The organism is Actinophytocola sp. (assembly GCF_049647105.1).
Taxonomy (GTDB): domain Bacteria; phylum Actinomycetota; class Actinomycetes; order Mycobacteriales; family Pseudonocardiaceae; genus Actinophytocola.
In genome coordinates, this window is record NZ_JBARWZ010000141.1 from 1 (window position 1) to 55,664 (window position 55,664).

The 55,664-nt window shown below is 67.7% G+C and carries 48 protein-coding genes; 25 read left to right on the plus strand and 23 right to left on the minus strand.

Translation table 11 applies throughout. The annotated features are described in order from the left end of the window. Positions 1 to 1,504 precede the first annotated feature (1,504 nt). From WBA97_RS16760 to WBA97_RS16780, 5 genes are all read left to right on the plus strand, one after another. Positions 1,505 to 1,690: a hypothetical protein gene (locus WBA97_RS16760; protein WP_424231754.1), complete on the plus strand. Its 186-nt coding sequence runs from the start codon at positions 1,505 to 1,507 to the stop codon at positions 1,688 to 1,690. A gap of 619 nt (positions 1,691 to 2,309) precedes the next feature. After that, positions 2,310 to 3,515 (plus strand): IS66 family transposase, encoded by a 1,206-nt coding sequence (gene tnpC, locus WBA97_RS16765; protein WP_424231801.1) that lies wholly within the window; start codon positions 2,310 to 2,312, stop codon positions 3,513 to 3,515. A 642-nt stretch (positions 3,516 to 4,157) separates the two neighbouring features. Then, on the plus strand, positions 4,158 to 4,436 hold the full coding sequence (locus tag WBA97_RS16770; RefSeq protein ID WP_424231755.1) for a hypothetical protein: 279 nt from the start codon (positions 4,158 to 4,160) through the stop codon (positions 4,434 to 4,436). A gap of 66 nt (positions 4,437 to 4,502) precedes the next feature. After that, the gene (locus WBA97_RS16775; protein ID WP_424231756.1) at positions 4,503 to 4,976 is read left to right on the plus strand and encodes an SUKH-3 domain-containing protein; all 474 of its coding nucleotides are present in this window, start codon (positions 4,503 to 4,505) and stop codon (positions 4,974 to 4,976) included. 666 nt (positions 4,977 to 5,642) lie between these two features. Next, positions 5,643 to 9,044, plus strand: a complete 3,402-nt coding sequence (locus tag WBA97_RS16780) for a P-loop NTPase fold protein (protein ID WP_424231757.1) — start codon at positions 5,643 to 5,645, stop codon at positions 9,042 to 9,044. 90 nt (positions 9,045 to 9,134) lie between these two features. On the opposite strand, the gene WBA97_RS16785 is transcribed toward WBA97_RS16780, so the two are convergent. Further along, complete coding sequence (locus WBA97_RS16785) at positions 9,135 to 9,713, minus strand: hypothetical protein (protein ID WP_424231758.1); 579 nt, start codon at positions 9,711 to 9,713, stop codon at positions 9,135 to 9,137. Between the two features lie 930 nt (positions 9,714 to 10,643). On the opposite strand from WBA97_RS16785, the gene WBA97_RS16790 reads away from it, so the two are divergent. After that, positions 10,644 to 11,063: a hypothetical protein gene (locus tag WBA97_RS16790; RefSeq protein ID WP_424231759.1), complete on the plus strand. Its 420-nt coding sequence runs from the start codon at positions 10,644 to 10,646 to the stop codon at positions 11,061 to 11,063. A 22-nt stretch (positions 11,064 to 11,085) separates the two neighbouring features. Here the strand turns inward: WBA97_RS16790 and WBA97_RS16795 are convergent, their stop codons facing one another. Next, positions 11,086 to 12,171, minus strand: a complete 1,086-nt coding sequence (locus tag WBA97_RS16795; protein WP_424231760.1) for a DUF5937 family protein — start codon at positions 12,169 to 12,171, stop codon at positions 11,086 to 11,088. 99 nt (positions 12,172 to 12,270) lie between these two features. Here WBA97_RS16795 and WBA97_RS16800 point away from each other — a divergent pair, with 99 nt between their 5' ends. Beyond that, the gene (locus WBA97_RS16800) at positions 12,271 to 13,482 is read left to right on the plus strand and encodes an MFS transporter (RefSeq protein WP_424231761.1); all 1,212 of its coding nucleotides are present in this window, start codon (positions 12,271 to 12,273) and stop codon (positions 13,480 to 13,482) included. Here the strand turns inward: WBA97_RS16800 and WBA97_RS16805 are convergent. The 3 genes from WBA97_RS16805 to WBA97_RS16815 form a co-directional block, all read right to left on the minus strand. Beyond that, positions 13,472 to 14,293: an SGNH/GDSL hydrolase family protein gene (locus tag WBA97_RS16805; protein ID WP_424231762.1), complete on the minus strand. Its 822-nt coding sequence runs from the start codon at positions 14,291 to 14,293 to the stop codon at positions 13,472 to 13,474. The two genes, WBA97_RS16800 and WBA97_RS16805, sit on opposite strands and share 11 nt — an antisense overlap. Before the next feature lie 57 nt (positions 14,294 to 14,350). Then, complete coding sequence (locus WBA97_RS16810; protein WP_424231763.1) at positions 14,351 to 14,524, minus strand: hypothetical protein; 174 nt, start codon at positions 14,522 to 14,524, stop codon at positions 14,351 to 14,353. A gap of 439 nt (positions 14,525 to 14,963) precedes the next feature. Continuing rightward, positions 14,964 to 16,556 (minus strand): prenyltransferase/squalene oxidase repeat-containing protein, encoded by a 1,593-nt coding sequence (locus tag WBA97_RS16815; protein WP_424231764.1) that lies wholly within the window; start codon positions 16,554 to 16,556, stop codon positions 14,964 to 14,966. 286 nt (positions 16,557 to 16,842) lie between these two features. Here WBA97_RS16815 and WBA97_RS16820 point away from each other — a divergent pair, with 286 nt between their 5' ends. Next, positions 16,843 to 17,832, plus strand: coding sequence for a hypothetical protein (locus WBA97_RS16820; protein ID WP_424231765.1), 990 nt, complete (start codon positions 16,843 to 16,845; stop codon positions 17,830 to 17,832). A gap of 32 nt (positions 17,833 to 17,864) precedes the next feature. Here WBA97_RS16820 and WBA97_RS16825 read toward each other — a convergent pair whose 3' ends face one another. Both WBA97_RS16825 and WBA97_RS16830 read right to left on the minus strand, forming a co-directional pair. Further along, positions 17,865 to 18,980, minus strand: a complete 1,116-nt coding sequence (locus WBA97_RS16825; RefSeq protein WP_424231766.1) for a hypothetical protein — start codon at positions 18,978 to 18,980, stop codon at positions 17,865 to 17,867. 49 nt (positions 18,981 to 19,029) lie between these two features. Beyond that, entirely contained in the window at positions 19,030 to 19,701 is a 672-nt protein-coding gene (locus WBA97_RS16830) for an SDR family oxidoreductase (RefSeq protein ID WP_424231767.1), read from the minus strand. 242 nt (positions 19,702 to 19,943) lie between these two features. Here WBA97_RS16830 and WBA97_RS16835 point away from each other — a divergent pair, with 242 nt between their 5' ends. From WBA97_RS16835 to WBA97_RS16845, 3 genes are all read left to right on the plus strand, one after another. Further along, positions 19,944 to 20,849, plus strand: coding sequence for a cation diffusion facilitator family transporter (locus WBA97_RS16835; RefSeq protein WP_424231768.1), 906 nt, complete (start codon positions 19,944 to 19,946; stop codon positions 20,847 to 20,849). A 26-nt stretch (positions 20,850 to 20,875) separates the two neighbouring features. Then, positions 20,876 to 21,538 (plus strand): class I SAM-dependent methyltransferase, encoded by a 663-nt coding sequence (locus WBA97_RS16840; protein ID WP_424231769.1) that lies wholly within the window; start codon positions 20,876 to 20,878, stop codon positions 21,536 to 21,538. Between the two features lie 205 nt (positions 21,539 to 21,743). Further along, positions 21,744 to 22,403 (plus strand): class I SAM-dependent methyltransferase, encoded by a 660-nt coding sequence (locus WBA97_RS16845; protein WP_424231770.1) that lies wholly within the window; start codon positions 21,744 to 21,746, stop codon positions 22,401 to 22,403. A gap of 3 nt (positions 22,404 to 22,406) precedes the next feature. On the opposite strand, the gene WBA97_RS16850 is transcribed toward WBA97_RS16845, so the two are convergent. Beyond that, on the minus strand, positions 22,407 to 23,570 hold the full coding sequence (locus tag WBA97_RS16850) for a TetR/AcrR family transcriptional regulator (protein ID WP_424231771.1): 1,164 nt from the start codon (positions 23,568 to 23,570) through the stop codon (positions 22,407 to 22,409). A 207-nt stretch (positions 23,571 to 23,777) separates the two neighbouring features. On the opposite strand from WBA97_RS16850, the gene WBA97_RS16855 reads away from it, so the two are divergent. Further along, positions 23,778 to 25,337, plus strand: coding sequence for a long-chain-fatty-acid--CoA ligase (locus tag WBA97_RS16855; RefSeq protein ID WP_424231772.1), 1,560 nt, complete (start codon positions 23,778 to 23,780; stop codon positions 25,335 to 25,337). A gap of 7 nt (positions 25,338 to 25,344) precedes the next feature. On the opposite strand, the gene WBA97_RS16860 is transcribed toward WBA97_RS16855, so the two are convergent. From WBA97_RS16860 to WBA97_RS16870, 3 genes are read right to left on the minus strand one after another with little or no spacing between them, the layout of a single operon-like run. Continuing rightward, entirely contained in the window at positions 25,345 to 26,385 is a 1,041-nt protein-coding gene (locus tag WBA97_RS16860; protein ID WP_424231773.1) for an alcohol dehydrogenase catalytic domain-containing protein, read from the minus strand. Between the two features lie 8 nt (positions 26,386 to 26,393). Continuing rightward, positions 26,394 to 26,861 carry a DUF4334 domain-containing protein gene (locus WBA97_RS16865; protein WP_424231774.1) on the minus strand — a complete coding sequence of 156 codons (468 nt, stop codon included), beginning with the start codon at positions 26,859 to 26,861 and terminating at the stop codon, positions 26,394 to 26,396. After that, the gene (locus tag WBA97_RS16870; protein WP_424231775.1) at positions 26,858 to 28,486 is read right to left on the minus strand and encodes a succinic semialdehyde dehydrogenase; all 1,629 of its coding nucleotides are present in this window, start codon (positions 28,484 to 28,486) and stop codon (positions 26,858 to 26,860) included. Before WBA97_RS16870 ends, WBA97_RS16865 begins: the two co-directional genes overlap by 4 nt. A gap of 178 nt (positions 28,487 to 28,664) precedes the next feature. Here WBA97_RS16870 and WBA97_RS16875 point away from each other — a divergent pair, with 178 nt between their 5' ends. Next, complete coding sequence (locus tag WBA97_RS16875) at positions 28,665 to 29,858, plus strand: oxygenase MpaB family protein (protein ID WP_424231776.1); 1,194 nt, start codon at positions 28,665 to 28,667, stop codon at positions 29,856 to 29,858. A 99-nt stretch (positions 29,859 to 29,957) separates the two neighbouring features. On the opposite strand, the gene WBA97_RS16880 is transcribed toward WBA97_RS16875, so the two are convergent. After that, the gene (locus WBA97_RS16880; RefSeq protein WP_424231777.1) at positions 29,958 to 30,548 is read right to left on the minus strand and encodes a hypothetical protein; all 591 of its coding nucleotides are present in this window, start codon (positions 30,546 to 30,548) and stop codon (positions 29,958 to 29,960) included. A 90-nt stretch (positions 30,549 to 30,638) separates the two neighbouring features. Here WBA97_RS16880 and WBA97_RS16885 point away from each other — a divergent pair, with 90 nt between their 5' ends. The 5 genes from WBA97_RS16885 (at position 30,639) to WBA97_RS16905 (ending at position 36,352) form a co-directional block, all read left to right on the plus strand. Further along, positions 30,639 to 32,249, plus strand: coding sequence for a pyruvate, phosphate dikinase (locus WBA97_RS16885; RefSeq protein WP_424231778.1), 1,611 nt, complete (start codon positions 30,639 to 30,641; stop codon positions 32,247 to 32,249). Positions 32,250 to 32,492: 243 nt separating this feature from the next. Next, on the plus strand, positions 32,493 to 34,925 hold the full coding sequence (locus WBA97_RS16890) for a nitrate- and nitrite sensing domain-containing protein (RefSeq protein WP_424231779.1): 2,433 nt from the start codon (positions 32,493 to 32,495) through the stop codon (positions 34,923 to 34,925). Positions 34,926 to 34,942: 17 nt separating this feature from the next. Then, positions 34,943 to 35,380, plus strand: a complete 438-nt coding sequence (locus tag WBA97_RS16895) for a roadblock/LC7 domain-containing protein (RefSeq protein ID WP_424231780.1) — start codon at positions 34,943 to 34,945, stop codon at positions 35,378 to 35,380. Beyond that, positions 35,377 to 35,757 (plus strand): DUF742 domain-containing protein, encoded by a 381-nt coding sequence (locus WBA97_RS16900; protein ID WP_424231781.1) that lies wholly within the window; start codon positions 35,377 to 35,379, stop codon positions 35,755 to 35,757. The genes WBA97_RS16895 and WBA97_RS16900 overlap by 4 nt, the downstream gene beginning before the upstream one ends. Then, positions 35,738 to 36,352, plus strand: a complete 615-nt coding sequence (locus tag WBA97_RS16905; protein WP_424231782.1) for a GTP-binding protein — start codon at positions 35,738 to 35,740, stop codon at positions 36,350 to 36,352. The genes WBA97_RS16900 and WBA97_RS16905 overlap by 20 nt, the downstream gene beginning before the upstream one ends. 81 nt (positions 36,353 to 36,433) lie before the next feature. Here WBA97_RS16905 and WBA97_RS16910 read toward each other — a convergent pair whose 3' ends face one another. Beyond that, complete coding sequence (locus tag WBA97_RS16910) at positions 36,434 to 38,017, minus strand: PEP-utilizing enzyme (RefSeq protein WP_424231783.1); 1,584 nt, start codon at positions 38,015 to 38,017, stop codon at positions 36,434 to 36,436. A gap of 305 nt (positions 38,018 to 38,322) precedes the next feature. Between WBA97_RS16910 and WBA97_RS16915 the strand changes: the two genes are divergently transcribed. Both WBA97_RS16915 and WBA97_RS16920 read left to right on the plus strand, forming a co-directional pair. Continuing rightward, entirely contained in the window at positions 38,323 to 38,940 is a 618-nt protein-coding gene (locus WBA97_RS16915; protein WP_424231784.1) for a TetR/AcrR family transcriptional regulator, read from the plus strand. Positions 38,941 to 39,062: 122 nt separating this feature from the next. Continuing rightward, positions 39,063 to 39,695 (plus strand): TetR/AcrR family transcriptional regulator, encoded by a 633-nt coding sequence (locus WBA97_RS16920; RefSeq protein ID WP_424231785.1) that lies wholly within the window; start codon positions 39,063 to 39,065, stop codon positions 39,693 to 39,695. 29 nt (positions 39,696 to 39,724) lie between these two features. Here the strand turns inward: WBA97_RS16920 and WBA97_RS16925 are convergent, their stop codons facing one another. Continuing rightward, positions 39,725 to 40,729: a terpene synthase family protein gene (locus tag WBA97_RS16925; RefSeq protein WP_424231786.1), complete on the minus strand. Its 1,005-nt coding sequence runs from the start codon at positions 40,727 to 40,729 to the stop codon at positions 39,725 to 39,727. Between the two features lie 372 nt (positions 40,730 to 41,101). Between WBA97_RS16925 and WBA97_RS16930 the strand changes: the two genes are divergently transcribed. Next, a complete protein-coding gene (locus WBA97_RS16930) occupies positions 41,102 to 42,247 on the plus strand; it encodes a glycosyltransferase (RefSeq protein WP_424231787.1) in 1,146 nt (381 codons plus the stop codon). A gap of 123 nt (positions 42,248 to 42,370) precedes the next feature. Here the strand turns inward: WBA97_RS16930 and WBA97_RS16935 are convergent, their stop codons facing one another. From WBA97_RS16935 to WBA97_RS16950, 4 genes are all read right to left on the minus strand, one after another. Beyond that, on the minus strand, positions 42,371 to 42,538 hold the full coding sequence (locus tag WBA97_RS16935) for a DUF397 domain-containing protein (protein ID WP_424231788.1): 168 nt from the start codon (positions 42,536 to 42,538) through the stop codon (positions 42,371 to 42,373). Positions 42,539 to 42,662: 124 nt separating this feature from the next. After that, on the minus strand, positions 42,663 to 42,830 hold the full coding sequence (locus tag WBA97_RS16940) for a DUF397 domain-containing protein (RefSeq protein WP_424231789.1): 168 nt from the start codon (positions 42,828 to 42,830) through the stop codon (positions 42,663 to 42,665). After that, positions 42,830 to 43,648, minus strand: a complete 819-nt coding sequence (locus WBA97_RS16945) for a helix-turn-helix domain-containing protein (RefSeq protein WP_424231790.1) — start codon at positions 43,646 to 43,648, stop codon at positions 42,830 to 42,832. The genes WBA97_RS16940 and WBA97_RS16945 overlap by 1 nt, the downstream gene beginning before the upstream one ends. A 530-nt stretch (positions 43,649 to 44,178) precedes the next feature. Beyond that, positions 44,179 to 45,408 carry a cytochrome P450 gene (locus tag WBA97_RS16950; RefSeq protein ID WP_424231791.1) on the minus strand — a complete coding sequence of 410 codons (1,230 nt, stop codon included), beginning with the start codon at positions 45,406 to 45,408 and terminating at the stop codon, positions 44,179 to 44,181. A 133-nt stretch (positions 45,409 to 45,541) separates the two neighbouring features. Here WBA97_RS16950 and WBA97_RS16955 point away from each other — a divergent pair, with 133 nt between their 5' ends. Continuing rightward, the gene (locus WBA97_RS16955) at positions 45,542 to 46,483 is read left to right on the plus strand and encodes an ATP-binding cassette domain-containing protein (protein WP_424231792.1); all 942 of its coding nucleotides are present in this window, start codon (positions 45,542 to 45,544) and stop codon (positions 46,481 to 46,483) included. Then, complete coding sequence (locus tag WBA97_RS16960; RefSeq protein WP_424231793.1) at positions 46,480 to 47,229, plus strand: ABC transporter permease; 750 nt, start codon at positions 46,480 to 46,482, stop codon at positions 47,227 to 47,229. The genes WBA97_RS16955 and WBA97_RS16960 overlap by 4 nt, the downstream gene beginning before the upstream one ends. Here WBA97_RS16960 and WBA97_RS16965 read toward each other — a convergent pair. The 5 genes from WBA97_RS16965 to WBA97_RS16985 all read right to left on the minus strand — a co-directional run bounded on the left by WBA97_RS16965 (position 47,213) and on the right by WBA97_RS16985 (position 53,272). Next, complete coding sequence (locus WBA97_RS16965) at positions 47,213 to 50,344, minus strand: BTAD domain-containing putative transcriptional regulator (RefSeq protein ID WP_424231794.1); 3,132 nt, start codon at positions 50,342 to 50,344, stop codon at positions 47,213 to 47,215. The two genes, WBA97_RS16960 and WBA97_RS16965, sit on opposite strands and share 17 nt — an antisense overlap. A gap of 268 nt (positions 50,345 to 50,612) precedes the next feature. Next, positions 50,613 to 51,515 carry a tetratricopeptide repeat protein gene (locus WBA97_RS16970; protein WP_424231795.1) on the minus strand — a complete coding sequence of 301 codons (903 nt, stop codon included), beginning with the start codon at positions 51,513 to 51,515 and terminating at the stop codon, positions 50,613 to 50,615. A 215-nt stretch (positions 51,516 to 51,730) separates the two neighbouring features. Next, the gene (locus WBA97_RS16975) at positions 51,731 to 52,582 is read right to left on the minus strand and encodes a helix-turn-helix domain-containing protein (protein WP_424231796.1); all 852 of its coding nucleotides are present in this window, start codon (positions 52,580 to 52,582) and stop codon (positions 51,731 to 51,733) included. Between the two features lie 8 nt (positions 52,583 to 52,590). Then, positions 52,591 to 53,103, minus strand: coding sequence for a DUF6879 family protein (locus WBA97_RS16980; RefSeq protein WP_424231797.1), 513 nt, complete (start codon positions 53,101 to 53,103; stop codon positions 52,591 to 52,593). Continuing rightward, entirely contained in the window at positions 53,087 to 53,272 is a 186-nt protein-coding gene (locus tag WBA97_RS16985; protein ID WP_424231798.1) for a hypothetical protein, read from the minus strand. The genes WBA97_RS16980 and WBA97_RS16985 overlap by 17 nt, the downstream gene beginning before the upstream one ends. A gap of 232 nt (positions 53,273 to 53,504) precedes the next feature. On the opposite strand from WBA97_RS16985, the gene WBA97_RS16990 reads away from it, so the two are divergent. Then, on the plus strand, positions 53,505 to 55,109 hold the full coding sequence (locus WBA97_RS16990) for an SLC13 family permease (protein ID WP_424231799.1): 1,605 nt from the start codon (positions 53,505 to 53,507) through the stop codon (positions 55,107 to 55,109). Positions 55,110 to 55,267: 158 nt separating this feature from the next. Then, positions 55,268 to 55,664, plus strand: a 397-nt coding sequence (locus WBA97_RS16995; protein ID WP_424231800.1) for a hypothetical protein, incomplete at its 3' end; no start/stop codon positions are given.

Consider the following 55,664-nt stretch of genomic DNA (forward strand, 5'->3'; position numbering starts at 1 on the left):
GCCTACTACGCCTGGCCGGCATCACCCAAATCACCCGCACCCTGCAACGCAACGCCGCCGACCGAACCCGAATCATCCCCATCATCACCGCCGCTACCAGCACAAACCGACTTTGACGTTCACCTGATGTCGAGTATGCCCTTGGCGGTCTTGAATGGATCTTCCCGCATGTCCAACGAGAAGACATCGCTCGCGAGGTACGTGACTGGCTGGAGTATCGAGGCAAATTGTAACGTTGAGTTGATCCGAGAAGGTTCGGACAAGTTTGACCCGGTCTGTAATGATCGGCGGCGGCGCTATGGAAATTACGTTCCGTATTGATCTCCATGGTGCGTTGATCGCGCTTGTCCGGTACGTCAACGGTTCTTGCCGCTAATCAATAGACGTGAGTGAGTCGCGTGTCAGTCGCTCCAGAGTTGCGTACCGCGCTGCAGAGATTGCGAGAAGTGCGATCAGAACAACCCTCTAGTGACCAGGATGCCGAATCCTTTGCTGATTGGCGCGAAAGGATTGCGGATGCGCTGGACTCGCTGGCTCTAGTCCTGGTTTATCAGGAAGATCGGCAGAGGGCGGCCGCTGAAGCGGGGGCCGCTCGTGCTGAAGCCGCACGAATCCGTGCCGAATTAGCAATCAACGATGATGAATCTGCGGATTGACGCCGCATTTATGGCGGCGATCGGTAGACCGAGAAACATCGCCCCCGGCCTGAGGGGATTTTCGGGCGTCTCTTGCGGTCCACATCGGCACGGAGATAGACGCTGCTGCCTTTCTTGGTGGTCGAGGTTGATCGATCCGCTGATCGTCGTCGACGCCTTGGACCTATTGCACTGTGGTCTGGTCAAGTCAGGGCATGGCTGTCTCGCCCCGGACTTGATGGAGACATCGAACACCCGGAGGATTCGCACTCATGGCGACACCACGGGAGTACCCCGACGAGTTGCGTGAACGAGCGACACGTTTGGCAGTCGAGACCAGAGAGACCCCGCGACGGCTGGTGCAGTCGATCGAAGGGTCAGACTCGGTGCTGGCGTCCGACCCCAAGACGGGCCGGACCGAGGCGCGCAAGGTGGCCGGAACCGACTGACACTGAATCAAGACTATCCAACCTGCATCACGCACTGTGTGGATGTGCAACGCGGATGGGCGGGACTTCCCGATGTGATCGGGCGAAGCAGCGCATATGATTCCGGAAACGCTCGAACAGTGACGAAGTGGGTGGTGAGGGCTGGCAATGGGAGACTATTTGGATGGTCTCGGCTGGCTTCGGTTCGTGCCGAGGTCTTCGTGGCCGATTCCGGAGGACATCAAGGGTCCTACGCGCGTGCCCACCACCAACCTACTGGTCGCGATCCTGACAGAGGAACGAATCGGGAATGACGTGCTTGAGGCGGTTGGTGAACTTCTCGCGGAGGAGGCACGTTACAACGTGTGGTATGCGACGCGGGTGAACGGTCGAGTTCCGCCGGAGGTGCAGGGCGCCCTGCATACGGGCTAAGGAAATGTCGTGCGGCGGGCCTATGAGCCGTGGGCTGCGTACCGGGCTGCACTGATCGCCGAGACGGAGGCAACGAGACGCAATGGTGAGTTGGTTCCTCTCTCCGATGCGGAGTATGACGCCTTACTCAACGCGCTGCGAACGGTGCGCCAAGACCTCGTCGAAGCCCGGCACAGCCTCGACGACGAGGGGTGACGAACGGGCCCTGTCGGTCAGCATCAGTGCCGCCGGACTGGTCTCCATCGGCGCATGTGAACCTGTCCGACGGCCAAGCTGATCAAGTCGGCGGGACATCATGCGAGGTGATCGTTTACCTGGCCCCCAGAAGGAATGGCTGCACGCTCCATGGTGGAAGCTCCGGACCTACATGTCTCCCGGTATCTCGATGGGGGATATGGACCCTCGCTTGGTCGGTCACGTGGTTGAAGTGGAAATTGTCTGCGTCCACGCGTTCGGGGTGGGTGTCAGATGACACCTCAGGGCGTGTACGGGCATGTGGACGCTCATCATGTGACAGACAGTCGATTCGCAGTGGAGGAGGCCTTGAGGCGTGTCGGCGAAGTTCGGACGGGTCTCGTGCTCGCGGTAACGCCAGGGCGGCAGCCGACGCTAACGATCCGTCCTTCCGAAATGTCGGACTCCTGACGCTCTCGGCGCAGTGAGTCTTTCATCCGGTGGCGATCTCGTATGCGTTGTGCTGCATCGTATATCGAGCGTAACTGGTCAGGCCGCTCGTAAGTCTTGATCGTCTGCGTGGGGTGATCATGGTGTGTCAGTTGGTCGTGTTCCGTCCTATGAGGATCTTGTCGCTTTGGTGGTGCGGCAGGCTGAGCGGATTGATCAGTTGGAGGCCGAGGTCGCGGAGTTGAAGCGGCGGTTGGGGCAGAACAGTCGGAACTCGTCGCGCCCGCCGTCGTCGGACTCGCCGTTCACCAAGCCGGCGCCGAAGTCGTTGCGGCGCGAGAGCGGTAAGAATCCGGGTGGACAGCCTGGGCATCCCGGGTCGACGTTGGCGCTGGTCGAGGACCCGAACGAGCGAAAGCGGCACGAGCCCGGCGCGTGTCGCGGGTGTGGGGCAGGTCTGGCGGACGCACCGGAGGTGGGTATGGAGCGCCGACAGGTGTTCGACTTGCCGCCGGTGACGGTGCAAGTGACTGAGCATCAACTCATCGCGCGCCGCTGCTCGTGTGGGACCACCACCTGCGGTACCGCCCCGGATGGGGTGACCGCACCGACGCAGTACGGGTCGCGGATCACCGCGATCATCCTCTACTTGTATGTCGGGCAGTTCCTGTCCAAGAAGCGCACCGCGCAGGCGCTGGCCGAGTTGTTCGGCACCCCAGTCTCCGAGGGCACCGTGGCCGCGGTGACGCGCCGGGCCGCTGACAGGCTGGACGACTTCCTCGATGTCGTGCGTGATCGGATCGTTGAGGCGGAGGTGGCCGGGTTCGACGAGACCGCTCTGCGCGTGGCCGGCGAACTACACTGGGTGCACTGCGCCCGCACCGACCGCTACACCCTGATCACCTGCCACCGCGGACGCGGCCAGGAAGGCATCGACCACGCCGGTGTCCTCACCCGCTTCCGCGGGGTGGCGGTGCACGACGCGTGGGCGCCGTATGACACCTACGTCAACGCCGACCACCAGCTGTGTTGCGCGCATGCCCTACGGGAACTCCAGGCCGTCGCCGACACCGCCGCCCAAACTGACCCAGACGCGCGGTGGCACTGGGCCACCCAGGCCGCCGACGCGCTGGTGGCGATGCAGAAACTCGTCGACGACGCAATCATGGCCGGTGCTGACACTATCGCCCCCGACCTCCTCGGCACCCAGGTTGGGCTCTACCACTCGGCCGTGCAGATCGGCTACAACCAGACCACCGCACCCTCCACCAAGACCATGCAGAAGCACAACGCGTTGGCCCGCAGACTGCTCGACCGCCAAGACGACTACCTCCGCTTCACCCAAGACTGGCGAATACCACCAGACAACAACGGATCCGACGCGACATCCGCATGATCAACTCCGGCAGAAAGTGTCCGGCTGCCTCCGCAACCCTCACCGGCGCCCGACAGTTCTGCGCGATACGCAGCTACCTCTCCACCGCCGCGAAACACGGCAAACAATTCTTCGAAGTCCTCGTCATGCTCACCGACGGCCACCCCTGGACACCCGCAACCAGCTAATCCTCCGCAACGACCTGACCAGTTACAATCGGACGGTCTGGTAACTATCATCCAGATTGGCGAAACTGTGTTACGCACTGCGGCGACATCTGACGACTGGTGGTCGGGCTGATGTGCAGATGGAGTCGACAGCCATTGTAAGCTGGCTTAAGGAGACAACCAACTTCTAGTTGTGGAGTGAGCAGAATCGTGAGCGATGATCGGGAGAGAAAAGGTTGGGAATGGGTTCGGCTCGTGGCCCCGTCTGTGTGGGTCATTCCGGACGACATCAGGAGTCCGACGGCTGTGCCCCCCACTAACCTTTGCATTGCGATCCTTGCGAGTGAGAAGGTCGGCAACGACGTGGTTGAATCGGTGGGTGAGTTGATAGCTGAGCAAGCGCGGTTCAATGTGTGGTATGCGACGGCGGTAAACGGCCGACTTCCTTCTGAGAAGCAGGCCGCTGTTCATACGTTTTCGCGCGATATTGTGCAGCGTGTCTATGAGGTCCGAGTTCAGTCTGGAGGCCGCCGACCTCGTGGCGTGGGGTGGCACGGACAATGGGGACATGTTGCTGTGGCTGCCGACGGGGACGCCGGAGAAGTGGCCGACGTGGATCGGTGCGGCACGGCAGTTCTCGCATCGGGTGGTGCACGCGTCGTCGACGAGGGTCGTGTTCGACCTGTTGACCGGGCGGTTGCGCACGAACATCTTCCCGGACGACTTCCCCAGTGACCGGCCGGAGTTTCATACGGTGTTCCGCCCCTTGTGGTGAATGAAGGAGATCCGAGTCGGTGCTTGTCAGGCGCGGTGCAGCTGATCTGGTGAGAGGAAGGTGAACGTGGGAATCGTGATCGGCGGCCGGGGTCGCCAGTTGGCTGAAGAGGTGGGTTGGCAGCCGGAACGTGCTATGGATGTCAGCGTAATCGTTCATGAGATGATCTCGGTCGGCTTCGATGTGTCGCCTGCTGCTTTGCGATTTCTGACGGCGTTTTCAGGGCTGCGAATCGTGCATTCGCCCAGTATTATGTTGAATGACCGAAGAGTCTGGTCCTGGACCGAGTTCGATCCGAAGCAGGTGCGCACGGAGCGCGGCTCAATAATTGCTTGTCGGTGTGCGGAAATCGTGGACGAGTCGTCGTTGTGTCCGGTAGGAATCAACAGTTTTCATTTTACCATTTACATATCGCCTGCGATGAGATTCTTTGCGGGAATGGATTCCTCGGTGTACGGGTACGGTGACTCGGTCGACGAGTTTTTCGCGAGGCTCGTTGACGAGGAAAAGCCGGTGTTTCTGGGGAGTTGGGCGCTATAGTGGCGTCGGATGTTGGACTGCTGTTGAGATGAGGATGCAGGACGCAACACTAGTGTCGCGTGTCGCCAATCTTCCGCCTGTGGTTGCGGCGGAATTACCTTCGCCCACAACAACGGCCCTGTACATGACGCCGAGAACGCGATTGCCGCCCATGTGGAGCCACTGGGAACCTGGTGTTAATGAGCGTTTCGCCGCAGTACGCGGGCAGTGGCCCGATCCCCACGCGCGTCTTGTTTGAGGCCTGGACGACTTCGGCTGGTCGTTCATGCAAAGGCTGCCGAACATCTTGAGGATGACATGAGTGTGCTTGACGATCTGCGGTGGTTGTGCCCCCTCACGGTGCGCGGGCGATGCAAACGAACTGCGCGGAGATCCGAGTCGGTGCTTGTCAGGCGCGGTGCAGCTGATCTGGTGATCGGGGATCTCCTTCGCCAGTGTCGCGGCTGCATGGACCTGGCGGATGAGGTCGGTCATCACGGCGAACCGGGCTTTGGGCGCACCGCCTCCTTGGAGTGCGGTAACCCGACTCCGCAAACCCAGGCACATCAAACTTTCCACCAAAACCGGAGCTTGACAGGCTGCGACCCGACGTCTTCGGCCGGTAACGCCCACGGGTCGGTCACAAAGAGCCACAATTGGCGGGGCTCGGATACTGGGAGGGATGTCGTGACGCTCGGAGCGCCGATGATGCACTGGTCGATCGTCCTGGTCGAGGTCGTCAAGTTCACCAACCCTGGTCGGACAATCGGCGACCAGCGGGAGATCCGGGACGGCATGTACGACGTGCTGCGACAGGCGTTCGACGAGTCCGGCATCGACTGGGCGCAATGTGAGCACGAGGAGCGCGGCGACTGCGTGCTGGTGCTGGTGCCTGCGAGCGTGCCGAAGGTGGTCCTGGCCGATCCGTTCGTGACGCGGCTGCTGGCCGCTCTGCGCCGGTACAACGCGGTCCGGGTCGCCGAGGCGTCGATCGGCATGCGTATCGTGCTGCATTCCGGTGAAATCACCCGGAACTCTCCGAGCGGGGGCGGGGACGCGCTGAACAGCGCGTTTCGTCTGCTGGTGGCCAGTGACGAGAAGGCCGAGTTGAGGGATTCAGGCGGAATGCTCGCGGTGATTGCGTCACCGGAGTTCTACCGTGACGTGATCAAGCACGAACCGGCGGCGGAACCGGGTTCCTACCAGGCAGTTTCCGTCGAAGTTGGCGAATTCTCGAGTGAGGTGTGGTTGCGGATACTGGGCCTCGGCGCGTCGCAGACGACCGCCTCGTCCGCGCTGAATCCAACCGGCGAGAAACCTCGGATGGTCGAGGACCCCGCTGAGGCCGTGAGCCTTCTGGGTACGGCCGGGCAGGTCAGGGTGTCAGTCGCTCGAACGTCCGAACCATGGCTGCTGGACATCGACACGATCGTGCTCTCGGTTGGCTCGTCGTTGGGTGCCCTCGGCCTCGCGGTGCGCGGCGAGTACCCGGAACCGGACTGGAATTCGATCGACTACGGCAGGATCTCGCCCCAGGAACCGGTCTTGATCGACCTTGGCGGCAGCGGCAGACATGGCGGACGTCTCCGGCGCGCGATCTTGGCGTCACCGCATTCGGGCGGCATGGGGCAGGTCACGCTGGACGCCATCCGGGACGCCACGCACGAAGCCGTCGAGTTCGCGGATCGGTTGGGCTGCACCAGGCTGGGGCTACCACTGCTGGCCACCGGGGTGCTGGGGTTCAATCCACTGGACGTGGCCAGGACCGTCTGCGACGAGACCTCCCTGGCACGTCTTCGGGCCGCCACGGCGCTGCGGGAGGTCGTGCTCCTCTGCCGGGACACCCGGACCCAGGCGGCGATCCGGGCCGCGTGGCGGGACGCCACCGTCGACACCGCTACGCCGGAACCGGTGTACTCGGATGGGTTCGACAGTGACCGGGTGGCTCCAGACTCGGGGATGCCGCGGTACTCGGATGATCTCGCGGGTGGGTTCGACAGCGATCGGGTGGATCCGAACTTGGGGATCCCGCTGTACAAGGATCAGCTTGGGCTGGCGCCGTACGTGTCCATGCTGGCGGCGGTGGTCGCGGACCGGACAACGCCGCTGCCGTTGTCTGTGGGGATCTTCGGTGAGTGGGGCGCCGGAAAGAGCTACTTCATGGGCCTGCTGCGCCAGCGGATCGACGACCTCGCCGGGTCCGGAACGTACTGCGGCTCGATCATGCAGATCGGGTTCAACGCATGGCACTACGCGGACAGCAACCTGTGGGCAAGCCTCGGTGACGAGATCTTCCGCCAGCTCGCAGGCCCCGGACCCGACGTCGCGCACGACAGGCGCCGGCTGCGCGACGAGCTGAGCCAGGTACTGAGCCAGCGCGACGTCCTGAAGGCGGCGACCGAACACGCCGAGACCGAGGTCGCCGTGCTGCGTGCTCGCGTGGACGAGGCTGCCCGGCAGCGCACGATCAGCATTCGGGATCTCCTTGGGTCACCATCGTTCCGGGACGAGGTCGGTGGCATCTGGCGCCATCTGGGCATCGACGACGAGGAGGAGCAGGGCCGGCTGTTCGTCGAGCAGCTACACGGCAGTGTCGATGAAGCTCATGCGTTGCGACGCCTGCCGTGGGTTGGCCGGGTCAGGACAGTGCTCGCGGTGGCCGCGGTCCTCGTCTTCGTGGTGCTGGTCGCGGCGTTGCAGGTACCGCAGTTGCGCAGTTGGCTGGCCACGATCGGCGGTGGTTTGCTCGCCACGGCCCTCGCCGTGTGCGTCGCGGTGACGGGTGCCGCCAGGTCAGGGCTGCGCAAGCTCCGCCGAATCGTGGGCGAGGTGACCTCGGCGACGCCGGAGTTGCTCGACGGGCTGCGCCGGGCGGAGGCGGAGCAGCAGGTGGCGCAGGCCCAGCTGGACGAGGTGGTGTCCCGGGTCGGTGAGCTGGGCAGGCAGCTGGCCGAGCTGAATCCCGGTCAGCGGCTGTACTCCTTCCTCGTCGACCGGGCGCGTGGTGACGCCTACGCAGGCAGCCTCGGGCTGATCTCCACCATCCGCAAGGACTTCGAGCAGCTGATCCGGCTGCTCAAGGAATGGCGGGACCACCCGACCCCGGAACATCAGCCGATTGACCGGATCGTGCTCTACATCGACGACCTCGACCGATGCGACCCGGAGCAGGTGGTCAACGTGCTCCAGGCCGTCCACCTGCTTCTCGCCCTGGACCTGTTCGTTGTGGTCGTCGGCGTGGATCCGCGCTGGCTGGCACGTTCGGTCGGCTCGCACTACCGGCAGCTGCTCGACGAGCATCCCGGCACAGATGGGCAGGCCACCCCGACGGACTACCTGGAGAAGATCTTCAACATCCCCATGTTGCTTCCCCGGATGTCCCCCGACTCGCTGCACGACCTGCTGCGCTCGATGGCAGGCGAACACCGGGTCGCTCCTTCGGCACCACCAGCCGCACACGAACCCGCCGACCCGCCACCACCCTCGCAGCCCCTTGGTCAAGTGTCCAAGATGGACGTCGAAGAAGGCTCCGAAGTAGACACTCAGGATGCGGGGCGGCCGGTGCTTCCCAGGCCGCTGACAGATCGCGAGCTCACTCTGCTGGCGGCGCTGGACCCGCTCATCGAGACCCCGCGCGCAGGCAAGCGCCTGATGAACCTGTACCGGATGGTGCGTGCCACCCGCGACTTGTCCGATTCCTCCCGCTTCATCGGCACCGCCGACGAGCCTGGCGAGCACGAAGCGGTCGCGTTGCTGCTCGGTGTCCTGACCGCGCACGCCCACCTGCTCGGCCGGCTACTGGACGCCCAGCCGGACGACCGGTGCAAGGGCGGCCTGCTGCGCTGCCGGACACGCACCTCATGGGGCGAGTTCGTCAACGACCTCGAACCCACCCCTCATGAGGACGGCTGGCGCAACCTGGTGCGCGGACCGCTGGAGGGGTGGGAGGTCGCTACCTGGACCCGCCTGCACACCGCGCTGACCCGGATCAGGCCGCTCGTCCGGCTCGACGACATCGCCACCTTCCAGGCCTGGGCACCGCGCATCCGGTGGTTCTGCTACGTCCTTCCGCGCGAACAGTCCGGGTAAACGACAGCCCAGCGGGGGCGTCAGTGCACCCGCTGGGCCGTCTCGACCGCCTGTGTCAGCGGCTTCAACACTCTGGCGTCTGAGTGCGGCTCAGACTCCTTTGGTTCGTTCGACGAGTTCGTCGCGGTATTCCCGCGCCGCCTGAAACTCCGGTTCGTCGCCGGTCGCCCGCTTCAGCGCGCCTTCCAGGATCTTCAGCCCCTGGCGTTCGTCGCCGTGTGCGTCCGCCTGTCTCGCGGCGTTCTCCATGGCTTTGGCGAGCTTGGTCAGCGCCTCGGGTTCCTTGGCGGCCTTGTTGATCCGGATCCAGTTGCCGCCCGGATCGACGACGGTGAACCCGGTGTACCGGTCGTTGCGCAGCCGCGGCCGGGTCATGCGCGGGATGCCGGAGATGAGTAGTTTGCCGTGCACGGCCCGCATCCCCGCCGCGAAGGCCTCGAACAGCTCGCTGGTGTCCGCCACGATGATCAGGCACGTGCTGTACGACTGCGCCGGGTCGTAGCCGTCCATCCCGAAGAAGTGCAGGTTGATGTCTTCCCGTCGCACCGCGACGTGCGGGTTCGGCCGCGTCTGCCGATAGGTGATCTCGAAGCCGAGCATCTCGTAGAACGACGCGATCTCGTCGATGGATGGACAGGGCAGGAGCGGGATGGTCAGTTCGTTCGCCACCGCCAGAAGCTAAGCCCGGACCCGCCGAAACGACACGGAGCTATTCGCTTATGCGAACAGCGCTGCCGTCCGCCCCGCTGTCCTCGGCGGCCAGCGCGGCGCCGGAGCAGTCCGCGCGACGACCCGGTCGGGGCGCAGCACTGACACCCGGACGCCGGTGCCCCGCTGGTCGGCGCGCAGAACCGCTGCGACCGCGAGGTCCGCGTGTCTGGAGGCGGCGTAGTCGGCACTGCCCGTTCCGACGGCGAAGGCGGATACCGAGGCGGCGTGGATCAGATGCGCTGGCCGACCGCGCTCCGGCAGCCGGGAGACGTTGTTGGCGGTCGCATGCGCTCGAATTCAATTGTCTCTGGATCGATCGGACCGATCCATCGCGGACGTGCGCGATAATATTGGAGCTTCGCTCCCTGCTGATCGAGCGGGTGGAGAACAAGAGACAGGTGAGACATGGTAGATATGCGAGTTACCTATGACAAGGTCGCAAATGCGGCATATCTTTATTTCGAATCCGGGATGTCAAGCAGGGTAGAGCGTGTTGATGTGGACAGGACGTGAATGTAGGTGGGCGGCGGTCGACGATGCCGCGATCAGCAAACACAACCCAACCCGAAGGTGGCTGCCTGCTGCGTCGAAATCGGTGCCTGTGCGCCTGTCGATCAAATTCGATCCAGGAAACTCCGCCAGGTCGATGCGGTCACCGTGCAAGGTGTACGTGATGCGTGCATTGTTGACTTTATTCTGTGATGTCTTCTCTGTGGTACTGCGGCAATACTGAGGGTGTCGCTGTTGGTCACTCGAATGGACCTGTCCGGGGATGATGTCGAACCGTAACGTGTGATGACAGCCGACACGGGGTATTGCGCGGAGCCGCGTTCCCCGCAAATACTGTTGGAGAGTTCTCGAACGTTACCGGAAAGGATATCGGGAATCATGGGCTGGACGAAAATTCCGGGTGAGATGGTGACGAATATCCCCGTCGCGGCGGCGGTCGGCCGTGACGAGGAACTGTTCGTGTTCGCTGTGGGGACCGACCAGCGCATCAACGTCAATCGCCGGACGGCCGACGTGTGGTCGGGATGGGAGAAGCTGCCGGGGGAGACGAAGTGTGCCGTTACGGCGTTCGCTCAGCCAGGGGGCACGGTGATCGTGATCCATACCGGCATGAATGGCAAGCTTTACCAGTCCTGGTGGAACGCGGGTTCCTGGGCACCGTGGGAGTCCTTCGACGGTGGTGCGGGTTCCACCACCATGCCCATTGGCGTCGCAGGCGGCAGCACCAGTCGTTTCTGGTTCCTCACCGGGAACGACAGGAATGTCTATATGGACAGTGCGCGGTACGTGTCCGAGTAACCGGCACATGGGACACCAGCGCTCAGCGCAGTACGGCCGCCAGCAGGTCTGTCCCCAGCGTTGTCAGGTCGGGCAGGTTGAGGGTGTAGCGGACGTACCGGCCATGCCGCTGGGTCGTGAGCAGGCCCGCGCGGCGCAGGGCGGCGAGGTGACGGGAGACCTCCGGGGGTGAGAGTTCCCAGGCGCTGGCGAGTTCGCCGGTGGTGTGCGGGCCGCGGGCGAGGGTGCGCAGGAGCCGCAGCCGTACCGGATGTGCGAGTGCCTCCAGTCGTTGTGTGACCGTTTCCAGCGATACCGGCTCTGATGGACTCGGCTCGGCGACGGGGTACTGCACCACCGGCTGCCATCCTGGTGCGTGGATCACCACCAGGTGCGGGCTGCCGAAGACGCTGGGGATGAAGGTGACCCCGGTGCCGTGTGCGGTGGTCGCGTTGTCCTGCAGTTTGTCCACGATGATGCGGTCGCCGTCCGGCGCCAGGGTCACGGCGCCGGAAACCGCCGCGAGTGCCGGGCCGATGCCCTGACGTTTGTGCAGGTCGTTCTTCATGCGCAGGTCGGCGCCGAGTCGCGTGGCGACGCTCGTCCATGCGGTGTCGAAGAAGGCCTCCGCGCATTGTTCGAGGGTGTTGCGCACCCGCGCCCGCACGGCCGCGGGGTCCGTGAGCAGCCGTTCGGCGAAGGCTTCCTGGAGCGCGCCTCGGGCCTGGGCGAGGTCCAGTGCCCGCTCGCGTGCGGTCGCGTCGGTCAGTGGTGACGGCGCGGCGAAGTGGACCCGGTTGCTGCCGCACGTGGTGATGAGTGCGGCGGTCACATAGGTTTCGTCGTCGAGCCGGTCCACGTCGTCCAGCTCCTCGGTGAGGGTCGGGCGGGGACGAGCGGGGACCAGGAAGTCGGCCCGCGAGGAACGCCAGAGGAACTCCGCTTCCCTGAGCCGCTCGGCCAGTTCCGGCGCCAACCCGGCCCAGACGTCCCCTGCCCAGCCTGCGAACCGCGGGTGATGGCCGGGTTCGGCCAGCACGTGCAGCATCGCGGTCAGCTCTGCCAGCGGGGACGCGGCGAACCGCAGTCGCCCGGAGGGCAGGCCGCTGATGTCGATCCTCAACGTCATCCCCTCATCATCGCTGGTCGGATGGCCGGCGACCTTCTCGATTGACGGTGTCGGTCAATCGAGAAGGCAAGCGGGGTGTCCAGCCGCACCGTTGACGCCATGGCAACCACCACCAAGATCCGGCCCCGCGCCCTTGTCCGCGCCTCCGGAGGTCCCCGCTATGCGGTCGCCCTGGCCGTGGACGCCCTCGGCACCGGCATGATGCGGCCCTTTCTGCTGCTCTACGGGGTGATGGTGCTGAGGCTGTCCGCGTCGGTCACCGGCATCGCCATGACGGCCGGTGTCGTCACGGGTCTGGTGTGCATGCCCGCCGTCGGCCGTTGGCTGGACCGGGGTGCGCGCAGCACGGTCGTGGCGGCGTCGATGCTCGTGCGGGTGCTGGGTGTGGCGCTGCTGCTGGCCGCCCCCGCGGGGCACGTCGGGCTGTTCGCGACCGCGGCGCTCTTCCTCGGCATCGGCAACCAGGCATGGCCCGCCGCCCATGCGGCCCTGGTGGCCACGGTCGCCCACGGCCAGGAACGCGATGCCGCGCTCGCGGGTGGTCGCGCGCTGCGCAACGCCGGCCTTGGGGTGGGTGCGCTCGTCGCCACCGCATGCCTGGCGGGCGGCACCACCGCGTTGCAGGTGCTGGCGGCCTTCACCGGGCTCGCCTATCTCGCCGCTGCGGCCCTGGCGTGGTCGGTCCACCTCCGCACCCACCCGGCCGCTGCCCCGGCCGAGGACAGCGACGGCGGGCCCGCACCTCGGATGCGCGCGCTACTGGCCGCCAACGTGATCTACGTCTTCTGCCTCAACGTCCCCGAAATCGCGCTGCCCCTGATCCTGGTGACCCAGTTGCACGCGTCCCCGGTGTGGTCGGCAGCCATCTTCGTGGCCAACACGGTGCTGGTGGTCACCCTGCAGGTGCCGGTCACCGTGCTGATGTCCCGCTTTGCCCGGCGGACCGTGCTGGCTGTTGCCGGGGTGGTACTCGCCGTGTCCTACCTCGGTTTCCTCGCGGCCACCGCGCTGGGACATGGCTGGGGTGCCCCGGCCGTCGCCGCGGTGTCCGTGGTCTGCACCATCGGCGAGATCATCTATGCCGGTAGCGCCACAGCACTGGTCACCGTCCTCGCGCCGACTCATGTCCTTGGCCGTGCCCTCGCCCGTTTCCAGCTCTCCACGGGCTTCGGCCTCGCCGTCTCCCCGGCGGTCATCACCGCTCTCGCCTCCCGCGGCCCGGCCGCCCTGTGGGGCAGCCTCGCCGCCGCGACGCTCCTCTCCGCATCGGCGGTGGCCACCGAGAAGGACCGGCGGGCGGTCAGCCGGTGATGGCTTCGAGAGTCGGGAGGTAGCCGTAGCGGTAGCCGTCGTCGTCAGGGTGGTAGGCGAAGACGAGTCCGCTGAGGTCGTGGATCCAGGGGCTTGTGTTGCAGATGCGGTGGCCGTTGAAGGCGGGCACCGCATCGCCGTAGACAGCGCCGTTGGCGCTGGCCCTGGCCGAGGAGATGCCGCGGAACACGGCACCCGCGTCCGCGATGGCGGTCCGCTTGGCCAGGCTGAGGCCGAGCAGGCCGCAACCGGAACTGAGGGCGAACAGTCCTGGCGGGCCCATCAGGACGACCTCGGCATTGGGTGCCGCGGTGGTGATGGCCGCCAGCATCGCGTCCAGCAGATCGCCGAGGTCGGCCGTGTAGGCGTCGGACAGGTCCTCCCACGCGTTCTCGCACGCCGCGTCGCTCTGTGTGTGGCAGGTGAAGATGGCCTGCACCGAGGCGAAGTCGTTGGCGCCTGCGGTGACGGTGACCAGGGTGGTGGCGGAGCTGAGTCCGCCGAGCTGGTTGTTGATGACATCGACGGTGGTCGCGCCGCTGCAGGCGGCGAAGTCGAACGACGACACGTCGTGGTTGTTCACCCACAGCACGGGGTAACTTCCCGTGTTGCGCGTGCAGAGCAGGTTCAGGTCGTACGGGAGGGCGAGCAACGCGCCCGCCCCGGCCGACAACGAATCTCCGAGGGCGGAGTACACGATCGGCGGGTCATCGGCCTGCGCGGGTGCCGCCGCGACCAGCGTCGCGGTACACACCCCCACCACGGTCAGGGCAGCAGCCACGCCGCGCCGGATCGGTCCAGAGCTACGCATCCGGATATCCTTGCTATGTGAGGGAATTCGAGTGGATGAGACTTCATCCCGGGTCGGCTATGCCGGGGCCGACAGGTGGCTGTAGCTGACCGTCCCGTCCCTCAGCCGGAGCCCCAGGTGCAGACCCCCCATGAAGGACGGCGCTGCTGCGGGCGCCTCGGCGATCACGGAGCAGTCCAGATCCTGGCAGTCCCATGGCGCGTTCTCCACTGTGGACTGATTGGCCGACACGAGCTGGTTCTTGGGGGCAGCGCCCCACCGAGTGGGCCGCCACCCGGCGGCTCGGCCCGGAGTTGGACCGCACCGTTGGCGTCGGTGAACATCACGGCCAGCCTGTCCCTGGAGCGCCCCACCGCCGACAGCTCGGCGGAGATGTCCTTGGCCGAGTCGCTGAATTCCGACCAGATTCTGCATCGTCGACTCCGCCATGACTGGACTCCTCCCGGCTGGGCACCGCGCTCCTCCTCTTTTGGAGCGGGCGACACCCGGCCCATCGGAGTCCAATGGAGAGGGAATCAGCAGGCCAGGCGCCCAGCATGCGACGCACCTTTCCCCGCAGGCAAGGAAGTGTTCCGCTACGTGGCACAGACCATCAGCACGTACGGAGCCGACCGGCACCCGCGCCCATCGCGGGCGGCGGTGTTGTGATTGCGGGGTACGGCGGCGGTCATCAGCTGGACGCGGTCATGAGGTGGCTCATGGCGAGCAACGCGAAGCAGTCGGCGAGCACTGGTGCGTCGTGCGGAAGGGGGCGCGGTCCGGCGGAGTCGGGTGGGGCGCTGAACCCTCCGTTGGCTTCCTGTTGGGAGAGCAGGTATTCCAGGCCCGCACGCAGGGTTGCGGCTTCGCTGGATCCGCCGAGAGCGATGAGCGAGTACGCCGTGCTCAGCACATCGATGGGATCTCCCGCACGATGTCCCCAACCGCCGCCGGTGTCCTGCGATTCGACCAGGAACCGGGTCGATGCCGCGACAGCTGTCGTGATCCGCGTGCCCAGTTCGCCGCTCGGTGGCTCCGGGTAGTGGGCGAACGCGATGAGCGCTCGCATGATGGCGTTGGCCTCACTGAGGCTCCAGCCCCGTTCGAAGGTGCCGTCCGGCTGTTGCCTGTCCAGCAGGTATCGCACCGCCGCGTCGCGGATCCCGGTGAACCTGTCAGCGGTTGCGAGCGCGGCGACGGCACTGCCGGTGACGCCGATTTCCGCGGTGTTGCCGTGGTAGTAGGTGGCAAAGCCGCCCGTGTCGTTCGACAGTGTTTCGAGGTACGTGTCACCGCGATCGATCGACTCCGCGAAACGCCGTTCTCCCGCTCCTCGGAGGAACTCCAGGCAGTAAGGGCTGCAGTCCGCGTCGCTCTGCCGGACGCGGGGGGCGAACGGCCATCCGCCGTCCGGTCCCTGATGACGAGCGACATAGTCGCCCATCGATTCGATGACGTCTGTGGGTGCTCCGGCCTCGACCAGTGCGATGCCCGCGACGGCCGTCAGGAACGGCTCCCAGCCGGCGATGAATGGAAACCCGCCGTCCTGGTTCTGGCACCGCAGCAGCGCCTCGATCCCGTCGGCGATCAGTGGCGACTCCGGCCGCGTCCGCCGCACGGCCAGCAACCCAAGGACATGTGCGAAGACATCCGCCTCGAAGACGGACCGATCGCTGCCGGAGGCGAGCGTTTCGTGCAGGTACGCTCGGTCGGTGTCGGTCGCGAGCGCCGGTTCGGCGCGGTGGTGGGCGGCCAGCACCTTGAGCGCGCACATCTCGAGGTTCACCCACGTCGCGTACTCGTCGTAGTTCACGGCGGCCAGGTCGAGGGATTGATCGGCGTCATCAACACCGAGTTCGGTGAGAATCACGCGGAACATGAATCTCTTGCGCGGCGAGGTGAAGTGATCGAAATCGTCGAGGAATCCCAGTGGGCGCACGGCGGTCCCGGACTTCTCGCCGAGTACCGCACTGATCAAAGCGAGTTCAAGCTGCGCCACGGAATCCTGGCGCGATCCCAGGCTTTCTCTGCAACGAACCAGGTATCCCGACACGGCGTCGCGCACCGCGGGTCGCACCCGCTGCACCCGCAGGAGGTGCAACATCAACGCGGACTCGAGAACCCTGCTGGCACAACGGTCCCGAAGGCCTCCGTCATCCGACACGCTGCCGATGACATGGGCACGAAGCCAGGACCGCGCTTCCGAGGTCCGCTTCAGGAGATCGCCTGTCAACCAGGAGTGGTTTTCGACGATCAATGTAAAGTGACGGGTGCGCGACAGCATGTTTTCTCTTATCTACTCCCCGCAAATGGCGAGTACGGCCACGCTATCAGAAGAAGTCGATTCATGACGTGCGGTGATCTTCGACCTCGACGGCTTTGATCGACTCCGGACCTGCGAGGGAGGTGCTGCGGTATCTCGCCGTCGTCTGCACCCGGATCTGGCTGGCGGTTCAGCTGGAGTAATCGATCGTCCATTCCGGGCGGCTGCCGGGTAACGGGCAACGTGTTGGTGTCGATGATCGAACTGACACGACGAACAGGGCTCGTCGCTGGGGATCGGAGTATTGATGGGTAACAAGCTGGTCGGGCGGCTCGGCGCTGCCTTGATGATCGTGGCGGGCGTGGCCGTGTTCGCGCCGGTCGCCGCCGCCGAGGAGGCGAACTGGACCGCCGTCGCACTGGAGGTGCCTGCGGACGTGTTCTCCGTCCGGGTCAACGGGACCGACGGTGTGGACAAGATCGTCGGCTCGTACGACGGGTTCGGGGAGGGCGGGCAGATCCGGCCGGGTGTTGTCTGGCATGGCACGGCGTTGACCGTGCTCGGCGAGGCGTTCGACGACCTCACCGACCTCACCGCGATCAACGGGGGCGGTGTGGCGGTCGGCTCGCACGCGTCGATCGATGAGCAGTCGCAGGCGGTCAAGTGGACCGGCGGCCACTACGAGGACCTGCCGGCGCCTGCCGGGTCGGCCAGCGTGGCGACCTCGGTCAACGAACGCGGTGACATCGTCGGCACCGCCGACGGCCAGGTGATCCTCTGGCCGGTGTCGGCCCCCGGCACGTACCGGCTGCTGCCCATGCCCTACCCCACCTTCGCCACGGGTGTCTCGATCGGCAACGGCGGCACCGTCGCCGCCGGCGTGCTCGAACCAGTCGGCTCCGGGCCGAACCGGGCCTTCCGCTGGGACAGCGCAGGACAGCCGCACGAGTTGCGGCGGGTCGAGCAGAATTACGGGCACAGCGTGCTGACCATCGAGAACGGCACGATCGCCGGCTCGGCAAACCTGCTGGGCGCCGTGATCTGGAAGGCCGGCGGCAAGATCCAGCGGTTCCTCCCTGGCATCCAGCTGTACGGCATGAACGCGAACGGGGACCTGCTCGCCCGCGGCGACGAAGGCGGCTCGTGGTTCGTCGAGGAGAACGGCGTCCGCACCGACTTGCCGACGACGTTCCTGCCGTCCTACCCGACCACCCTGTTCACCAACGGCACGGTCGCCGGTTACTCCTACGACGAGACCACCTTCGAGCAGACCGCCGTCGTGTGGCAGCGCACCTGAAACCCCGGCGTTCTGGGGTGGATGGTCGACGGTCAGGCGAGCGAGGTGGCGAGCACGTTGTCGATCGACCTCAACCGGGCCGGGTCACCGCCGACGACCGGGAGCATGCGCGTCGCGTGGGCGTGCAGAGCCGTGTCGTAGTCCAGCTCACCGGACACCAGGGTGGCCGCGGCCTCGACCAGTTCGTCGAGATCAGCTTCGATCCTGGTGCGGGACATGCTCGGTGAACGTTCCCCGTCGTCGTCGATCATCGGCGGTTCGGCCGAGAGCATCGTGTAGGCGGGGAAGCGGGACACGTCGGGGACGACCGTGTAGAAGGGCACGCCGTTGAAGAAGTACTCCGGCCAGCGGTTGCCCCCGATCGTCAGCCACGGGGTCCCGGCCGCGAGCGCGACCATGCCGAAGCCGGAGTGCGGGGAGACCAACACGTCACAGGCGGCCACCGCGGCGACCTGGTCGACCAGCGGCTCGTCCACCACGTCGAGGTGGCGGGGCATGGCTGCGCGAACGCGGTCCAGCTCCTCGGCCGTGAAGGTGGTCGAGGTTCGCGTGTCCGCACGTAGCTTGCCGACCAGGCAGAACGTGGCGGTGGGAAACTGCTCGGCCAGCGCGTCGACGATCAGCTCCCATGAACGGGTTGACGGATAGAACGGGCGGGGCGCGCTTCCGCCGGGCAGTACGGCAATTCGGGGTCCGGTACCGGGAAACCGGTTGCCGGTCGGTGGTATCGACAACCGCCAGTGCTCGCCGGGCGAGTACGGGACGGGTGTGGGAAAGCCCGCGAAGCCCTGCTGGCCGACGAAGTGCGCCGAGCTCGCGTCGAACCAGGACGCGATGCCAGGGAACAGGCTCCGCTGTGACGGTTCGTAGCCGCGGAAGTCCGAGACCACCGCGTCCCATGTGGACGGTAGTGCGGACAGCGTCCGCGAGTGGTCGGCCGCATTGTCGAGGGCGTCCATCGGGACGGAGTAGACGCGCTCGACGAACGACACGTGGTCGGCGAGCTCGGTGGCGGTGTTCTCGTTGAGCGTCACCGACACCCGCCGCGACGGATCCGCCGCCCGATAACCGTTGGCGTAGTGCAGGGCCTCGATGACGTGGCCGACCGGGTGGCAGTACACGAAGTTGACCAGCAAGGAGGACGCCACCAGGCGAGATTTGCACGCCGAGCCCCGAGAGACAAACGTATGCGGGACGTCAGCCGTTCAGCGCCTGTTCGATCGGGGTGTCGCCACCGATCACCACGTAGATGCGCCCGGCGGTCTCCGGGCGGTCGAGGAGCGCCGCGAGCACGGCGGCGACGTCCTCCCTGGCGACCGTGTCGAACCTCGCGCCCGTTGGCCCGACCCTGTTCCCGGCCGTGAGTTCGACGGTGCCGGTGCCGAGGTCCTCGGTGAGCACGCCGGGCCGCAGCACCGTCCAGTCGAGCCCGTCACGGTCGAAGATGTGCTCTTCGGCGGCGCGCTTGGCCCGTAGGTAGGCGGCGTACCCCTCGCCGATGTCGCGGTCGTCGGCACAGCCCACGTTGATGGAGCTGACATGCACGAACCGTCTTACGCCTGCCCGTTCCGCCGCGTCCATGACCAGCACGACGGCGGCCCGGTCCATCTTGTCGCGGCGTGCGGCGGTGGCGCCGCTGCCGGAGCCCGCCGAGAAGACGGCGGCGTCGGCGCCGGCGAGGGTTTTGGCCACCTCGTCGACGGTCGCCTGCTCGAGATCGAGCACGACGGCCTCGCCGCCTGCCCGCCTGATGTCATCCACGTGCCGGGGGTTGCGCACGATGCCCACGACGGAGTCGCCGCGGTCGGCGAGGCGCCGGACCAACCGGAGGGCGACCTTGCCGTGGCCGCCGACGATGACAATCTTCATCACGCCCAGTATCCCGGCCACCAACCCCCTATCGCAGCCAGGCGGGCATCTCACCCCGGTCGGGCGAGGCGCCGGGCGGGATCGATCGGGCAGAGTCACATATCCGCGGGGTTCGGGAGGTGCACCGTGGCGGCCCTGACCGCAATGGACCAGTACGCGTTCGGGCTGTTCACCGGAGCCGGCCATGCCCCGGCCGGCTCCGGTGACCCGGTGGCGGACGCTCCCGGTGCGACGCGGTGCCGATGAACGCACGCGCCGGCACCAGGGAGCAGTCCGCGCTCCGGTTGTCCATCGTGGTGTCCGCTGTGATGACGGTGGTCGCCGTGGCGTGGGGACTGGCCAGCGGATCGCGCGTGGTGCTCTTCGACGGGGTCTACATCCTCATCGGCACGGCCCTCTCGGGCCTCGGGCTGGCCGCCGCCCGCGCCGTCGAGGCGGGCGCGAGCCGGCGGTTCCCGTTCGGCCGTGAGGCGCTCACCCCGCTGGTCATCGGTGTCCAGGGACTGGCGTTGCTGGGCACCTGCGCCTACGCGGTGCTCGACTCCATCCGGGTCATCGCCTCCGGCGGGGTCGACGTGGCGCCGGGCGCGGTCGCCGGGTACGCGGTCGTGTCGGCCGTCGTCTCATGGGGCTTCGCGGTCCATCTCCGGAAGGGGGACCACGCGTCCGAGCTGCTGGACGCCGAGGCCCGGCAGTGGATGGCAGGCGCCGTCCTCAGCCTGGTCGTCGGCGTGGGTGCCGTTGCGGCGCTGGTCCTCCAGCGCACCGCCTGGTCCGGCGTGGAGGCGTACGTCGACCCGGTTCTCGTCATCGTCGCCTGCGTCCTCATCGCGCCTCATCCCGTGCGGATGGTGCGCACCATGATGACCGAACTGCTCGAAGGCGCACCCCCGGTGCCGGTGCAGGAGCCGGTGCGCGCTGCCGTGGCCGCCGTCCGGGCCGAGCACGGTCTCGGCGAGCCCGACGTCCGTGTCGGCAAGGTCGGCCGCAAGCTCTACGTCGAGGTCGACTTCGTGGTCCGGCCGGGGGAGTGGGACGTCGCCGACGAGGACCGGGTCCGGCGGGCCGTCGCCGAGCGGCTGTCCCATCTGCCCTACGACGTCTGGCTCAACGTGGAGTTGACGACCGACGCCCAGCTCCTGGCCTGAGCCCTGAGTTCCCTAGAGTCGCGGCTGTGAATTCCGTGCCTCAGCCTGCCGATCTCGAGGTCGTCCGCGACTCCTACGACCGCGTGGCCGACAACTACGTCGACATGGTGACGACGACGGGCCTCGGTGAGATCCGCACCAACCCGTGGCTGCGTGCCGCGATGGACGTGTTCGCCGACGCGGTCGGCGGGCTCGGCCCCGTGCTCGACATCGGCTGTGGACCGGGCACGGTCACCGCCTATCTGGCCGAGCGCGGCGTCGACGTCGCCGGGGTGGACCTGTCGCCCCGCATGATCGAGCACGCGCGCCGCCTTCATCCGGAGTGCGGGTTCAGCGTCGGGTCGTCGACCGACCTCGAGCTGGGCGAGGCGTCGTGGGGCGGGCTGCTGGGCTGGTGGTCGTTGTTCAACCTGCCACGGCACATCCTGCCGCGCGTGCTGTCGTCCTTCGCCAGGGCGTTGATGCCGCGGGGGGAGCTGATGATCGCGACGCACGTCGGCGACGGCGACCTGCCGCGCACCGAGGCCTACGGTGGGGTCCCGGTCCGCTGGACGACCTACCGGTGGCAGCCCGACCAGCTCGCCGCGCTGGTCGAGGAGGCCGGGCTGCGGCTCAAGGCCGAGCTGCGGCTTCCCCCCGACGGGCCGATCGGCCCCGCCGTGGTTCTCGTCGCACAGCGCGAACACTGACCCGGCGGTTCGTCTCCCATCGGCACCCGACCGCGAGGCGGAGTCAGGGTCTGTCCCATGGATCTTTGTGCGAAGGTCGGCGCTTGATCAACAGTTACCTCAGGGGAACGTGATGGCACTCGACCACTAACCACTTTGGTAACCGTGCTTGCGCTGGAACGCAACCCACACTTGAAAATCCGGGGAGGCGGACTAGTTTTTGCGGGTGGACTGGAAGGACTGGCACGACGAGTACGACCTGCCCGGTTCGTGGATGGCGCGGCGGTTGCGGGTCGTGCGGCAACAGATCAGGGCCGTCCTGGACGACGGCAAGCCGGGCCCGTTGCGGGTGATCAGCCTCTGCGCGGGCCAGGGCCGCGACCTGCTCGGGGTACTGGCCGACCACCCTCGTCGTGACGACGTCCTGGCGCGCCTGGTCGAGCTGAACGAGCGGAACGCCATGCTCGCCGACGATGCGGCGCGAGCCGCCGGTCTCTCCGGTGTGGAGGTGGTGACGGCCGACGCGTCGGTCACCGATCACTACGCGGGCATGGCACCCGCGGACCTCGTGCTGGTGTGCGGGGTGTTCGGCAACATCACCGACGCGGACATCCGGCGGACCGTCGGTTTCTGCGCCCAGTTGTGCGCCGCCGGTGGCACCGTCGTCTGGACCCGCCACCGGGAGGAACCAGACCTCGTGCCGGTGATCTGCGCATGGTTCGAGGACAGCGGCTTCGAACGCCGGTGGCTGTCCGCGCCCGACGCGGGCTTCGGCGTCGGCGTGCACCGCTTCACCGGCCAACCGAGGGAACTCGCCCGGGGTGAGCGCATGTTCACCTTCGTCGGCTACGACGTGCTGAGCAACGCGAAGCCAGACCAGACCTAGAGATCAGAGGCCCAGGGCGCCCATGAGCAAGGCGGCGACGGCGTCGCGGTTGGCGGGGTTGTCCTGCCACCGCAGTCTGCGGCCGGCCTCGACCACCACGCCGAGCCCGGCGTGGACGAGCACCCTGGCCTGACGCGAGTCGAGCTCAGGGCGGGCCAGCCGCAGTTGCTGTTCCCAGACGAGGATGTGCTCACGCTGCGCGATGACCAGGGGCCGCTGGAGGTTGGCGGGCAAGCCGATGAGCTCGGCGTTCGCGACGCTGGTCAGTGCGGTGTGCTCGAAGCTGTAGGCCACGTAGGTCGCCGCCAGCGCGGCCACGGCCTCGTGCGGGTCGTCGACCCCGCGAAGGTTCTGTTCCACCGCCTGGTTCAGCAGCGCCGCGGCCTGGAGGCAGGCCGAGGCGAGGATGTCGGCCTTGCCGGGGAAGTAGCGGTAGATCGCGGACGGGACCAGCCCAACGGCCTCGGCGATCTTGCTGTTCGTGACGTTGACGAAGCCGTCCTGTTCGAACAGCGGGATGGCGGCCGCGAGGATCTCCGAGCGCCGGGTGCGTGCCACGGGCTGGGTCGGCAGTTCGACGAAGTGCGCGCTTCCCGTGGCCGCCGTGGGGTCGGTCCCGACCACGCGCATGGCGGACGCCAGCAGCACCTCTTCCACCCGGCGTTGCGCGATCGAGGTGCGGTGCATCGTGAGGGACCCGATCGCACCCAGGGCCGCCGCGGCGCGCAGGTGCTCGTCGGGTAGCGGATGGTCGCGTCGTACGACGTCGGTCACCCGCCCGACGATGAGCGCGAACTTGGTCCTGAGCACCCGTCGGTCCTCGCGGTTGAGGTACCGGGCCTCCCATCGGTACAGGCCACTCGACGCACGATGGGTGACGGTGACCTGGGTGAGGGCGGCGAGCACGTCGGTCAGGGGTGCTTCCGGTGGCACGTCGCCGAGCGCGGCGACGAGGCGGTCCACCATGACATTGGCGCACTCGGCGAACAACGCGTACTTGTTCGGGAAGTGCCGGTACAGGGCCGCCGCGGTGATGCCGACGTTGGCCGCGATCTCCTCCATGGACGCCGCGTGGTAGCCGTGCTGGCTGAACACCCGGCCGGCCGCTTCGACGATGAGCTGCTTGCGGTTACGCGGTCGAACGGCCGCGGCCGGCTCGGCGGTCACAGCGGCACCCGGGCGGACGTACACGGGGACAGGGCCATACGCGCCAGTCAACCACGAAACGGACCACGGCTCCGAGACCATCCCGGCGCGGGCGTGCCCGCTCGGCCATCGTGTGACTTTTGATTAACTTACTCCTTCTCAACCGGCCGTGTGTGCGGTCATAATGACGCGTCCCCCGCACGATTCGGCACCCCGAGGAAGTGGTCAATGCCAACCGAAGCGGTTCCCGCCTGGTCCTTCCGGCACCACTGGATGGCGCACGCGGCCACCCACGCGATGATGCGACCGGACAAGCCCGCGCTGCGTTACCTCGGGGAGACGACGACCTGGGCCCAGTTGTCGGAGCGGTCGCTTCGCCTCGCCGCCGCGCTCGCCGACCGAGGCGTCACCGAGGGTGACCGCGTGGCCCTGCTCACCCTGAACCACCCGTGGTTCGTGGAAAGCGTGTTCGCGGCGAACAGCCTGGGGGCCATGGCCGTCCCGCTCAGCTTCCGGCTCGCGCCGATGGAACTCGACTACATCCTGGCCGACAGCGCGCCATCGGCCGTCGTCGTCGACGCGCGGCTGCTGCCGCTGCTCAAGGCCGCGCCGAATGCCGCGTCGATCGGCACGGTGATCGTCATCGGCGCGTCGGAGGACCACCTCGCGTACGAGGAGTTCCTGGCCGCACACGAGGCGATGGAGCTGCCAGACGTCAGCGAGGAGTCGACGGCGCTGATCATGTACACCTCGGGCACCACCGGCAGGCCGAAGGGGGTGATGCTGTCCCACCGCAACATGCAGCTGCAGGCGCTCACCTGCGTCCGGGCGATGGAGATGTTCGACGACTCCGACGTCGGCTTCCTGACCGCGCCCTTCTTCCACATCGCGGGCCTTGGTTCGATCGTGGCGAACATCCTGGTCGGTGGCACGGTCGTGATCCACCCGCTTGGTGCCTTCGACCCGAAGGCGGTGCTCGACGCCTACGAGCGCGAGGGTGCCACCGTGGTGTTCAACGTGCCGCAGCAGTGGGACCTGATCTGCGCCCAGCCGGACATCGGCGAGCGTGACCTGAAGCTGCGGATCATCAGCTGGGGTGCCGCCCCCGCGAGCGACGCGACGCTGCGCGCCATGGCCGAGAAGTTCCCCGGCGCACTGAACGTGGCCGTGTTCGGCCAGACCGAGACCTCGCCGATCACCTGCGTGCTCAGCGGCGAGGACTCGCTGCGCAAGCTCGGCTCCGTCGGCAGGCCGATCCCGACCATCCAGTACCGCATCGTGGACGACGCCATGAACGACGTCGCCACGGGCGAGGTGGGCGAGATCGTCTACCGGGGGCCCACCGTGACCAAGGGCTACTGGCGCAAGCCGCAGGAGACCGCCGAGGCGTTCGCTGGCGGCTGGTTCCACTCCGGCGACCTGGTCAAGCGGGACGAGGAGGGCTTCGTCTGGGTGGTCGACCGCAAGAAGGACATGATCATCAGCGGCGGCGAGAACATCTACTGCGCCGAGCTGGAGAACGTCATCGCCGCGCACCCGTCGGTGCGGGAGGTCGCGGTGATCGGCAGGGCCGACGAGCGCTGGGGCCAGGTGCCGGTCGCGTTCGTCACCGCCGCACCCGGCGCCGAGCCGTCACTGGGGGAGCTGACCGGGTTCCTCGACGGACGGCTCGCCTCCTTCAAGATGCCCAAGGACCTGGTGGTGGTCACCGAGCTGCCGCGCAACGCGGGCGGCAAGGTGATCAAGGGCGCGCTTCGCGCCATGGACGAGGAGCAGGTACGGGTCTGAGGCTCCGTCACGGAGACGGCAGGAGCACCGGCTTCAGTGCCAGGCCTGCCCGCTGGTCGGCGACCGCCCGGTCGAACTCGGCCAGCGGGTAGGTCGTCACCAGGCGGTCGATGGGCAGGCGGCCCTGCCGGTACCGCCGCACCAGTTCGGGCACGAGCACCAAAGGCTCGGCGTCGCCTTCGACGCACCCGCGCACCTGGAGTCCCCGCAGCAGCAGGGTCCGCACGTCGAGCCTCGCTTCCGAGGGTCCGAGCCCGACGAGGACCAGCACCCCGCGCGGTTCGAGCAGTGCGAGCGCGCGGGAGATCAGCTCGGGACGCCCAGTGGTGTCCAGCGCGTGGGTCACCGCCGGTATCGGGTCGTCCAGTGAGGCGACGGCCTTGGCGCCGAACCCGGCCGCGAGTTCGCGGCGCGCCGCGACGGGCTCCACCACGACGACCTCGACGCCGTCGGACAGGGCGGTCAGCACCGCGGCGGCACCGACCCCGCCGCAGCCGACCACCAGCAACCGGTCGCCGAGCCCGGGGCGCAGGGTGTTGAGCACCGCGCCGGCGCCGGTCAGGAAGCCACACCCCAGCGGCGCGGCGACCTCCGGTGCCACGTCGCCGATCCGGACGCAGGACCGGGCGTCGGCCAGCGCCGCCATGGCGAACGACGACTGCCCGAAGAACGCCCCGAACACTGGTTCGCCGCCGACCCGGATCGTCGGCGACCCGTCCAGCCGCCGCCCCGAACTGTTCAGCGCGGCCGCCGAAGCGCAGTACGCGGGCTGGCCCGCCCGGCACTGCCCGCACCCGCCGCAGGACGCGAACGAGAGCACGACCCGGTCGCCGACGGCCAGGGTGCCGACCTCGGTGCCGAGCCGCTCGACGATGCCGCAGCCCTCGTGGCCGAGCACCGAGGGCCGGTCCCCGAGCGACTGCCGGGTGACGAGGTCCGTGTGGCACACCCCGGCCGCCTCGATCCGGACGATCACCTCGTGCCGCCGGGGGTCGTCCAGCTCGGCCTCGACGATCTCGCTTGGCGCGGCGCCACGCGAGAGCAGCACCGAGGTCCTCAATCGCGCTCCAGGCCGAAGTAGAAGTGGCGGCCGTTCGCGAGCACGACGCCCGGCTTGCCGTTCATCACGCCCATCAGGGTGTCGTCGTCCACGCGCTTGAAGTGGTCGAAGACCGGCATGCCGTCGTACACCATCGTGGCGGTGACCTCACCTCGGAACTCGACCTGCCACAGGCTGGCCTCCCCATTGCCAGAGGCGGTGTCGGAGTAGAGGCTGCCGTCCTGCGCCCGGCAGATCAGCGGCTTGGCGTCGTCCAGCGCGACGAACCGCTTGCCGTGCCACCGGGTCTTGGCCAGCCTCCTCTCGATGGGATGGCCGGTCGGGAAGGCGAAGCCCCGCCAGGAGCCGAGGATCGCCGACGCCTCGACGACCTCGAGGTCCGCCCACATGGCGTCGAGCTCATCCGGGTCGACCAGGTCCGGCGCGGCGCGGAGTGCCGCCCACCGCTCGATGACGTCGCTCATCGGACCCTCAGCCTGCGCAGCAGGCCCAGCTGCCGGTTGGTGCTGTGGACGAACTTCTCCGCGGTCGACTTCGGCGGCGGGCCCAGCGGCATGAGCCGTTGTTCCGCGATCGTCTGGCTTTCGGTGTACTTGCGGATTCCCTCGGCGCCGTGCCGCCTGCCGAGCCCGCTGTCGCCCATGCCACCCATCCCCGCCTCGATGCTGCCCGCCGCGGCCGCCGCGCCGTCGTTGATGTTGACCGAGCCTGCGCGGACCCGCTCGGCCATCCGCTGTGCCGTGCGGCTGTCCTTCGACCAGATCGACGCCGAAAGGCCGTAGGTCCCCTGGTTGGCCAGTTCGACGGGGTCGCTGCCATCGGCGTAGGAGTACAGCGAGATCACCGGGCCGAAGGTCTCCTCCGCGCACACGGTCATGTCGGGGGTGACGCCCTCGAGGATCGTCGGCTCGTAGAACAGCGGGCCGAGGTCGGGGCGGGCCCTGCCGCCCGCGAGCACGGTCGCGCCCTTGCCGACCGCGTCGGCGAGGTGCACCTCGACGGCCGCGAGCTGCGCGGGTGAGACCAGTGAACCGATGTCGGACGAGTAGTCGTAGGCCGGTCCGAGCCGCAGCGCCCTGGTCACCCGCGCGAGCTCGTCGCGGAACGCGTCGTAGACCTTCTCGTGCACGTAGACGCGCTCGATGTGGATGCACATCTGCCCGGTGTTGGCGAAGGCGGCGGCCGCCGTGCCCGTCGCCGCGGCGGTGATGTCGGCGTCCTCGCGCACGATGAGCGGGTTCTTGCCGCCGAGTTCGAGGGAGGCACCGACGAGCCTGCGCGCGGCACGCTCCGCCACCGTGCGACCGGTGGCGGTCGAACCGGTGAAGCAGACGAAGTCGACGGTGTCGACCAGTGCGGTCCCCACCACGGACCCGGAACCGGTCACGATCTGCCACAGGTCGTCCGGCAGGCCGGCCTCGGCCATCAGGGCGCGGGTCCACAGCATGGTCAGCGGGGTCTGGGAGTCCGCCTTCGAGACGACGGCGTTGCCCGCGAGGAGCGCTGGCAGCACGTCGCCGACGCCGAGGTAGAGCGGATAGTTCCAGGGCGAGATGATGCCGACGACTCCCTTCGGCACCCGCACCTCCCTGACCTTCGTCAGGCCGGGCACCATGCCGCGCACGCGGTTGGGCGCGAGGTAGTGCCGTGCGCGCCGCGCGTAGTGCCGGGCGATGGTCGCGACCTGGGCCACCTCCTGCCAGGCGTGGAACCGCGCCTTGCCCGTCTCCCACTGGATCAGGTCGAGCACCTGCTCCTGCCGCGCCAGCAGCAGGTCGTGGAAGGCGAGCACGACCTCGCCCCGGCGCGCGGCCGACGTCCCCGCCCATTCCCGCTGGGCCTGCATGGCCGCCACGACCGCGGCCGCGACGTCCTCCTGGGCACACGCGGGGACCGGCGCCGTCGGCGACTGGTCGAAGGGCGCCACCGGGGCCACCGGCTCCAGCACGGAGTCCCCGTGCCGCGTCACGTCTCGGCGCACCCACTCACACCACTGCGCGACCAACTCGTCGCTCACCCAGGCGGGTCGGGAACTCGCGGCCGTGGTGATCGTCGGAGGCGCCGGTGTCCGGCCCTGTTCCCTGGTCATGCTTGCTCCTCTTGGGTGGCGGACCGATTCAGGTGGTGATTCCCTTGCCGACCGGCGGCTCGGTCGATATGTTAACGAAGAATCTCACATCGGATCAAGTGTGAGGGTAGCTGGTTTGCTACCGCGAGACCCTGGAAAAAGCGGCGTCTCATGCCTACCGAGGAAGCTAGGTAAGTGAATGAGCAATCTCAGCAGAAGGAACGTCCTGTCGCTCGGCGTTGCGCTGGGCTTGGTGAGCGTGGCGGGCGCCGCCCAGGCAGCGGCATCGACGGGTTCGGCGGCCGCGGGCACCGACCCGTGGTGGGCCTGGGACGACGAAGTCGACAGCTTGCTGGTGGGACTTCTCCAGAACGGTCAGGTCCCGGCGGTCAACACCGCGATGCGGTCCTGGGTGAACAACAGGGACGCACTGCCCAGCGGCCTGCCCGCCAACCTCGCCACCTACCTCCAGAAGGTCAACAAGCTGCCCTCCTGGGCCAACCGTGACAAGCTGCGGCTCGCCGCCGACTTCAACCGGCGCAAGGACACCTACCTGTTCATGCTGTACGGCCTCGGCAGCGGCATCATGAGCACGGTGATCCCGCGTGAGGCCAAGTCGGTCTACTGGTCCGCGGGCGGCGCCGACATGCAGGACCGCGCGGCCAAGACGTTCACCTTCGGCTACGACCTGAGCGAACTGAACGCCTTCGAGCCCTCCGGTCAGTTCGTGGTCACCGCCAACAAGACGCGCCTGGTCCACGCCGCGGTGCGCCACCTGCTGCCGCAGTCACCGCACTGGTCGGCGGTCGCGGACGAGCCGAACAGGATCCCGATCAGCAACGGCGACATCCTGGTCACGTTCCACAGCCTCGGCACCTTCGTGCACAAGAAGCTGAAGGACTGGCGCGTCCCGATGACGGCCGCTGAGGAGGACGCCTTCCTGCACTCGTGGCAGGTCGCCATCTACCTGCTCGGCGTGCGGGAGGAGTTCATCCCCCAGACGTGGGCCGCCGCGCACGCGCAGTCGGCGCAGGTACTCACCCCGATCCTCGCCCCGTCGACCGAGGGCAGGGACCTCGCGGAGGACCTGCTCGGGCTGACCGCGCAGATCGACCTCGGCGTCACTCGCGGATTCCTCAACGAGTTCGTGCGTTACGTGCTCAGCGACGAGATCGGCGACTGGCTCGGGCTGCGGCGCGACTACGCGGCGGCGGCCCTCGTCCGCACCGGGTGGCCCACCTACATCGCGTTCCGGGAGGGACTGCTGCCCATCATGCCGGTCGGGTTCTACATGTTCGACCAGTTCATCCGCGCGATCGCGATGCTGTTCCTCAACGGCGTCAACTCGCCGACGACCACCCCGATCACGATCCCCACGGGGAACCGCGCCTGAGGCTGACAGCCTGTTGGTGGTTCGCGAATGCCCTCTCGCTCAAGGTGAGCGAGGGGGCATTTCGTTTGGGTGGCGGGCTTTGCCTCCGGCAGCGGCCAGTCAGGTCGCCTCTTCCGCCTGCCGCGAGCGGCCCAGGGTGATGAAGAAGCACTCATGGCACTCGAACCAGATGTTGTGGTAGGAGTCGACGAGGACTCCCGTCAGGTGACTGGTTGAACCGGACGCGAACCGGTCATACGCGCGAGTGAACCGCGCGCTGTACTCGGCGAAATGTGGCGCTCCTGGCGTGATCTCCGCCAGGAGTTGCTGAACTCCCTTGTCTATCACAGAAAGTGGGGCGACGAAGTCCGCGGTTCCCTGGGACTCGGTGCGGCCCTGCCAGTCCGCGCACAACTGCTTCAGCTCGTCATTCAGTCTCCGGAAGGTCTCGTAGCGGTCGGCGACCAGGACCTGGGCACTCGGGCTGATCTCCGTCATTCGCCTGTCCGAGGAGAGTCTGCCGTTCGTGGTGATCTTCCACCCCAGACGTGGCTTTCCAGTGTTCTCGGCCAGGCCGCTGGACTCGAGGTCCAGCAGAGCAGCCGAAACCCGCTCCGGAGTGGAGTCGAGTACCTCGACGAGCGACTCGGGTGTGGCACGTCCCCTGATGCGGAGAACGTGCAGCATCGGGTCCGTGACATCGGCGGGCATCGGTGGTTCCTCCTCGGTCTCTGAGCGAGTACGCTCCCGCACTTTCCTTGTGGCGAGCAGGATTCTGGCCACCCGAGCACAGGAGCAGACATGAACGTGGCAGGCGTGGAAGCGACGAGGATACTGATCCTCGACGGCTCGGTCGACGCGGACCCGGTGGTCGTCGGTGGCAAGGCGGCCGGTATCGCGAGCATGATCTCCTCGGGGTTCCCGGTGCCGCCCGCGTTCGCCTTGTCCACCTCGGTGTGTCGCGAGTTCCTGGTTGCCGGCGACGGCGTGCTGGACGCGGTGTGGGCCGGGATCCGTGCCGGAATGAGCCATCTGGAGCGGCAGACCGGCAAGGGATTCGGCTCGGTCGACGCGCCGTTGCTCGTCTCCGTGCGCAGCGGTGCGGCCACGAGCATGCCCGGCATGATGGACACGGTCCTCAACCTGGGGCTGAACCAGGAGATCGCGGATGGCCTGGCGCGCACCCGCGGCGCGGAGTTCGCACGCGACACCAGACGCCGCTTCGAGGAGCTCTTCTCCGAGGTCGTCGGCGACGAGGACATCCCGGCCGATCCGTGGCGCCAGCTGCGTCTCGCGGTCGCGGCCGTCTTCCGGTCCTGGCGCTCGCCCAGGGCGGTGGCCTACCGGCGCAGGTACGGGCTCGACGACGAGGCCGGCACTGCCGTGACCGTGCAGGCGATGGTGTTCGGCAACGTCGACGAGCGCTCAGGGACCGGCGTCCTGTTCACCAGGAACCCGTCCACGGGTGAGCCGGAACCGTTTGGCGAGTGGCTGACCCGCGCCCAGGGCGAGGACGTGGTGTCCGGTACTCGCGCGCCGCAGCCGCTGGACGCGCTCGCCCGGCTCCTGCCCGAGGTCCATACCGAACTCATTGACCACGCTCGACGTCTGGAACAGCAGAATCGCGACGTGCAGGACGTCGAGTTCACAGTGGAGAGCGGCCGGCTATGGCTGCTGCAGACGCGCTCGGCGAAACGTTCCCCGCGAGGCGCGGTCGCCTTCGCCGCGGCACTCGGTCGGGAAGGTCTCATCTCGACGGCGGAAGCCGTCTCCCGGGTGACCGCCGACCAGGTGCGAGCCGTGCTGGTGCCCGGCCTGGATCCCCGCGCACGCGTTGCGGCCGCCCTGGTGGCGCAGGGCACGCCGGCGTGCCCTGGCGTGGGCACCGGGGTCGTCGTGACCGACCCGGACGAGGCCGAGCTCCGTGCCGCCGACGGTGCCGCGGTGGTGCTCGCACGCCGGACGACGAGCCCGCGCGACCTGCACGGAATGCTTGCCGCTGCCGCGATCGTGACCGAGATCGGCGGTGCGACCTCGCACGCGGCCGTGGTCAGCAGGGAACTCGGGGTGCCATGTGTGGTCGGTTGTGGTGACGGCACCGTGACCGCCCTCGACGGTGGGACGGTCACCGTGTGCGGCGACACCGGTGAGGTGCGGCAGGGAGAGCTCCCGCTCCGTGTGGTGTCCGAAGCGGACGACGAGGACCTGCGGCTTCTCACACTGTGGGCGCGTGCGGTATCGCCGATGGCGGCGTGGCGTCCGGACGAGGTACCGGCGGAGATCGAGGTCGTCCCCGGTGTCGACGTCTCGTCCGACGCGGCTGTCGCGAACGCGTTGAGTGACAAGGTTCGCGACGTTGTCACCGACCATCCACTGCCGGTGATGCTGGCCGCGATCCACGTGCGACACTGACCTCGATGCTGGAGCCGAACAGTGTTTGGCTCCAGCATGGCTGGCTCTACCTGTGACAATGCCTTCCCTTGCAGTGGAACAATTTCGCTGAACCAGTACCTAGGTTTTGTAACCGATCGGTGTGTGATTTGATTTGCCGTCACCGGGGCCGGGACATGCCGATGCCACGAATTCAGCGGACAGGGCGAAACGTTGCACGTATCAACCGCAGAGGAATCCCACGCGGGCTCACAGTCGCGGTGGGTGCTCAAGCGCAGGAGATCGAAGAAGAAGAGCATCCGCAACCGCGTCCTTGCGATCGTGCTCATCCCCAGCGCCGCCCTGCTGGTCACGGGCGCCTCGGTCGCCGGTTACCTGATCTCCGAGGGCGTGGAGGCGCGGGACTTCTCCGGCTACCTCGGGCAGGCGATCGACCCGCTGGTCGAGTTCGCGTCCGTGGTTCAGCAGGAGCGCACGATCTCACTGCGTGCCCTTGGTGGTGACCAGGACGCACGGGCCGGTCTCGAAGCGCAGCGGAACACCACGAACGCGGTGCTCGCCAAGATCGCCGGGCTCGCCGAGGTGGTGCAGAACCTGAACCCGGACGCGGTCTCCCAGTCCAACGCCGCGTTCGCCGAGCTGTCCACCCAGATGACGTTGTTGCGCCAGGGCGTCGACGCTGGTCAGGTCGGCCCCGCCGACGTCGACGCCTTCTACACCGGGCTCGCCGGCGTGCTCATCACCGGGTTGGAAGGGACGGCGCGCACCAGCCCGGACGCGGCGACCGCTGCCGAGGAGACGACCACGGTCGACCTGTTCTGGGTGACCGACCTGCATTCCCGGGCGGTCGGTCTGGCCGCGGGTGGTGTGCCCCAAGGGCGACTGGGTGTGCCAGAACGAATGGTCGTCGCCCAGCTGACCGGCGCCTACCGCAACCAGCTTCTGGCACTGAGCAGCCGCCTGACCGACGCGGAGGAGGCACGCTACAAACGCCTGGTCGCCTCCGACGCGTGGCGCATCGCCACGGTCGTGCAGGACGACCTCGCCCAGCGCGGCAGTACCGACGTCCCGCTCGGCGACTGGATCGCCGCCGAGGAGGAGGTTTCCGCCGAGCTGCTCGGCCTGTGGGGTGATCACTTCCGCCACGCGGAGGGCCTCGCCGAGGACGCGGCGAACACGTTGCTGACGCAGGCGATCATCGCCGGTTCGCTCGTGCTCGTGTTGTCCGTCACGGCGTTCGTCATCGCCGTCTACATGGCCAACGCGCTCGTGCGCCGGCTGCGGAGACTGCGTACGAACACCCTCGAGCTGGCCGACGAGAAGCTCCCCGCGATGGTGGCGCGCATCGCCGAGGGCCACGAGGTCGATGTCGACGCCGAGCTGACCAGGGTCGACCACGGCACCGACGAGATCGGACAGGTCGCCGAGGCCTTCGAGACCGCGCAGCGCACCGCGGTCGCCGCGGCCGCGGCCGAGGCGAAGACCCGAGGTGGCTTCAACAAGGTCTTCCTGGACATCGCGCACCGCAGCCAGGTCGTCGTGCGCAAGCAGCTGGAGGTGCTCGACGTGGCGGAGTCCAAGCAGGGCGACCCGGAACACCTCGAGCTGCTGTTCCAGCTTGACCATCTCGCCACGCATGCCCGGCGGAACGCGGAGAGCCTCCTGATCCTTGGCGGTGGACAGCCAGGGCGGAGGTGGCGCACCCCGGTGCGGCTGGAGGAGATCGTGCGGAGCGCGATCTCCGAGACCGAGGACTTCGTGCGGGTCAGCGCGGTCCGGCTGCCCGATGTGAAGCTCCTCGGTGTCGTGGTGGCCGACCTCATCCACCTCCTGGCCGAGCTCATCGACAACGCGACGTCGTTCTCGCCGCCGGACTCCCCGGTGACCGTGCGCGGCAACGTTGTCGGCAAGGGCGTGGTGGTCGAGGTCGAGGACCAGGGACTCGGCATCGGTTTCGAGGAGCGTGACCGTCTCAACGAGACCCTGCGCAACCCGCCGGACTTCCAGGCCATGGCACTGGCGGGGCAGCGGCACCTCGGTCTGTTCGTGACCGGTCAGCTGGCCAAGCGGCACGAGATCTCGGTCAGCCTGCAGGAGTCGGCCTACGGCGGGATCAAGGCGATCGTGCTCATCCCGTTGTCGGCGGCCGAGAACGAGGACCGGGAGTCGCCTGCGCAGCAGCAGCGGCAGGAGCAGCTGATGTCGTCCGGGTCGTCGCGCACCGGCAGGCACCAGGCGGTACAGCCGAGTTTCGTACCGCAGCCGACGCAGGATCCCGTCCCTCGGCTGCCCCGCAAGGCTGACGGCGGTCACCGGCACTGGCCAGGGGAAGAGCCGGAGACGATCTCGCTGCCGCAGGCCGTGTCGAGTTTCGAGGCGTTCGAACCGGTGACGCCGGTCGAGCTGCCGGTCGAGCTGTCCGTCGAGCGGCCACCGAGTCCGCCATCGCGCGAGCGGTCACCGGGTTCGGCATCGCGCGAGCGGCCACCGGGTTCGCCTCGGCGCGATCGGCCCCAGTTGCCGCGTCGTCAGCGTCAGGCGAACCTCGTGCCGCAGCTCCAGCTGGAGGCCCAGGACACCCAGATGATCAGCAAACCCAGGCCTGCCCGCACCCCTGACGAGGCCAAGAACTCGATGTCGTCCTTCCAGCGAGGAACGCGCCAGGGGCGCGCCAATCCGTCTGAGCACAACCGATGAACATGAATGGTCAGGTAATGAACGAAAATGTGGTCAGAGGCAATGCGCGCGGCCTGGACTGGTTGCTCGACGATCTGGTGAAGCGCCTGGCTGGGGCCGAGAGAGCTGTCGCACTGTCCGCCGACGGCCTGCTGCTGGGCCGGTCCACGAGCCTCGACCGGGAGCAGGGCGAACACCTCGCGGCGATGGCGTCGGCGTTCCGAAGCCTGGCGCGCGGGGTGGGTACCCAGTTCGACAAGGGACTGGTCCAGCAGACCGTGGTCGAGCTCGAGTACGGCTACCTCGTGGTCACCGAGGCGGGCGAGGGCGCCTGCCTCGCACTGCTGGCTTCGGCCACCGCCGACCTCGGCATGCTCGCCTACGAGATGAATGTGATCGTGCAACAGGTCGGCAAAGTCCTGGCGGTGACCCCCAGAGGCATGGTCACGGAGATGCCGGTTCCGCACGCACCATGAAACACGCGAGTGACGACGAGTCCTTCGAGTTCGATCCAGGGCCGCTCATCCGCCCGTTCGCGGTGACCCGCGGGCGTGCCGGGAAGGACCTGCACGAACTCGACATCATCACGTTGGTCGTCGCCGTCCGCCCCGATGCGGACGTCGCCTCGCTGGACCGGGAGTACGGGGACATCCTGCGCCTGTGCCACCGCCGGCCGCTCTCGATCGCCGAGATCTCGGCCAAGATGGGCCTGTTGCTGGCTGCGGTGAAGGTGCTCGTCAGCGACCTCATCAGTTCCGGTCACCTCATTTTCCGGTCGCCGCCTCCGCCCGTCTCGGGCAGGCCCGACATCAAACTGTTGCAGGCGGTGCTTGATGGCGTTCGAAACCTCTGACCGGAGTGTCGGCTCCCCGGAACTGGCCGGGGTGCGGGCGGTCAAACTCCTCGTCGCCGGTGGGTTCGGGGTTGGCAAGACGACCCTGGTCACCTCGGTGAGCGAGATCAAACCCCTGCGCACCGAGGAGCGGTTGTCCTCGATCGGGGCGGGGGTCGACAACCTGACCGGTGTCGAGCGCAAGACCACGACCACGGTGGCGCTCGACTTCGGCCGGATCACGATCAACTCCGAAGTGGTGCTCTACCTGTTCGGGACTCCTGGGCAGGACCGCTTCTGGTTCATGTGGAAGGAACTGTCGGTCGGCGCGCTCGGTGCCGTCGTGCTGGCCGACACCCGGCGCATCGCGGACTCCTTCGGGTCGATCGACTTCTTCGAGTCACGGGGGATCCCGTTCATCGTGGCGGTGAACTGCTTCGACGGAGCGGAGATCTACGACGAGGACGAGGTGCGCCAGGCGCTCGACATCTCCGAGCACGTGCCGGTTCAGCTGTGCGATGTGCGGGACCGCGACTCCGCCAAGCGCGTCCTCGTGCGCCTGATGGAGTACCTGATGACCGTTGCGACAGCCGGGGTAGCAGCCGGGACCTGGTGACACGGGCGAAACGACGCCGGCACCCCCTCGGGGGTGCCGGCGTCGTTCGTCAACGGTGGTCGCGCCCGCTGGTGTCGGTGCTCACCGGGTGGCGCGCTCAGTCGCGGTCACGGGCGCGAGGACCTCGACCACGCCGCGGTCGCCGTCGACGCGGATCCGCTGGCCGTCCCGGATTTGGCGGCTGCCCTCCTCGGTCCCGCACACGCACGGCAGGCCCAGCTCCCTGGCGACGATCGGGCCGTGGCTGAGCAGACCGCCGAAGTCGGTCACGACGGCCCCGGCGACCAGGAACAGGGAGACCCAGCTGGGATCGGTGGTCTCGCAGACGAGGATGTCGCCGTCGTCCAGTTCGGTGGTCGCCGGGTCACGGACCACCCTGGCGCGCCCTTCGACGACGCCGCCGCTGGCCGCCACCCCGGTGATCGTGGTGCCCACCGGGGCGTCCGCCACGGCGTCACCGCCGATCTTGATCAGCTCGGGCATCCCGGCCCACGCCTGCGGAAGCCGGTAGCCCAACCGGTCCTCGTACTGGGCGCGTCGTTGCCGCACCAGCTCGCGGCGGTCGGTCGCGTCCCCGGAGACCAGCTCGTCGAAGGTGAGGTGGAAGACGTCCGCGGCGTCGTCCAGAAGTCCTCGGCCGGCCAGGTCCGCGCCGACCCGGCGGGCAGCGGCGCGGGCGACGTCGAAGGTGAGGAGGTAGCCGGCCTTGCCCTGCTCGCGCAGCGCGAGGAAGCGGGCCGCGAGGTTGGTCAGCAGCGTGATGGACCGGCGCTGGATCGGCGACACCGCCTTCTTGAGCTCCGCCGCGGCCTCGTGCCGGATGCGGGTCTGTTCGGCGGCGCGGTTGCGGGGCGCCCTCGGATCGTCGGCGGACACCGCGCGGTAGTCGGCGAGCCGGGCCAGGATCGGCGCCGGATCCTCACGCCACGAGATGCTGTGCAGCTGGCCCTCGTGCGGGCCGTGGTAGCCGTGCCGGTCAAGGAAGGTCGCCAGGTCGAGTCGCTCGTGTGCGAGCAGCCACAGGTCCTGGGCGACCTCGTTCTCGTCCGACCCGACACCCGACAGCAGCCGGGACTCCAGGCCGGGCACGTTCGCGGCGGCGACCATGGGGGCGAGCCGGTCGGTCAGGCCCGAGCTGACGAACGCCACCAGCAGGTGGAGGATCATCATCCGCTCGAAGCGTTCCCTGGCGTCGAGCAGGATCGCCAGGCTGTCGGCGACGGGCTGGCCGGGGATCGTGGGCAGGGTGCGCAGGCGCCACTCGCGAAGGTCGGCGAACATGCGGTCGTGTCGTTTGGGCAGGGTGATGACGGCGCGTGGCGCCTTCACCCCGATGATCGGGTACCGACGCATCGAGTTGTCGTCGACGGTGCCTTCCCGCACGTAACCGAACAGCTGTTGCTCGATGGCGGTCGCCGAGGTGCCAGGGAGGTAGCGCGCGACAGCGCGGAACTGGTTGATGTTGGCCGCCGCGCGTCCGGCGAAGGCGGTCCAGAACTGGTCCTCGATCCGCTCTGGTACGGCCAGCTCGGCCTTTCCGAACACGCCCATGCCGAGGAACATCTTGCGGAACGCCAGCTCCATCGGGAGGTGGATGAAGCTGAAGCCGAGTGCGGTGGAGACACCGGGGAAGGCTTCGGCGACGTTGCCGGTGGTCCAGGTCACGCCGGGATCGCATGCCGCGTTGTCGAGCGGGTCGGATCCTGGTGTGGGAGGAAGCATGAGCAACACCAATCACTGTTTGGTTTTGGTAGGGACCGACGGATCCTAGACCCGCACGCGACGGCCGCATAGAAGCAAGAGGGCCTGTCAGTAAGCGAAGCGTGAAAAAGAATCGCTGTTGACGACGCGGTCGGCAACCACCTGGCAACGCACGGTGAAGTTGTTCGCGACGCAGCGCCATCAATCCTGGTCAGCGGGGTGAACTTGTTAGGCTGGCGGTGAGGTGACCCGGGAAGGCGGCTGGGAGCGTGGCAGGCAAGCGTCGACGGGGAAGGCCGCTTGGATCCGACGGCGCGAACACCCGCGAGGAGATCCTGCGGGTCGCTCGTCAGGTGTTCAGCGAGCTGGGCTACGAGCGCACCACGTTCCAGGAGATCGCGACCCGAGTGGGTGTCACGAGGCCCGCGGTCAACCACTACTTCCGCGACAAGGCCGCTCTGTACAGTGCGCTGTTCGATTCCGTACGCGACAGCGTAATGGGCGCCAGTGTCAACCAGGCGACCGCGCAGGAGACCCTGCCGGGGCGGCTGTCGGCGTACCTCGAGGCGGCCGTGCGGATCGACTCGCGGGACCGGTCGTTCGCGCGGTTCATTGCCGCCTCGGTGCTCGACGGGTACCGGCACGAGCACCTCCTCGGCAGCACGGGGGAACAGGTCGAGCAGGTTCGCGGGTTCGTGCGGCAGGCGTTGGGTGCCGCCGTCGAATCGGGTGAGATACGCGACGATATCGACATTCCGGCGGTCACCGAAATGCTGATCGCTGTTATGTGGGGAATAGCCTGGTATGCGGGATTCATCGGCACCCATGATCAGTTGGAGGAGGTCGTGGAACAATTCTCCCGGTTGATCGCCGGTATTCTGTGGTGAGTTTCCCGAGGTGGCGGCCCCAGGTCGAGGGCCGAGCGTAATTGACGTTGGCGTCAATTTTGACGGCTGGACGTCGATCGGCGTTGGTTTATAGTCACGGCGTGGTGAGGCCCAAGGTTCCGTTGATCTCGAGACGAAAGGTGCTGGAGGTCGCGCTCGAGATCGTCGACCGCGACGGGCTCGAAGCGCTGAGTATCCGGCGCCTCGCGGCCACGTTGGGTGTCAACGGTGCCTCGCTGTACCACCACTTCAGGAGCAAGGAGGACATCCTCGTCGGCGTGGCGGACGTGGTGCTGGCGGAGGTGCGCGGCGTCGAGGAACCCGGCGCGTCCTGGCGGGAGTGGCTGCCGGAGAACGCTCGCGCCATGCGCCGTGCCCTGCTCGCCCATCCCGCGTTGCTGCCGATTCTCGTCGCGTCGCGGTCACACGGATTCGGCGCGCACCTGCTCGACACCTCCGCTGCCCGGCTCATGTGCGAAGGTGTTCCGAGTGCCGTGGTGATGCCACTGCTCGACGCGCTCGCGGCGTTCGCCGTCAGCAGCGCTCTGCACGAGACCCTGAGCGGTGGTCCCGGCGAAGGCGCCGCCGAGGAGTACCCGGCGCTGGCGAAGGCCGTGGCCGAGCGCGGCCTGAGCGCGGACCAGATCTACGACCTCGTCATCGCGAGCATCCTGCAGGCCATCGACACCGCGGTCGAGCAGCAGCGCGCACGATGGATGTCCTCGATCCCGGTACCCGTCGACGAATCCCGGTAGCGCGGCGCACGCGCGTGGCCCGCACCAGGTCAGGCGCTCGCCGTCTGTGCGTAGCGGGCAGTCGTGGCCATCCAGTGCATCAGCCCGGAAGCCAGTGCACGCACGCCTTTTGCGTAGCGGGTCGCCGGATCCGGCAGGGCAGCCGCCGCGTCACACAGGAAGTCCAGGGTGAGCAGCTCGGCGTTGACCAGGTCGACGATCTTGGTCACCGCTGTGTCCTCGGTCAGGCCCTCGTGCGTCGTCAGCACCACCGCCAGGTTGGCGCCGGTGCCGTGGGCGGCTTCTCGCTGGTAGGAGAACAGGTCATTGGCCCACGTGCTCGCGTTGCTGAGCCGCAGCGCCAGGTCGGTGATCTCCACGCGGCTGGACACCTGCTCCGGCAGCCAGGCTCCGTTCGCCAGCTCGATGAGCGCGGCAGCGTAGAACATTCCGCCGTTGTAGTGGCGGGACGTCACGTACTGCGCCGTCGTCGGCACCGAACTCGCCGCCCGGTGCAGGCGCTCGTCCATGCTCGTTTCCAGATAGGCCAAATGGATCCGCGCTGTTCGGTCCAGCCAGTGGTCCGGTGCGACCGACTGGGTCTCTGTCCACAGCGAGTCCAGAAGTACCGCCAGCGGCTCGGCTGCCACGTCGGCCGGGGTGGCCTTGCCGGTGAGGATGTCGGTGATGAGCCCTACGACATGGGCGGCGTGTTCGTCCTGGTCGGGGCCCCAGATCTCGTCGAGAAAGTCATCCAGGCACGACATGTGCGTCAATAATCGGCCGGCCAGCCAGAGACCGGGATAGTCGGCGTCGGGCCACATCCGTGCGTGCTCTTCCGCACCCTGGAAGTTGAGGAACTGGCTGGTAAGGCGGTCGGCGTCCTCGTGGCCGGAGAAAAGATCCTGTTCGACGAACCACCGCTCGGTGTCGACGACGAGTTGGTCGAAGTGCGGGTTCACGCGGGCGGGGAACGGGCATCTGATCACGAGGTCCGAGTCCGGTGCCTGCTCGCCGAGCCAGTGCACCGCAGGAGTCCAGCGGGTTGCCTTCACAATGAGATCCCGTCCGTCGCCGGGCATCTGTCAAGACGCCCGATGCTCGATCGAAGTGGTCCAAAAGGCTTACGGGGCAGTATGTCCGTTCAGTCGACGGTCAACTTGATCACTTGACCCTAGCGGGCACCGGTGGAGTGGATCAAGCCGCAGTTGGACTGTCCACATAGGACTCAAGGGGTGGAGCGCCTGGCGACCGAGATCGCCATCGCAGAAGTCGAAGCCGAGGTCGGCCGGTGGGAGCAAACCGACCGGCCTCCCCGGACACCGACACGACCTCAGGGTTGGCGGACACCCCTCCGGCAGACCGAATGCCGCGATGTGATCTTGTTCGAGTTTCCACCTCGTTCGACGTGAGCTTGGAGATCCTGAATGCGCGTGCTCATGACGTGCCAGCCGTTCTACTCACACCTCGTGCCGGTGCTGGTACCAGCGGCGAAGGCGCTGCAACGCGCCGGGCACCAAGTGGCCGTCGCCACGGCGCCTGCCATGGCGCCCCACCTCGCCCGCGCCGGTATCGAGCACCTGCCGCTGCCGAACGTGCTGACCCTGACCGAACTGGTGGCCAATCCCGCGGCGGTGCCGGAGGGTGACGTGCGAGAGGCGTCCAGCGCGCTCACGATCGCCTTCGCGGGGTCGCTGGCCGGGGCCTTCGCGCGGGATGTCCTGAAAGCAGCCGAGTCCTGGCGGCCCGACGTGCTGGTACGGGAGTGCAAGGAGTTCGGCGGTTACCTCGCCGCCGAGAAGCTGGGGCTGCCGCAGGCGATCGTGGACACTTCTCCTTACTCGGCACTGAATCTGCCGATGGTGCGGGACGCACTGAACGGTCAGCGGGCCGAGTTCGGGCTGGACACCGTCGACGAGCCGGGGCACCCGGAGGGCTTCCTGCTCGCCGGGGTGGTGCCTGCCGCCTGGTACCCGGACGAGCTGCGGGTGTCCTCGGCCCGCTACTACCGGCCGGATCCCCTTCCGGGCCCGCTGGACGCGTCCCTGCTCGACCTTCCCGACGACCGGCCCCTGGTCGTCGCGGGGCTCGGCAGCGTAGCGCAGACCTTCGTGCCGGAGACGCCGAAAGTGCTGGAGATGATGATCACCGCGCTGGGCGATCTGCCGTGCACCGCGGTGGTCGCACTGGGCAGTGACCCCGGCGAGTGGGCCGGGTCGCGGCCCGGCAACGTGCGGCTCATGTCGTTCGTCCCGCAACCGCTGCTGCTGGAGTCCGCGGACCTTATCCTTACCCACGGCGGTTTCGGCAGCATCGCCGAGGCGATCCGCACCGGCACGCCGATGGTGCTCCTTCCGATGTTCTCCGACCAGTCACACAACGCGGCGCGCACCGCGCAACTTGGCCTCGGCGTCCAGCTCGACGTCGAGTCCGCCACCCCGGCTTCTCTCACCGAGAACTGCGCACGGGCGCTGCAGGGCCGCTACCGCCACCGGGCCGCGGCGATGTCCAGGCAGGCCCGCGCCTGCCCCGGCTTCGAGGTACTCGCCGAAGACGTGGCCGCACTGGCCTGAGGGGTCCTGACAGAGTCGTGCGATGTGTCGCCACGTGACCGGCAGCGCGTGGACGCCGAAAGGGTCGTCCGGCCCAACGCATAGAAGAAGGCCCCCAGTCGTTGCCGGGGGCCTTCTTCGTGTTCAGCGGTCGAATCGACCGGCCTTGACCTCGGTCATGAGGCGGTCCAGGCTCAGTCCCAGGGCCGGGCCGGTGGGGTGCTTGCTGTCGCGGAGAGCGGTCAGGTCGCTGCGCACTTCGACGCACTGACCGGCCGATTCGGACTTCGAAGACTTACGCCAAGTGATCATTAGCCCTCCATCAGTTCCCTGACCAGCTTACGGTTCCGTCAGGTGACCGGCAGCGCGTGGACGCCGTAGACGTGGCCCGCGCATAGAGAAGGCCCCCAGCCGTAGCCGGGGGCCTTCTTCGTGTTCAGCGGTCGAATCGACCGGCCTTGACCTCGGTCAACAGTCGGCCCAAGGCTAGTCCCAGGGCAGGACCCGTTGGGTGTTTGCTGTCTCGGAGAGCGGCCAGGTCGCTACGCACCTCAACGCACTGACCACCCGTGTCTGACCTCGAAGACTTACGCCAAGTGATCATTACCCCTCCATCAATTCCCTGATCAGCTTACGCGTTCCGTCCCTCGGAACGGCTACCCGGTCGAGCCGTTCCAGTACCTCCGTGTACCAGTCGGCCTCGTGGATGTAGGTCACGCCGGAGCCAAGCTCGACGTGGACCACGGGGGGAGTTTGAGGGAACCGCATCCAAAGCCAGGTATTCAGCAGCAAGACGCTGGTCTGGGTGTGTGGGATGATCCGAATCTGGGCAAGACCCAGCTCGTCGCATCGCAGCAGGTGCCCAAGCTGCGCCCGCCACACCTCCGGTCCACCCCATGGGGTCCGCACGGCCGACTCCGCGATGTACGTCGTGTATTCGATCCTGGTGAGGATCTGCTGGCGCTGTAGTCGTGCCATCCAGCGCCTGTCGACATCTTCGGGAGGAACGCCGTCCGCCGCCATGACCGCTGCGGCTGTTTCGCGGGTATGTAGCAACCCCGGCACGGCGGCGACAGCGACGTTGACCAGCCCGTTCGCCTCTGCCTCGTAGGCGGCGAGGGTGCCGACGTCGATCGGCACGCCCGAGATGGGGCGGTCCCACCATCCGCTCGACGACCCCTGGGCCAGTTCTTCGAGGATCTGGTCCCGCTCATCGGCGGGTAAATCCCACGCAGTGAGAAGCATCGCAAAGTCCTGGATGGTCACTGCGCGTAGGCCGCGTTCCGTTCGGCTGAGCTTCGAGCCGTGCCATCCGACTGAATCCGCCGCCTGTTTCAGGCCCAGGCCGAGACGCTGAGTACGTATCGCACGCAGTCGCATCCCTCTGAACCGGTCGCGTGCCTCTGGGTTCCGTTCGGACATCCCCGCCCTTTCCCTTTCCGCACCTCGGAACGCGAACCGCGTTCCGGGAACCGAGAGTACCGTCCGGAAAAGTCAAGGACAGTTGAGGGACAACGGGGAGGGCGGGGCGATGCACACAACCGAGGAAGCCGGTCACCCGAGACCTACCCTGCCGTTGACGTTCGATGACCTGTTGAGAGAGCTGCGTTATCGCCGCTGGACGCTCTTTCGGTGGGGTGACCCTAACGACCCAGCGTTGCTCGCGGGGGTTTTCCAGTGGCATGACGCCCATGTGGTTGACGTTCTGCTGCTCCGGCCCGACGGGTCGGCCACCGCGTATCGGGCACCGACGTATCACCCGGAGGACTTGTTCCGGCCGCCGTCGGTCTTGTGGGAGTACCACAACGGGGACGCGGTGTGGTGTCTCCGGGCGATCCTGACTCTGCCGCCGCCGTGGGCACCGGAGGCGCCGATGTCCATGTACGGCCCGCGCGGGCCATGCCGGATACCCGACGATCTGCCAGCGCCCACGGTGGTCCGCCCCCTCGGTATCAGCTGACTGAGCTTTCCGTCCAGGTGACCGGCAGCGCGTGGACGCCGTAGATGTTCATGTCGGTCCTGAGTTCCACCTCGCCTGCGGGGACAGCGAGCGCAAGGGTAGGGAAGCGGCGCAGCAGTCCCTCGAAACCGGCGCGCATCTCGATGCGGGCCAGTTGCTGGCCGAGGCACTGGTGGATGCCGTGGCCGAAGGACAGGTGCCCGCGGGCCTTGCGGTGGATGTCCAGGGTGTCGGGGTTGCCGAAGCGCTCCGGGTCGTGGTTGGCGGCCAGCAGCGAGACGATGACCGTCGATCCCGCCGGGATGGTTTCGCCGCCGAGTTCGATGTCCTCCGTGGCGTAGCGGAAGAAGATGTCGGCGATGGACAGGTAACGCAGCAGTTCCTCGACGGCGTCGGGCACCAGCTCCGGGTCGGCGCGCAGCTCGGCCAGCTGCGCAGGGTGTTCCAGGAGCGCGAAGGTGCCCAGCGCCAGCATGTTGGCGGTGGTCTCGTGGCCCGCGAGCAGCAGCAGGAACGCGACGCTGGTCAGCTCCTCGATGGTGAGGTCGTCCTGGCGGGCCAGGTCGGACAGGATGTCGTCGCCGGGGGCGGTGCGTTTGCTCGTGACCAGTTCGGACAGGTACGTGGTCAGCGCGCCGTACGCGGCCATCTTCTCCTCGAGCGACTGGTCCTTGACGAGGAACCTGGCGGAGTTGGCCTGGAAGGTCTCCCGGTCCGCGTAGGGGACGCCGAGCAGTTCGCAGATCACCAGTGACGGCACCGGCAGCGCGAACTCCTTCACCAGGTCTACCGGCGGGGTGAGGCGCGCCAGTTCGTCCAGTTGCCGCTCGACGACGTCGACGATGTGCTCTTCGAGCTGCTTCATGCGTTTCACGGTGAAGGCGCCGGTGAGCCTCTTCCGCAGCCGGGTGTGGTCCGGCGGGTCCATGGCGATGAACATGCCCGGGATCTGCGGGGACGGTTCGGTGGGCGTTGGCATGCCGGGGGTCTCGTACGGCATGTGGAGAACGCCGATGTCCTGGCGGGAGCTGAACCGGGTGTCGGCCATGAGCCCGCGGACCGCGTCGTAGCCGGTGACGAGCCAGCCCTCGTGACCGTCGGGGAAGACCATGGGGCTGACCGGGCGGGCCGCACGCAGCCGGGTGATCGCGCTGGGCGGGTCGAAGGGGCCCGCGTCGCGCTCCATGGGAAGGCCGTGCGGGATGGGAACCGTCTGAGTCATCGGTGTTCCTTCGTCGTGCGGTTGGTAGGACCACGATCGCCGACGGACCTGACACGCCACCGCCACGGCTCTGACACGGCCGGTGTCAGAGCCGTGGCGGGGCCGTGTCAGGCCGGGCGCCGATGGTGGTCACATGACAAGTTCAGCGATTGCGGTTTCAGGGCTGCGGAAGGCCTTCGGGGACAAGGTCGTGCTCGACGGCATCGATCTCGAGGTTGCTTCTGGCACGGTGTTCTCCCTGCTCGGCCCGAACGGCGCGGGCAAGACGACGACGGTGAACGTGCTGACCACGTTGATGAACGCCGACGGTGGGACGGTGCGCGTCGCCGGGCACGACATCGGCACCGAGGCCAGGGCGGTGCGGGCGGCAATCGGGGTCACCGGTCAGTTCGCGGCCGTGGACGAACTGCTGACGGGGCAGGAGAACCTGCGGCTGATGGTGGACCTCAGTCCGGTGCCCGCCAGCGACGGCAAGCGGATCGTCCAGGAGCTGCTGGCACGGTTCGACCTGGTCGAGTCGGCGCACAAGCCCGCGTCGACCTACTCCGGGGGGATGCGCAGGAAGCTGGATCTGGCGATGACGCTCGTCGGCAACCCGAGGATCATCTTCCTCGACGAGCCGACGACGGGGCTGGACCCGCGCAGCCGTCGCACGATGTGGTCGATCATCCGTGAGCTGGTGGCCGACGGCGTGACCATCTTCCTCACCACCCAGTACCTCGAGGAAGCCGACCAGCTCGCCGACCGGATCGCGGTGCTCGACAACGGCCGCCTGGTGGCGCAGGGCACGCCCGACGAGCTCAAGCGCCGGATCCCCGGGACGCACGTCCGGCTCCGGTTCACCACCCTCGCCGAGCTCGACGCGGCGGCACGGGTCCTCACCGGCTCCACCCGGGACGACGAGGCACTTGCCCTGCGGGTGCCCGGCGACGGCGGCACGAAGTCGTTGCGGGGCCTGCTGGACAGGCTCGACGAGTACTCGATCAGTGCCGAGGAGTTCTCCGTCCACACCCCCGATCTCGATGACGTCTTCCTCGCCCTGACGGGCCACGACACGGAGGTTCTGTCCGCATGAGCACCAAGTCCCACTCGCTGGTCATGTTGCGGCGCAACACCAAGCACATCGCGAGGAACCCGACCTCGGTGTTCAACGCGGTACTGATGCCGATCGTGATCATGCTGATGTTCGTCTACATGATGGGAGACGCGTTCGACGTCGGGGTCGACTACATCGACTACGCGACGCCAGGGCTGATGCTGCTGGCCGTCTGCTACGGGCTGGGAGCGGCCGCGACGTCGGTCAACTCCGACATGACCAAGGGCATCATCAACCGGTTCAAGGTCATGGACGTCTCCCGTGGCGCGGTGCTGACCGGTCACGTCGTCGCCAGTGTGCTGACCAACCTGGTCGCCATCGCGGCCCTCGTCGGGGTGGCCTTCCTGCTGGGCTTCAGCCCGGCGGCGGGTTTCCTCGACTGGCTCGGCGTGCTCGGCATGGTCGTGCTGCTCGGTTTCGCGACCGCCTGGTTCACCGTCGCGTTGGGACTGGCGGCGAAATCCCCGGAGACGGCGGGTCTCGCCTCCGTGCCGCTGATCATGCTGCCGTTCTTCAGCAGCGCGATCGTGCCGGCGGACAAGATGGGGCCGGGCCTGCGGCAGTTCGCGGAGTACCAGCCCTTCACACCGATCATCGAGACGATGCGCGGGTTGCTGCGCGGCACACCGGACACCGGTGACGCGGTCACCGCCATCGCCTGGTGTGCCGGGATCGCGCTCGTCGGGTACCTGTGGGCGCGTGCCACGTTCAAGAAGCGAGCGTGACCGCGACCAACTCGTCCCAGCTCGCGTCCGTACCCTCCCGAGCCGCCTCGGCGTACCCCGCGTCGCCGAGGCGGCTTCGCGCCGCCTGCTCGATCCGGGCCATGTCCGGGTTGGCCCGGTCCGCCAGTCCGCGCACGGCGGTGCTCGCCGCCAGCAACCGCGCGGCCTGCTCGGGCTGGTCGCGGCGCAGTGCCAGGTCCGCGACCCCGACGAGCACCTGCGCGATCATGGGCGCGTACCCCACCTCGCCGGCCGCCTCGCAGGCCGCGGCGAGGTACCGGGTCTCGTCGACCCCCTCGGCGAGGTAGGCGAGCAGCTCGTGTGTCTTGGCGCGGATGCCCGCCTGCTCAGCGTCGTCGCCCCACAGGGTTGTCGCGACGCCGAGTTGTCTGCGTGCCTCGTCGGTGTCGCCGCGCCACCTGGCGAGCTCCGCCTTCGAGAGCGCCAGCATGGCCAGCGCATCCGGCCAGGTGACCCGTTCCGCGAGCCGCTCGGCCTCGGCGATGGCGGCCGCGCCGGCGTCCTTGTCGCCCAGCAGCCAGTACAGCTGAGCCTGTCGCGACCGCATCCGGATGACATCGTCGATGGCACCGACTTCGGTGACGATCGCGACCGCCTGTTCGTAGTGCTCGCACGCGCGGGCGAACTCGCCGCGGGTCGCGATGCGGTCCGCCAGCTCGGTCAGGGCGAACGAGATCCCGAACCGCTCGCCGATCGCGCGGAAGTCGGCGAGCGCCGTCTCGAAGTACGCGTCCGCCTCCCGCCCGTCCTGGCCGAGCCCGATCCGCAGCTTGCCGATGTGCAGCCGGGCCAGCGCGCGTACCCAGGGATCCTCGCTGGAAAGCGATTCCTCCCAGGCGGACAGGGCCGCGTCCGGCTCCGCCAGCATGCGTTCCAGCGGGATGACCAACCCCAGCAACGGGTTGCGGAACCGGCTGCGCAGGCCGAACTCGTATGCCTTGTGGATCCACTCCGCCGCCTGGTGTTCGTCGCCGAGCCCGGCGCTCGCGAACGTCACGAGCAGGCCGTACACCCAGGCGCGGGTCCCGTCGGCCACCTCGCCCGGCACCTCGGCGGCCGAGGTGAGCAGCTCCATGCCCTCGGCCTTGTGCCCGGCGAGCCACCAGTACCAGCCAGCACCCGCCGCGAGCCGCATCGCCGCCTGCGCCTCACCGGCCGCGAGCGCGCCACGCATCGCGGAGCTGATGTTGTCGTGCTCGACCTTGAGTGTGGCGAGCCATGCCAGCTGTTCCGCGCGGCGAAGATGCGGGTCCGCGGTCTCGGCTAGCTCGGTGAAGTAGGCGAGATGCGCGTGCCGCGCCGCCGAGGACTCGCCTGCCTCCGCGAGGCGGTGCGCGGCGTACTCCTTGATCGTGCCGAGCATCCGGTAGCGCGGCGCGTTGTCACCTTCGGCGACCAGCAGCGACTTCTCGGTCAGCGCGGTGAGCAGCTCGAGCACCTGCTCCTGCTCGACCCCGTTCCCGGCACAGACCCGCTCGGCCGCGTCAAGGCTCGCCCCGCCCCAGAACACCGAGAGCCTGCACAGGACCGTCCGTTCCTCGTCGGTCAGCAGCTCCCAGCTCCAGTCGACCATCGCGCGCAGCGTCCGGTGCCGGGGCAACGCGGTGCGGCTACCGCCGGTCAGCAGCCGGAACCGGTCGTCGAGCCGGTTGGCGAGCTGATCGATGGACATGGTGCGCAACCTGGCCGCGGCCAGCTCGATCGCCAGCGGCATCCCGTCCAGCGCCCGGCAGATTCGCACCATCGTCGACAACGTGCCCGCGTCGAGGTCGAGATCCTTGCGCACCGCGCCCGCCCGGTCCCGCAGCAGCCGGACGGCGGGCGCGGACTCGATCTCGCCGGGAGTGGCGCCCGCCGGCAGTGCCAGCGGCGCGACCGGCCACAGCGTCTCACCGGTGATGCCGAGCGGTTCCCTGCTCGTCGCGAGGATCCGCAGCCGCCCGCACTCCCCGAGCACCCGATGGGCGAACGCCGCGGCCGCCTCGATCACGTGCTCGCAGTTGTCCAGGATCAGCAGCGTCTCCCGGTCGCGGATCGCGGCGACGAACCGGTCCGTCGGCTCCGCGTTCGGTGTCTCGCCGAGCAGGGCATCCCGGAGGCCGAGCCCGGCGAGCGAGGCCTGCGCGACGTCACCGTCCGCACCGATGGCCGCGAGTTCCACCAGCCATGCGCCGTCCGGCAGGTCGCCGAGCAGGGTGCGCGCGGTTTCCGTGGCCAGCCTGGTCTTCCCGGCGCCGCCCGGCCCGATCAGGGTGGTCAGCCGGTGGTCCGCGATGAGCTCGCGGACCGTGGCGACGTCGGCGTCCTTGCCGACGAAGCTGGTCAGCTCGGCACGCAGGTTGGTCTTCCTGTGCTCCTCCCGCCGTCCCAGCTCGCCCCGCATCAGCGCGACGTGCAACGCGGACAGTTCCGGTGACGGGTCGACGCCAAGCGTGTCGGCCAGTGCCTCTCTCGTGCGCTGGTACACGAGCAGCGCCTCGGTGTCGCGGCCGGTCGCGACGAGGGCACGCATCAGCGCGGAGACAAGCCGTTCCCGCATCGGGTGCGCGGCCACCAGGTCGGTCAGTTCCGTGACGAGCGTGGCGCCGTGACCAAGACCGATCTCGGCGTCGAACCGGTCCTCCATGACCGTCAGGCGCAGCGCCTCGAGCCGGGTGACCGCCGCGTCGAACGCCGCGCTCTCCTGCAGACCGACGTCCTGCAGGGCCGCGCCGCGCCACAGCGCGACGGCCTCGCGCAACAGCCGAACCCGCCGGGGATCCTCGTCGTCGCGGGCCTTGGCGACGAGCCGTTCGAACCGCACGGCGTCGACGGCGTCGGGTGCCACCCGGAGCCGGTAGCCGTCCTGCTGCCCTTCGACCAGGCCCTCCGGCAGCACCTTACGCAGGCGGGAAACCAAGCGCTGCAAGGCATTCGCCGCGTCGGAGGGCGGGTGCTCACCCCAGATCCAGTCGACGAGAGCCGACTTCGAGACCACGCGACCAGGTTCGAGCGCGAGGGCGATCAACAGCCCACGCAGCCGGGCGCCCGGCACGTCGGCGAACGTGTCGCCGTCCGTGCGGACCTCGAACGGTCCCAGCATCCCGATCTGCACCTGGCCGAGTTTGCCATGGGCGACCGGCAGGCCTTCGCGAGCGTCGTCGCAGGCCAGGGTGTCCGAGATGCGCTGATCCGCGGCGAGTCGCGGATCAGCGCACCCAGGTCGGTCAGTGCGGCGCGTTGGCGCGGCCCAAGCAGGTCCGATGGCACGGCGTTGGTCGCGTCCGTGCGCTTCCTGGTCGTGCTGGACCGGCCGGTCGGGGCGTTGCCGCCTGCCTGCCGAGGTGCGGCGGCCTGCCCGCCCATCGGCGGCGGGCAACTTCCTAGATCTTCGGGCGGGCCAGGTCCATGTAGTCCAGTTCCTCGTCGACGTCGAAGCCGAGTTCTTCTGCCCTGGCGAAGAAGGTGGCCGCGCGGGCCTCGTCGACGGGGAGGCCGCCGTCGCCGGTCAGGCACATGACGCCCGCGGTGAACGCGCTGTTCGGGTGCCCCGCGTCGGCGGCCTTCGCGTACCAGTCGAGTGCGATGGCCGGGTCCTTGTCGACGCCCTGGCCGGTCGCGTGGAAGACGCCGAGGTTTCCCATTGCCCGCACGCTGCCCAGCTCCGCGGCGCGGAACGTCCACCGCAGTGACTCGTCCTGGTCGCCGGGTACGCCACTGCCCGTCGCGTACAGCACGCTCATCTCGAACGCGGCGTCGGCGCTGCCCCGCTCGGCGGCCGCCAGGTGGAACCGCGCGGCGGCCTCCTGGTCGACGGGGTACCCGTAGCCCTGGAACCGCAGGTATCCGGACAGCAGCAGCACCGTCGGGTCGTCCGGGTGCGCGGCCAGCAGCTCGTCGAGCCGCCGGGCCGCGTCCGACTCGTGGTCGGCACTGCTGGCGAAGTAGGCGATCCTGACCCAGCTGAGCGCACCCGTGAGCGAGCCCGCCCGGTCGGCCTCCTGGTAGGCCGCGATGGACGCGGCGACGTCCCGCTCCGGGTAGGGCGCCCACGGTGCCGCGCCGTAAGCGAGCAGGCGGCCCAGCTCGAGCCACGCGTCCACCACGCCCGCCTGCCCCGCCCGTTCGAGCGCCGCGACGAGCAGCTCGGGTGCGTCCCCTGGCAGCAGCCCGATGAGGTGCTCACTGCGGACGAAGCTGTCCCGCAGCTCCCCAGCTGCGGCGAACAGGTCCGTGCCGCTCGCTTCGGGGTCGTTTCGCAGCCGGACCAGCGTCTCGTAGCTCATGGCGCGCATGTTTTCACACCCGGGTTGTGGGTCCGCGAAGACACGGGCCCGAACTGTTCTTCGGTGTCAAATGCATTCCGTCTTACGGCGTGGTGCCATGCGGCATCGCGCCAGTTGTTGTGTTGCACAATTTCGGTGGAGTCTTGTCCGGAATAGCTGCCCGAATTCTGGTCCGGGCTCGATATGCCGGATCATAGTCCCCCTTGGTTTCTGAGTTACTTGCTATCCCTGAATTCCGTGGCCAGTTCGGCCAGGAAATCCCGAGTCTCGTCGCCCCAGAAAGCGTGTGCAGCGAAAAAATCAAATAACGCACGATAGTGAGCAATGTCTTTGGGATCGCGCAGTACCAACTGGCCCGTAAAAAGCTCGATAGTTACCAGGCGGGCGTCGTAGGTCACGAAGGTGCGGTAAGCGCCGTCCGGGATATCTGCCGACAAGGGAAGTACGCCTATGTGCACATTCGGCATCTTCGATAGCGATATCAGCCGGTCGACTTGTGTCGCCATGACCGACGGTCCGCACAGCCGCCACCTAAGGGCGGACTCGGTAAGAAGGAATTCAAAACACTTGCTGTCATCGTGCAACACGGCCTGTCGACGGAGTTTGATTGCAATTGCCGGACCTGTATCTGCGGTGGCTGGTTCTACCGGAGTATTCATTGCCGCGTGCATGTACTCCGGCATCTGCAGAAGCCCGGCAATGAGGGCGGGTAGAAAATAGCAGATCCGGGTGGCGTTGTTTTCCAGAGATGCAAGCTCGCGCTGCCGATGGTGCAAGCCGCGACGCACTGATGCTCTCACGTCCTGATACTCGGCATTAGCTACGCGTGCCAGCGCTAGAAGCTCTTCACGCGTAACCTCGTCTACTCCCAGGCCGGTAAGGATCTGCTCCACATCCGTGACGGACGGCAATGAGCGGCCGGTTTCGATTCGGGATACTTTGCTTTGACTCATGCCACAGCGCCGGGCCAGGCGCTCGCCGGACAGGCCCGACGCATCCCGCAGGCTTCGGAGAGCGCTCGTCAAACTCTGGCGGTCGCGTCCGGCCTGCTTTGGGTCAAGTTTCATACAACAGACTATTTCAAGTCATAGGCAGAAAAGGGCTTGCTGTGCAATAGGGCCAGCTCCTTCCATGCGATATAAGTTGCGGGGTCGATATTTTCGAGCAGTTCCCGGCCAAGCTGTGTTCCGTCGGTGGAGTAATCCATCCTGACTACTGCCTCATTGTCGAACAGCCAATAATCGTGGTCGGGCAGTCGGACGTCCGGGTGGTTGGTGGTATCCATAATCCGTACGTCTTCGCCGGCTGCCACCGTGTACCGATATACCGAAAACTCATACCGCAGATAATCAGTCAACGGCCAACTGATCAGATGAACACGTCTGACAGTCCGGCCTGTTTTGCGAAAATGGCGGACCCGCGTCAGCCAAGCATCATCGTCAGGAATGTTCAGTTCCCCAGTTCGCAGAAATTTTTCGTACTCACCTTGTTCGCTTCCTACCCTATATGCGGGCAGGGTCTCCAGTCGGAAGGCCTCCTGGGTAAACGAGTCGAAAAACTCTCGCCACGCGTCACCATCCAAGCGCACGCGCGGCCTCCCTGAGCACGTTCGCCGGAATCTTGACGACAGCCTCATCGTCTGGAGTCTGCTTATCTACTACGTAGCCTTGTACAACAATGTCACCGGTGTCAGCTGTGAACACCGTGGGGCAGTCGTCGCGGCCACAGTCACCGCCAGCGATCATCGTCAGCTTCATGGCAACTCCCTGTTCTATGCGGTTACGTTACGTGACGCTGACAGCGTGGCCATGCGGCCGTCAAGCGCCATGCACGTACCCGCATAGACAGGGCATGCCACGTGAACAAGGCAGCCAGCCGCCGAGCCTTGCTCGCGGCGGCAGCGCGCTACAAGATCAGCATGCGAGAGGGGCTTGCGTCGCACGGTTGAATTGGGGTCTCGTGGATCAACGTCGATCCGTTGGAGGGCCCGTGTCGGACGAACAGACCAGTAACCGGACGGACGTGGACAAGGCGCTGCTTGGGCATGCGACCTATCGCAGCCTCGGCGAACAGCGGCTCACGCCGGCCGAGGAGAGATTCGAGAAGGCCAGGCGCACTACGGGCCTGTGGCTCGCGCCGCTGGTCACCGTCGTTTTCCTCGCGCTGCCACTGGACCTGCCCGGTGACCAGCAGACGCTCGCGGGTGTGCTGCTCGGCGTCATCGTCCTGTGGATCACCGAGGCGGTGCCGATCCCGATCGGCGGGCTGATCGGCACCGCGGTCGTCGTGGTACTGAACGTCGCGCCGGTCGACGACGTGCTCGGGCCGTTCGGCTCGTCGACGATCTTCACGTTCATCGGCGCGTTCATCCTCGCGCAGGCGATGCTCAAACACGGCCTCGCGCGGCGGTTCGCGTTCCGCATCCTCGCCCTGCCGAGGGTGGGGAGCTCGACCACCGGCGTGATCGTCGCGTTCGGCGTCATCACCTGTCTCCTCTCGGCGTTCGTGTCCAACACCGCGACCGTCGCCATGCTGTTGCCGACCGCGATCGGCATCCTCTCCGTGATCGCGAAACTGTTGCAGGAGAGGGGAATCGTCGCCGAGAACTTCGACCCGCTGCGGCTGAGGGTCGGTGCGGCGATCATGCTGATGCTGGCGTACGGCGCGAGCGTCGGCGGCCTGCTGACCCCGGTCGGCAGCCCGCCCAACCTGATCGGGCGCGCGCAGATCGAGGAGGCCACCGGCGAACGCATCTCCTTCGCGCAGTGGGTCGGTGCGGCGCTGCCGATCTGCCTGTTCATGTTCGTCGTGCTCGCGGTGGTCCTGCTCCTGCTCAACCGCCCGGAGATCCGGCGCATCGACGGGGTCGCGGACTACGTCGCGAGCGAACGCGAGGCCATGGGCCCGCTGTCCCGCGCGGAGAAGAACACGCTGGTCGCGTTCGGGATCACGGTCGCGCTGTGGATCACGCCCGGCATCGTGGCCCTGATAGCGGGCAACGACTCGGCGACCTACATCATGATCAGCGAGCGGCTCGACGAGGGCATCGTCGCGGTGCTCGGCGCGAGCCTGCTGTTCCTGCTGCCCACCGACTGGGCACAGCGCGAGTACACGCTGCGCTGGCGGGACGCCGCCCAGATCGACTGGGGCACCATCGTCCTGTTCGGCACCGGCATCATCTTCGGCTCGCTGCTGCGCTCCACCGGCCTCGCCGAGACGCTTGGCACCTCCGCGTCGGAGGCGCTCGGCCTCAGCACGGGCGTCACCATCACGATCTTCGCCGTGGTGCTCGCGGTCATCGTCTCGGAGACGACGAGCAACACGGCGTCCGCGTCGGTCGTCGTGCCGATCGTCATCTCCGTCGCCGCCGGGGCGGGGGTGGATCCGATCGTGCCTGCGCTGGCGGCGACGTTCGCGGCGTCGTTCGGGTTCATGCTGCCGGTCTCCACGCCGCAGAACGCGGTCGTGTACGGCTCCGGCGCCGTGTCGATCACGAACATGATCCGGTCGGGCATCTCGTTCGACGTGCTCGGCTCGGTGCTGATCCTGCTCGCGCTCCCGGTGATGGTCGCCGTGGTCGGGATCGGCGGCTGAGCACAGACCGGTTCAGGACACTGGCGGCGGCCGCCCTCTCCTCCGCACGCGGTGGAGAGGGCGACCGCCGCCGGCAGCGTGAGCCATCGGCCCGCCTGCTGGGGATCCCCGGGATCGGTGTGGTTTCCTTTGCGATACCTACATCTCTGGGGGAAGTCATGGACACACCAGAAAGACCCTCGGCGCCCGACCAGGCGCCGGTCGACGAGCCGATCGAACTCGACCAGCTTGTCGCGATCGTCCCCGATGTCCCGTACGAACCGGCCGTCGAGCCGTTCACCTACGCCCAGCCAGAGCCGCCCAAGCCCGCGGGGCCGCCGAAGTCGGTCTCCGGCGCCGCCCTCCTGAACCTCACCGGTCTCGGCCTCGGCTACGCGTACCTGCGCAACCGTGTGCTCCTGATCGGCACGCTCGTGGTCACGGCCGGCATGATCACCGTCGCGTTCCTGACCGACGCCGCCACCCAGCCCGGCTTGTGGCGCGCCGCCGCGCTCGCCTGGCTGGTGCTCCCCGCCGCGCACGCCGCGTTCCTCGCGAGCCGCCGCGCACCCGGCC

Excerpts from the sequence above, each read along its gene's own strand:
- WBA97_RS16790 (WP_424231759.1), top strand. The coding sequence starts at position 10,644 with ATGGGCTGGACGAAAATTCCGGGTGAGATGGTGACGAATATCCCCGTC.
- WBA97_RS16795 (WP_424231760.1), bottom strand. The coding sequence starts at position 12,171 with ATGACGTTGAGGATCGACATCAGCGGCCTGCCCTCCGGGCGACTGCGG.
- WBA97_RS16800 (WP_424231761.1), top strand. The coding sequence starts at position 12,271 with ATGGCAACCACCACCAAGATCCGGCCCCGCGCCCTTGTCCGCGCCTCC.
- WBA97_RS16805 (WP_424231762.1), bottom strand. The coding sequence starts at position 14,293 with ATGCGTAGCTCTGGACCGATCCGGCGCGGCGTGGCTGCTGCCCTGACC.
- WBA97_RS16815 (WP_424231764.1), bottom strand. The coding sequence starts at position 16,556 with ATGCTGTCGCGCACCCGTCACTTTACATTGATCGTCGAAAACCACTCC.
- WBA97_RS16820 (WP_424231765.1), top strand. The coding sequence starts at position 16,843 with ATGGGTAACAAGCTGGTCGGGCGGCTCGGCGCTGCCTTGATGATCGTG.
- WBA97_RS16830 (WP_424231767.1), bottom strand. The coding sequence starts at position 19,701 with ATGAAGATTGTCATCGTCGGCGGCCACGGCAAGGTCGCCCTCCGGTTG.
- WBA97_RS16835 (WP_424231768.1), top strand. The coding sequence starts at position 19,944 with ATGAACGCACGCGCCGGCACCAGGGAGCAGTCCGCGCTCCGGTTGTCC.
- WBA97_RS16855 (WP_424231772.1), top strand. The coding sequence starts at position 23,778 with ATGCCAACCGAAGCGGTTCCCGCCTGGTCCTTCCGGCACCACTGGATG.
- WBA97_RS16865 (WP_424231774.1), bottom strand. The coding sequence starts at position 26,861 with ATGAGCGACGTCATCGAGCGGTGGGCGGCACTCCGCGCCGCGCCGGAC.
- WBA97_RS16870 (WP_424231775.1), bottom strand. The coding sequence starts at position 28,486 with ATGACCAGGGAACAGGGCCGGACACCGGCGCCTCCGACGATCACCACG.
- WBA97_RS16875 (WP_424231776.1), top strand. The coding sequence starts at position 28,665 with ATGAGCAATCTCAGCAGAAGGAACGTCCTGTCGCTCGGCGTTGCGCTG.
- WBA97_RS16880 (WP_424231777.1), bottom strand. The coding sequence starts at position 30,548 with ATGCCCGCCGATGTCACGGACCCGATGCTGCACGTTCTCCGCATCAGG.
- WBA97_RS16885 (WP_424231778.1), top strand. The coding sequence starts at position 30,639 with ATGAACGTGGCAGGCGTGGAAGCGACGAGGATACTGATCCTCGACGGC.
- WBA97_RS16895 (WP_424231780.1), top strand. The coding sequence starts at position 34,943 with ATGAACGAAAATGTGGTCAGAGGCAATGCGCGCGGCCTGGACTGGTTG.
- WBA97_RS16900 (WP_424231781.1), top strand. The coding sequence starts at position 35,377 with ATGAAACACGCGAGTGACGACGAGTCCTTCGAGTTCGATCCAGGGCCG.
- WBA97_RS16905 (WP_424231782.1), top strand. The coding sequence starts at position 35,738 with ATGGCGTTCGAAACCTCTGACCGGAGTGTCGGCTCCCCGGAACTGGCC.
- WBA97_RS16930 (WP_424231787.1), top strand. The coding sequence starts at position 41,102 with ATGCGCGTGCTCATGACGTGCCAGCCGTTCTACTCACACCTCGTGCCG.
- WBA97_RS16935 (WP_424231788.1), bottom strand. The coding sequence starts at position 42,538 with ATGATCACTTGGCGTAAGTCTTCGAAGTCCGAATCGGCCGGTCAGTGC.
- WBA97_RS16940 (WP_424231789.1), bottom strand. The coding sequence starts at position 42,830 with ATGATCACTTGGCGTAAGTCTTCGAGGTCAGACACGGGTGGTCAGTGC.
- WBA97_RS16945 (WP_424231790.1), bottom strand. The coding sequence starts at position 43,648 with ATGTCCGAACGGAACCCAGAGGCACGCGACCGGTTCAGAGGGATGCGA.
- WBA97_RS16950 (WP_424231791.1), bottom strand. The coding sequence starts at position 45,408 with ATGACTCAGACGGTTCCCATCCCGCACGGCCTTCCCATGGAGCGCGAC.
- WBA97_RS16955 (WP_424231792.1), top strand. The coding sequence starts at position 45,542 with ATGACAAGTTCAGCGATTGCGGTTTCAGGGCTGCGGAAGGCCTTCGGG.
- WBA97_RS16960 (WP_424231793.1), top strand. The coding sequence starts at position 46,480 with ATGAGCACCAAGTCCCACTCGCTGGTCATGTTGCGGCGCAACACCAAG.
- WBA97_RS16970 (WP_424231795.1), bottom strand. The coding sequence starts at position 51,515 with ATGAGCTACGAGACGCTGGTCCGGCTGCGAAACGACCCCGAAGCGAGC.
- WBA97_RS16975 (WP_424231796.1), bottom strand. The coding sequence starts at position 52,582 with ATGAAACTTGACCCAAAGCAGGCCGGACGCGACCGCCAGAGTTTGACG.
- WBA97_RS16985 (WP_424231798.1), bottom strand. The coding sequence starts at position 53,272 with ATGAAGCTGACGATGATCGCTGGCGGTGACTGTGGCCGCGACGACTGC.